We start from the raw sequence: 56685 nt of genomic DNA on the forward strand, positions 1-56685 counted from the left end.
CCCACTCGTCTCTTCGTGCTACCGCCTGCTTCCGCTCTTGGATGATATCGGCAAGCGCATCTGCATCCTGCTCAACGCGCTCAGACACTTCAGGTAGCTCGGCAAACAACTCTTGAAGCAGGCCAGTCAGCCGTTGGGACTGCGTCAACATGTCATGCGTGTTGAACAGGTCGATGGCGAGGATACGTATTTCGTAGGCCAGGTCACGGCTTGCTTCATGATCGATGCCGCGCGCTTTGGCACTCAGCTGGATAGGCTGGGCGACCTTGTCCCAATTACGTGCTACGGCATCAAGCTTGTCCACATACGGCTTGACGGCAGCTTCACCCGAGTTCGCCGAGTCACGGGCGGCTTTGATCAGCTTGTGGACGTTCTCAGCTTCCTTCTGAAGAAAGCCCTGGGTTTCCACTTCGTAGCTATCGACGAGGTCATCGATCAGTTCGGGCGCGTGATCCTCGCCGCCCAACGTAACCTCCTCCACCGTGTCCGTCATGACCTGCACAAGCGTCGTCGGTGGCAGCCTGTCGAGGGCGTCCTTGATGGCGCTGCGGTAGTACCGTTTACGTTCCGCCAGTTCGGCTTCAATTTGATCGAGTGCCCGGACCTCCGGGAAGCCAGAGGCAGCACGGTCTTCATTGATATCGCGCAGAACATCTTCAGGATCGATCTCATCCACGAGGTAAGCAACCTCCTGAATGAAACTTGCCAGGTCATCCGCATCGTGTTCGCCATCCACCGCCTCGAAGGCAGCGGCAAGCAAATTCAAGTGCGCAAGCGTGGGCAGGCCAGCCCCGCCCCGGGCCACAAAAGGATCATAGAGCAGGCCTTCAACGAGCAGGGATGCCTTTCGTGGAGAAACGCCGGGAAGCCATGCGATCTCTGCACTCAACCTAGTGCGTGGATTCGTTAGATCAGAGCGTGCCTTCTGGCAGACATCGTGGTCCAGCTCCAAAGACTTCTCTTCAGCCAATTCAACGATTCGCCTGCGGTCGTCGCGGGTGGTCACACCGAGAATCGCGAAGGGCGTCTGATGGAGTGCGGTTGTTTTCAGTGTGCGTCGAGCACTGACGCGCGGCACAGAAGCGCTTCTCGCCGGTTGCCCGGTGGGCGGGGCTGTCGGGCGCGAAGACGCAGCTGTTGGCATGGGCATCGCAGATGCGCCTGATGTCGGTTGAGCACCGAGCATCGCCATAAGCTGCGGGTCCTTCAAGGCTTCTTGAGCCTGTGCCAATGCATCAGATGGCACGGAAAACTTCAAATGATTGCGAAGCTCGTGGCTGTAATGTGCCAGCTGCGTTTTCGAAGAGAGGTGATCAGTAAGCACGAGTGACAAAGCCAGCTCGCTGTTTAATCGAGGAGTGGTTCCGCATGCACCGCAGGCGAGCAATGCGCCTGACTTCTCTGAACCACATTTAAAACAAATTGCCATGCCCATGACTGTGCCCGTCCGCTAATTACGTAGTCTTGCCAACTGCTGAGACAGACAGCGGTTGTACGCGGCCGGACCATTGACATACTTGTCTGTTGAGCAGGCGGCCTCGATTGAATTTCTCTCTGTAGTTGAAAGTCTTGATAGATCTGGTCGCCCACCCTGTCGTTCCAACGCTACGAGTTGATTGTTGAGGCATCTGTTGTAAGCCGCTGGTCCGTTGACGTACTTATCCGTTGAGCACGCAGCTTCAATCGATTGCCTCTCAGGGGATGAGAGTCGGGACAAATCAGGACGCCTAGCTCCCTGACCGGACATTGCTGCGAGTTGATTTGCCAGGCACTCGTTATAAGCAGCAGGTCCGTTGACGTACTTGTCTGTGGAGCATGCCGCCTCAATGGATTGCTGCTCGGCCGAGGACAGGACGCTTAAATTCGGTCGTCTTACACCCGCGGCCAAAGCTGCCTTCTGCCTTTCAACACATGCACGATAAGCAGCCGGCCCATTCACATATTTGTCAGTCGAGCATGCCGCTTCTAGCGATGCAGATTCTGCAGCTGATAACTGCACAGATGTGGTGGTTGGACGGCTCTCTGGCTGTGGTCGTGACGAGCGGGTAGGAGCTTGCTGAAGCTGGAGAAGCAACGCTTGATCTGCGACACCCGTGGCGGCTAACCCCCTGTCTTGCTGAAAAGCGATGATGGCAGCACGAGTGCCCCTTCCCATCAGCCCATCGGCGGGGCCGGCACTGTAGCCAAGTTCATTAAGCTTCCGTTGAATAGCTTGTACAGTCGCATCCGGAGCAGGACGCGCGGGCGCTGGTGCTGGTGCTGGTGCTGGTGCCGACAGGGAGCCAGTGGATGGACCGCGAGCGAATCGGCTCCTTCCTTCTGCCTGAAGTTGGCCCCGATACGGCTCAACGTCACGGCGTGCCCTCTCCAAAGCACCGCTTCTATAGCGGAAACGGCCACAGCGACTGTTGTAGTCAGCCACCATGGCATTGAACCGATCGACATCGGAGTCGCTGTAGTTGTTGAGAGCGGCCTTCGCGCCCTCCATGCGGATGTCTTCGGCCAGGCAATACCGAATCTGAGCCGTTGAAAACACCAAGTCCTGACCAACTGGCGGCTTTGATTCTTGTGGCCCGGAGGGGGCTTGCGGTGGAGCAGGCGGCGAATAGCTCGGCGCTGCACTCTGCGCGGGCGGTGAGTAGGCGGGAGCGGGAGCCGGAGACGGAGACGGAGACGGAGTGTTCTTGTTGGACTGGCCAATGAGCAAAAGCAGGCCAACGACGGCAGCTATGCCCAGTATCCATTTGCCCCCAGACGAGCCAGAAGACGGTTGCGGAGGCTCTTGATACGCCTGACGCTGAGTCGGCTGCTGCGGTCGAGGAGCTTCCGAGTCTGGGCGTTCGGTGGATTTCGTCGAGCCGGCCGATTCCGTCTTAGGCGCAGGGGGCGGCGGTGTCGTGTCCACGTCGGACACGAGCGATGAAAGGCCGGCGAAACCCTTGCCTTCATTTTTCTTGTTGTTTTCTTCCTCCGCTGCCACCACTGTCTCCCTTAGATAAATCCTATGCGCCGCTTTTCGCCGCCTTCACGTTCCCGTGCAGGTGTCGTGCGCAAAGCCGCCAGCAGACTGGCCTGGTCCAGCCTTTCCTTGCCAGAGCGTGCTGCGAGCCTTGCACCTTCCCGCACAACGAAAGCAACGTCGGACAACGGTCGTCCAGCGAGTTCTTGCGCCAGCGGCTTGGAGTCCACGTCTGACTCCTTCGGCAAAGCTGACAGCAGCTTGTCCAGCAGCGACTGCACCTCGATCTCGCTTGCAAAGTCCACCTTGATGACATGATCGAAGCGTCCCCGGCGCTGGATGGCGGGGTCGATCATGTCGATTCGGTTCGTCATCGCGATGATCAATACCTCGTTCTTCACGGCCTCCGGGATGCGCCGCAGGAACTCAGCCACCTCTTCGACGCGGTGATGGCCCGATCCCATTTCGCGGTCAGCAAGAAACGCCTCCATCTCGTCGATCACGAGAACTGATGGCGCGTTTTCCATCGCCTTGTCGAACACCTGTGCGACCTTCTTGCTGGTCTCGTGGATGTACGGGCTGGCCACGCTGGATGCGTCGATCTGGAAGCTTGGCCACCCGAGGAAATCAACCAGTCGCTCGACCGCGAAGGTCTTGCCGGTGCCTGGAGGGCCGTACAGGATCACGGCTGATGGGAATTCAATACCGAGCGCCTTGTAGCGGTCGCGGTGCAGAATGATGTCGACGATGTGCTCGTTGAAGAAGGTCGCAAGTTCGGGACGCCCGGCGAGTTCGAAGACCTTGTTGGGCTCCGGCTCGGCGCGTTCGACTTTCTCCACCTTCTCGACGGGAGCAACTTCCGTCTTTTCGGCAGGAGCCGCTGGCTTGCGCTCCAGCGGCATGATTTCCGCGACTTCGAAGCCTGCCGCCTGCACGACATCCTTCAGGTGGCTCGCGCCCAGCCAGCTCATGGTCTGGCGGAGACGGCGGAAGGAAGTGGCCGGAATGCTGGTGCCGCCCGTCAGCCAGTAGCCGAGCACGACGTCATCGCCAGCTCTGGAGCTGATGCTGTAGGTTGGCAGCAGCCGCGTGATCTTCTCAACGTAGAGCGCATCCTGGAGCGCCGAATCCGTATCGATATCGCGTGTTGCCTTCAACGCAAGAGCAAAGGCGAGCGCCTCGGCCTTGGTGTCGGGTGATTTCGCCTCGCTGACCGGGCACAGCGTCTGGCTCGGACCGCAGGAGATGGACCTAAGCTGCTGATCGCCGAACTGGAAGGCGTTGAAGGTCCCGTCATCGATCAGCCCGGCATCTAGCCAATGATCCGCCAGTGCGTCGCGTACGACGAGCGCCCGCCCACCGCCTTGGGTCTCAAGGATCTGCCAGTCTGCCCCTTCAAACAGGGCGACGCGCGCCTTCGCACCGTCGGGCAACTTGAAACCGATGGGAAGCCACGCATCGAGTGCCATGGGTCAGCTCCGCACGATGTTCGCGCCAGCAAGCATGTCGTCTTCACCCGCAGAACCGATGCGGATGGAGTCGAGATGAGCTACTACGGCACGAAGCTTGTCGATGTCATTGGCCTTCAACGCCTCCGCTCCCGCAGCCACCAGCTGGGCATGCTCGCGGGCATCTGGGAAGAGGTAGGTATCCTCGGCCAGCCACTTGAAGCGCTCGATGACGAACCAGTCCTGACGCCACAGGATCATGAAGTTGCGACTGCGCAGATCATCCAGGTGCGACTCGAAGTCGCCACTGTTGTTGTCAATCGAGCGCTGCGCCGTCTTGACCAAGTTATCGAAAGACGAAGCTTCGGTGGGCCTGGCGTGCTGACGCACGACCTTGTCGAAGAAATCGACTGCCTTGTCCAGTTCCAGCTGGCGAATGTCCTTCAGATGCTCCTTGCGGGTCAGCGCCAGCAGCCGCTTGGCCTCCTGGACGTGATCCATCGCTTGCTTGGCCGTCTCGGGGTCGGCCTCGTCAGTTTTGATAGTGCTCGCCTGCTCGAGCTTCTCGCGAGCCTGCTCAAGACGTGGGTCATCGACCTTGGACGCCATCTCGTCGAGCCGCTGCAAGGTGTGGTCCGACTGTTCCTGGATGTTCTTCGCCTGGTTGGTGTAGTCGACCTTGCCTTCCTGGCTCGAGTAGAAGTTACGCCCGCTCTGGAACGAACCGCTGATTGAAGGGACTGAAACCTCCAGAACGATGTTGCCAGAGTCGAGCACTTCGTACTCGCAAATCAGCTCGGCACCGGCGGCAATGACGCCGTCGTCGAAATCCGTTCCCTTGATCTCGAACATGCCGATGAAGCGGTTGTCGTTGATGGGGTCGGAGATGTCGCCCTCCCACAACTTGAACTTGATCGACCCGGCACTTCCAGCCTTGAGAGACTCGCCTGCCTTGAAGGTCTTCTTGCCTTTCTTGGGCAGCTGATCGCCCTCACGAACGAGATAATCCAAGCTCAAGCGACCGCCCACCTTGTCGCGCGCTTCCACGCCGACGGAATGCGATGCCGGGATTGCATCGATGCTAGCCGCGGTGCGTGCAATGACAATCTTGTCTTCGCGCAGTGACACGGGCCCACCGTTGGAATCGAACACGAACACCTTGAAGGTGTTATCGCCAGGCTTGGTCAGGTTGAGTTCGATACCTGCGCCATCCTTCAGTGCGATGCGTCCGGAGGACCACCCGGTGTCCAGACTGTCGATCTGAAACTCGACTCCGGCCGGAGCAGCACTTCCCAGTTTGGCGACGATCTTTGCCTTCGAGTCCGGCGTGCGCGCGATGTAGTTGAACGACAGATCAAGCGCGCCACCGGCGCTGATGGCTCCTCGGGCGCTCTTGCGTCCACGGCTTTGCGACGCCCAATCGATGGACTCGGCGAAGACCGCTGCGCCTTCCGCAACGGCGGTCATCGGATTCACATCAGTGGACGGGGCAATGCCGAGCTCGAAGGCCACCTTGTCACGCAAAGGCTTGTAGTGGGTTGGGCCACCCACAAAGACGACACGCTCGACGTCGTGTGGGCTCAATCCAGCCTTTTCGAGGGTTTCGCGGGCGGACACGATGGACTCTTCCACCTTCGGTCCGATCAGGCCGTCGTATCGTTTGCGATCAATGGTGATGTCGATGTAGATCTCCTCACCCGCCTGATCGCGGACACCGAGTTCGGTCTCGGGCAGACTGACGACGGCCTCTTCCTTCTGCGACAACTCGATCTTTGCCTTCTCTGTCGCCCACGTGGCCATACGCAGCAGGGACTTGAACTGTGGATTGGTCGTCAAGTCTTCCGGAAGATCAAAGTTTTCCAGCAGCCACGGCTTCACGATGTTGTCGAACAGAATCCGGTCGAAGTCGCGGCCGCCGCACATGGCGATGCCACCGTGTGCGAGAAGTGTCACACGGCCGGAAATGCTCTCTGCAATTGCGATGTCGAGCGTTCCACCGCCGAGGTCGTAGACAACAAATACACCGTCGTTCTTTCGCTGCCGCATGACGCTCATCACGGCGGCTACCGGTTCTTGCATCAAGGCCACACGCCCGAGCCCAGCCGCATCAGCGGCAGCCATCGTCGAGTCCTTCTGCATCTGGTTGAACGCGGCTGGAACTGTAATGACAGTGCCGGTGTCGCCATCGCCCCGAATCTCTTCCGGCAGGTAGCCGTATAGCGCACGCAGGACCTCGGCAGAGCATTCCTCTGGCGTCATGGTGAGGTTCACCGCCGGCAGCTTGACCGGCGTGCTCGTACCTATGAGCCGCTTGAACAGCACCGCCGCATTGTCTGGATTGCGGGCGGCATTGTTGTAGGCGCGCGAACCGACGTACTTGTTACCACGCCGGTCGATGAAGATGGCCGACGGCGTGACGTCGTGCTGTTCTGGACTCTTGTAGAGCCGGATCGACTCGCCGTCGAAAGAGCAGATGGCACTGTTGGTCGTGCCCAGGTCGATACCGACGTACTTCATGCTTCCACCTTCCTGAGCATTACCGTGCCTTGTTTGCGCAGGCCGTTCGGCCCCATGATGATTGGCTCCACCATCTGATCGACGAGCAACACGTCGTCAGGGCCGAAGTCCCCGAGATTCAAAGCAGATGCCGCCATACCCGCGTCGTAGTGCTGCCCCTCGACGTTGACCAGCCTGAGGCCACTCGAGTCGAGGCTCTCCTCGAGCTTCTTCTGGAAGTAGCGGAGCTGATTGACATAACGGCCCGACTCACCCGCATCGAGTTTGCTGACGACCTTTCCGAACAGACGCGAGAAACGCCAACTCTCGACAGCGATGTCGATCAGGGATTGCTCCATCTGCTCACTGCTTTCGGCCTGCTGGGTCATCAAATCCTCCTGTGGTTACGTCTTATCGGCTTTTCCGCCCTGCGTTTGCTGCTGAATCCATTCAGTGATCTCCGCCTTGGAGAACCGCCATGTCCCACCAACCTTGAACGCGGGGATCTTCTTGGCTGCGGCCAGCCTGTAGATCGTCCGGTCCGTGACCTTCAGGAACTCTGCGACCTGCTTGAGGGTGAGGATCTCGCCCTCGCTGGTACTTGTAGGCATGGTGATGGCCAGTCTAGGTAAAACTATGACAGAATAGTGCAGAATTTTCAGGGCAGCAATGACATACGTCACGGCGGTCACCCCGCTGTGTGCTGCCCGAGGGCTTTGCTGTAAAAAGGAAGCGGCCCCCGAAGGGGCCGCCAAGTTCAGCAACGTTCAATGCACCAACTGCCGGGCCAGTGCCACCTCCACCGAGTCGCCGTCCTGGTTCAGGACATCGAGTCCGGATTCGGGCACGTCGCCCGATGTGCTCTGCGACACCATGATCTTCTTGGCCATCAACCCCAGGCAGGTCATCTGCGAGGAATTGGCGTAGCCGAGGTAGACCACGCGCACCGGCTGCTTCTGGCCGATGCGCCATGAGCGCCGGGCGGCCTGCTGCAGCGAATACACGTTGTAGCCGGACTGGAGGAACACGATGGTCGGGAACTCCAGCAGGTCCAGGCCGGTTTTCACCAGCTCGGGATTGGTGATGAGCACGTCGATGCCACGGTCCAACTGCTCGGCGATCCAGTCCTCGCGGCGGGAGGCATCCACGCTCGCGCGCAGTACCGCCACCTTGAAGCCTTCCTGCTCCAGCAGCACCTTCAGGCGCGACGTGGTGTCGCGCGTGCCGGTGTAGACCGAATAGACCAGGGTCTTGCGACCTTCCGCCTTCTCCTGCCGGCAGATCTCGATCAGCTCGCGTTCCTTGGGCATCACCTCCAGTTCGTTGAACTGAGCCGGTACGAACGCCAAGGTGTTGCGCGTGCGCGGATGCACCACCGTTTCCGACCGGAAGCAGCAGTCCGGCCAAGCCAGCAGCACGTTGAGGACCACACCGAGCAGCGTCGTGTCGCGCTTCGCCAGGGCCTGCTTCAGCTCCTGGGTCAGGCGACCCGCCAGATCGCGATAGGCCGCAGCTTGCGCCGTGTCCATCGCGACTTCGCGGAACTCCTCGTCGTAGGGCGGCAGCACATTTCCGCCGATGTCCTTCAACTTGAGGAAGACCGTGAACGGCAGGACGCAACGCAGCACGCCCTTGGGACCGAAACCCGGCGCCTTGACCGTGCGCACCGATACCTTGGTGCCCTTGGCTGTCTTGTGCGCCGTGCCGGTGCTCTCGGAATAGATGTCCTTGAGCACCCCGTGATCGCGCATGAACGCCATCGCGGCCGACGTCATGCTGCCGTTCTTCGTCGGCCGGTAGCCATCTTCGATCATCCGCCCCGGCAGGGCTCGGAACAGCAGGTGGAACAGGTCGTCGCCGTAGCCGCCCATCAGTGTGCCGGTGAGCAGCAGCGTCTTGCGCGCCTTGGCCGCCAACACCCCCATGGCCTGGCCCTGAGCGGAGCCGCCGTTCTTGTACTCGTGCGCCTCGTCGGCGATGAGCAGGTCGAACGTGCCTTGGGGAAGCTGCCTCTTGATGAACTCGGACGGCTGGTAGCCGCCCTCGCCGAAGCCGAACTCCATGTTGGCCATCGCACGTTCCATGCGATGGGCTTGCCGGTCCGAGAAGACCAGCTCGCCGTTGCCATCCATCAGGTTGATGAACTCGTGGATGTTGTCCCCGAGCATCGACGCGAGGAAGGCGTCGCCGAACTTCTGCATCAGCTTCTGCGCGGTGACTTCCCCGATGGTTGGAATACGCTTCAGTGCCTTGAGCACGGTCGAGGACTGGTCGCTGGCGGACAGGCCTCTGGGACGGATCAACGACCACAGCGGTGCACGGCAGTGGCTGCATTTGCGGCGGGACTCCTCGGCTTCGAGTTCGACCGGGTTGATCGGCTCGCCGTCGAGGTCGGTGATGACATGCCCGCAATCCGGGCAGGCCCCCACGTCGCCGTGAGGCGCGCGCCGCCGAACGAAGACAGGTTTCCAGTGGAACCCCATCCGCATCCGCACGCGGCCCAGGACGAAGAACTCCTGCCCCTGCGCCGGCACGCCCAACTGCTCGCGCAGTTTCAGCAGCTTGACCAGCGTGTCCGGGCCATTGAGCACCCAGACCTTGGCACCGGCCACCGTCTCCTGGATTTCGCGCCGCCACTTGTAGACCAGGTGGGGTGGCGAGAGCACCAGGGTGCGGCGGTAGCCTTCGGCGTTGAGCATGGCGGCCGTGGCGATGCCGACGGTCGTCTTGCCGCAGCCCATCTCGCCATTGACGATCGCGGCGCGTTCGCCGCGATCGACCAACAGCTCGGTGACGGCGTGGACCACATCGGCTTGCGCCGGGAACAGCTTGCGCTTGAGCGCGGCGAGGATCAGTTGCCGATGCACCCGCACCTGGCCGGTGTAGACCGGAGGATTGGCGCGGTTGAGCGAGTCGAGCAGCTCGTCGCCGAACTCGGACACGAAGTCCTGCAGGCTGAGCGTGAGGGGTGAAGCGGCCGCTTCGAGCAGGTCGCCCTGCACAGCGGTTTCGGGAACGGTTTCGAGATCGAGGGACATGGTGATGCTCCAAAGAAGATGGGGCATGGACCTCCCCCACGGGGCGTGACATGCCCCTGGGTGGGAAAAAAGACGCGGCAAAGAAGACCGTAGGTGCCGCTGGATGCGGATCAGTATTCGCTGGGCAGCAGCAGCGTGGTGACGCTGCGATCCCACTCTGTGATGATCCAGAGCTTCAGGTCGCGCGTGACCTGGTAGGACGAGAACAGGCGATCCTCGCCGGACTTCAGCGCGGCATCGTTCTGCCGTCGATCGCTGTCGTCCAGGTCGCCCCAATCGCCATGAAGATGGCGGCGCAGGTACGGCGTGGGGTCGAGCCGGCCCTGTCGGACCAGCTCATCGACGCCGGCGGTCATGACCACCTGCCCGGGCGAAAAGCGTGCTTGTGACGCGAGGTTGAGGATTGCGAGTGCCATGGTGGTTTCTCCTTATGGAAGAAGGGGCCACGGCACCCCCATCGGGGCAACGTGACCCCGGTGGGTGGATGAAAGCGACGGCGAAGCGTCAGGGAACAGCGATCAGCGGATGGTCAGCACTTCGCCCCACGTGGGCGAGCCCAGCGTCAAGTCCCATGCACGAATGACCGGCACGAACTTGTCGGTGAGGATGCGCGTCTCGGCCACGGAGCCGTCGTCGCGCTCGGTGTATTCCGTCTGGAGCGTCTTCTCCTTGTGGGTATCACCTTTGACGACGAGCACGCGCCCGCTCTTGGACGTCACCACGCCGGAGATCGCGCCTGCGGCCAAGGCCAGGGCGAGATGCCAGTGCGACAAGGCCCGCGCGGGCGGACGCAGCGATTGCTGCGCGGCGCCCAGGTGGGTATCGAGCGCCGGCCAGAGTCCTTGCAGCCGGCCGACTTCATCGGCGAACTGCTCGGGCTCCATCGTCACGCGATAGAAGTGCTCCGGCTCGGCCGGGCTGGCAGGGACGGTGTACGGCAGGAACGGCCATTCGAGCGGCAGCTCCTCGGCTTCGGCGTCGCCCTGTCCGATCTGCAGCAGCAGACCACGCACGGCCTTGACCGACTCCGACGCCTGGTCGCGCTGACGAATCCTGCGGCCGAAGATCACCACCTGCTTGAACTGCGTTTCCACCGCACGGTAGATGCGTAGGTCGGCGAAGTGGCGCGTCAGCCATCCGACCAGCTCGGGGTCGAGCACGTAGGACGGCACGATGAAGATCAGCACGCCGTCGTACTGCAGCAGCGGCAGCGCGCGCTGATAGAAGAGCTTTTCCAGCCGCGCACGGCCCTGGCCCTGATAGCCGATGTTGCCGTTCACGTCCTTGCTCAGGTCGCCATACGGCGGGTTCAGCCACAGCAGCCCGAAGGACTGGCGCGAGATCAGCATGTCCATCAAGTCGCCGTGGATGCAGCGATCGACCAGTTGCCGTGCGTGGCGGGCCCGCTCGGCGTCGTACTCGACGGCGAAGGCCTGGACCTGCTCGCGCCCGAGGGCGTGGGCCGCTTCGGCAATCGCCACGCCTTCGCCGGCGCAGGGATCGAGGATGGACATGGAGCCGGGAGACGGCGCCAGTGCGGACAAGGCCCGCTCCAGCGTCGGCTCGTCGGTGGGGAAGTAGCCGTTACGGATGAAATTGCGCGCCAGGCGCGGAAACATGAGTGCCATGGATTACTCCTGATGATGGATGAGGGAAGGCGGGCACGCGCGGCGCGCATGCCCGTTGGGATGGCTCACGCCACACGCCGAAGCGGTGCGTTCGCGGCCAGTTCGTACTGCGTGGCGCCGAGGGTGCCGTTGCGGATCAGCTCGCCCAACGCCTTCGTCAGCGCCGGGACATCGAGGGCCAGCCGATGCCCTTCCAGCGGCCCGAGGGCCAAGGGGAGACCGGTCAGCATCCGCCGTGTCTGCAACAGCTCCAGCACGGTGTCGCGCCAGTGGTCGAGCAGTGGCAGCGGGCAGGTGTCCTGCACCAGCGTCCACAGCCGGTCGAGCCGGTGAGCGGAATCCCTGGGCAGAAGCGCCAGCGCGCTGGCGTTGGCCTTGTCTGGCTTCACGCAGCGACGATCGAACAGCCACACGTTCGTCAGCGAACCGAACAGCGTTCGCCGATAGGCGCGGGTGATGCGCTTTTCCAGGTTCTCGACGTTGCCGACGAAGACCGAGATGGATGCGCCCTGCTCGGTGATGACGTGGAACTGATCCAGTCCCTGTTCATCCCGGCCGAGGGTCAGGCGGGCGAGGAACTCCTGAACGGCGGTGTCGCGCGCCCAGATCGAGAGAAAGACGAGATTGCCCTGCTCGTCACCGACGCAAGCGTCGGCCATGAGGTCGGGGCATTCGTCGATGCGGTACAGCGGTTTCGCGGAAGAAGGTGCAGGCATGGTGATGTCCTCTTGGAAAAGAAGGAGCAACCACAGCCCGCGGGGCCGTGCTCGCCCCGGTTGGGTGAAGGAAGATGCGTGCCCCTAGACAGCGCGTCCCGCGTGGAAGCGGTGAACCCGCTCGCGCCACTCGGGGCTTTGCACCGGCGCCATGTCGAGATAGCGCAGCGGGCACGAGTAGTAGTACGGATGCACGGACTCATCGAGGGACTTGTAGCCCCAATCGCCGCCCGAACTTTCCAGCAGATGGCAGCCGATGTAGCAGACGGACTCACCGGCCGCGAGGCCCATGACGCCCGCCTGCCTGGCGGTGACGCGAACCACGGTCCACAGAACGTCGCCGTCCAGCGTGTGGTCGATGACTTCGCAGCAAGCGCGTTCGGACGCCTGCGGAGCGATCAGCTCGCGGATCAACTGATCGCGCGTCTGACGAACGAAGGTCCAGCCCATGAAGGTCTCCTTGAAGAAATGGCCGGAGCCCTCCCCGTCGGGGGAGAACCCCGGCGGGTGGCGGAATGCCGCGCAAGGCGGCGGATGGATCAGGCAGTCTTGAGGTGCCAGTCCTGGGACAACGGAGCGAACTCGTAGCCCAGCTTGTCGAGACGGTCGCGCTGCTGACGCAGCACACGACGATCCACGGTCGCATCGAGCTTCACGGTCTCGCCCAGGGGCCACAAGGCACCGAACAGCGCCGCGTCGTCTGCCTCGGCCGAGGCCGCAGCGGACACGGGAGCCGGTTCGCTGCCGAACGGCGTGGTATCGACCAGGGGATCGCGCGGACTGCGCGGCTTCGCCTTCGGCTTGGCCGGGGGCAATGCCGGCGCGGGCGTCTGCGCCTCCTCGTCGATCGGATCGACTTCCTGCGGACTCAGCCGGCGGGCCTCGTCGCGGCTCAGGGCGTCGATGTTGGACAGCGTCATCCCGCCCAGATGGGCGCGGATCTCGATGACCATGCGGCCGTTGGCGTTGTACGTGGAGGGACGAATCTCGACGATGGCGAAATCACCGTCGTACTTGCCCTCGCGGTACTGATCGAGTTCGGCGTTCTTCACGACGAACTCGCCGATCGAGGTCGCCAGGCGGCCGACGTTGAAGTCGCCGTTCCTGCCGTGGATGGTCTTGATGGCCAGTTGGCCGGGGATGGTGATCATGAAGGTCTCCTGGGACGATAGAGAAGACAAGGCCCCGGGGATGGGGCCTTGCGGGTCAAAACGACTCGGCAACGGCCAATGCGAGGGCATCGGCAGCGTCGTCGGCAGCATCAGCGTCGGGCTCGGAAGGCTCCGGTGCCGAGGCCTGCTGCGCGGCGGGCGCGTCGGACGTCACAGGGACTTCCGGGTCGCGCTCGCCGGTCTCGGTCGGCTTGGGTTCGGCCTTGTAGACGAGCTTGCCGTCGACCTTGATCCAGCTGACGAACAGCAGGCGGGCCTTGAGGCTCACACCCTGCTCGCCGGCACGCTTGCCCTTGGAGTAGGTGAAGGTGTCGGTCCACAGGTCGCCCATGCGGAAGCCGATCATCACCTTCTTCTCGGCGTCGACCGCCTGAATGCAGCGGCGCACCAGGTGCTGCGCTTCCGATCCCGATACGCGCGTGTCGAAACGCACATACGAAACGTCATCGCTGGGACCGTTCAGAGCCGCGATGTCGCAGGCCAGGAACGCATCGCCTTTCTTGGGCTTCACTTCGCGGATGCGATTGAGATACCCGAGGCCGGTGATGTGCAGATCGAAGTAGGACTTTTCGTTGGAAGTGGTCATGGTGAATCTCCTGGGAACAATGAGGCGGAGACACACCCGACCCAAGGCGGGGAAGGTGTGGAACCCCCGCGTGGGTTGATGGAACAGCTTGGTGGCATCGCCATCGAGAACCGATGGCCGTTCGCGCATGGATGCCGGTGCGAACTGGGGTGATCAACGCGGTCGGAACCGCGTCGCAGCCTTGAAGATCGTGGCTGCCTGGGCATGTCGCTGACGGACGTCAGCGGAACATGGCCGGAAGCGTGGCGCCGGGGCGGCGCGCAGGCGAGCGGCAATCGGCACTCGCGGCTGTCCGCATTGCCGGGAAGAAAGAGGCCCCCGGAGCGGGGGCCAGGGATGGGCGGTCAGTTGCCGCTGGGCGTGGAAGGAACCGCCTGCAGCGACAGGTGTGTCGCGGTGGCGGACACGTCGAGGTCGTCCTCGCTGTGCAGGATGCGCGCAAACACGCCCTCCTGCGGATCGAAGAACTCGCCGAAGTCGTCGCCACCGAACTCGGCGCGCGCCAGCTCCCACCAGTCATCGAAGGCATCGACATCCGGGTTGCAGCCAGCGGCATAGGCGATGGTCTTCTGGCGACCATCGGGTCGGCGCTCGCCGCACTCGGCCAGGAAGTACACGCCCTGATCCTTGACCAGGATGACGCGGCATTGATTCGCCACCGCTTCGGCGAGCACGGGCCGCAGCTCCGTGCCTTTGAATCGAACAGTCATGGGTGTGATCTCCAGGGGGCAGGAAAAGAGGCTTCCCGCCGCGAGGGCGGGAAGCTGCTGTGAGATCAGTGCCGGATAGCCTTACGACACGACAGGCACTGCACGCGGATGCGCCGCCAACTCCCGTCGTCGATCAGCCGTTCCAGCGTCTCGCCGAGGGTGTCGAAGAACACCTCATCGACCCGTTCGACCAGCTCGCCGTCGCGGTGCAGCTCCACCGCGTAGAGGTCGAGGCCACGCTCATACAGCACGGTGACGCGACCCTGGAACTTCGTCGTGGCGACGGTGAAGCCGATGGCCGGCGGCGTGCGGATGATGTCGGCGGGCAGCGGATCGACCCAGGTGATGTCCCGCGCGCCGGCATCCACCAGCATGTGGGTGACGCGCCGGAAACCGTCGGGAGCGGGCAACTGCTCCAGTTGGTCGACCAGTTCCTGCAGCTCGGGGCAGCGGGGCTTGGGAATCGGCAGCTTCGCCGGTGCGGACCCGAGCACCAACCGCTTCACCGTGTAGGGCTGGCCGTCGGCGGTGAACTCGGTCTGCTCCTCGGGCGTGTCCGCCCGCTGACCGTCGAAGCGGCGTCTGACATAGGGTTCGACCTGCACCTTGGCGCCCTCGTCGGGCACTTCGGTCACGAGCGTGCGATCGAGCACCGCGAACTCGGCTCGTCCCGTCTTGACGACGATGGCCTCGTCGGTGGTGGCGATGACCTTGCCCTCGAAAGGCTTCGGGTCGATGTGAAAGCCCAGCGTCGAAACCTTGGGCTGGCCGTCGAAGATGTTGAATTTGAACGAACGGACGTTGGAAGGCACATGACCGACAACGAGCGTCGGCATCTGTGCGCGGATGGCTTGGGTATCCATGGGGAGACTCCTTGTGGCAACCAAGGGACTCCCGCCCGCAAGGGAGGTCTGTCCCTTGAGGGTGAGGTGGATGGACGCGGGTGCGCCCGGAGAACGAAGCAACCAGCACGGCGAACCGCGCCGCAGTCTTGAAGGTCTCGACTGCCTGGGCATGCTGCCGGCAACGCCAGCGAACATGCGGCCAGCGTGCGGCACATGGCGGCGACCGTCCGTTGGGAATCGGCAATGCGCCGGCACCGCGTTCCGCGAAAAAGAAGAGCCCCGACGTGGGGGCTCGAATGGGTTGCGGGTTACTCGTCGTCGTAGAGCGTCAGCCCGTCCAGCACTGGCGCGTCGGCATCGAACACCAACATGCGAACGTCGGCGAGCGCAGCCAGGTGCAACACTTCCACGAGGGACTCCGGCACGCCCTTGGCCCGGTGCTCCTGCCGCAGCTCTTCGGCGGTGATGCCCTCGACATGCTGCAGGTTCGCATCCGTCCAGGGCGTGGCGACCAGCTTCACGCCGACCGCCGGGCTGTAGGGAATGCGGAAGGCCACGAACAGAAAACCGCTCGGCGTGGCGATGTCCGCCAGTTCGGCGAGGAAGCGACCGGCCTCCTCGGTGATGTGCGCCGAACTGATTTCCCAGGCACGGCCGTAGAACCCGGTCTCGAAGCGCAGGCGGCGTACCACCTCGCGCGCGGCTTCCTCGGAGTAGGTATCGCCGACGTGCAGCGGCTGGCCGGCTTCTTCGGCCATGACGGCGTAGACGAGGTTTCGGGCGATACCGTGGCTGGGGCACTGCGCGTCCAGCTCGGGCGGCACGTTCTGGCCCTCGGTGATCAGCGCGAAGTCGTCGCAGAAGACGCAGGCATGGCGCTCGACCTGGCTGTCCGGCAGGTGCGACTGCGAGACGTGCAGCGGCAGATAGCTCAGCGGGCAGTCGTCGTCGTAGGAAATCGCCAGCAGCCGCTGCACGGACAGGCCATCGTAGCCGCGGACGAAGGGTTTTTTGGAATGAGACATGGGATTCCTCCAGCAGAGGATGGCCGAGGCAATCCCCTGCCGGGGATTGAACCCCAGCGAGTGGATGAAGTGGCAGCCGGTCAGCCGGCCGCGGCGTCGGGCCGCCCTGGTGGCGGGCGGTGCAGGTCAGTGGAAGATGCTGATTCGGGACATGGCCGCTCCTGCGAAAGGAAGGAGGGACATGGCCCCGAACGGGGACGCATGTCCCTCGTGGGGTGGGATGAAAAGACGGCGGGTTGCCAGGCGCGGCTCACCAGCCGTTGTAGTGCAGCGTGAGGTCGGCGATGACCTGGCGCCGCTCCAGATCGAGGCCGCCGAAGTCGGACAGCCCCTCGAAGCCGCAACGCTTGAGCATCGCGCCGCCCTCGCGGGAGTTGTAGAAGCTCACCATCGCGGACAGGAACATGCGTTGACCGCTGCTCAGCACGCCCAAGGCGTCGTTGAGCATCAGCATGTTGGGCCGCAGGTCCCACTTGGTGGTGGCACGCTGCAGACCTTCGCGTGTGCCGTCGCCGAACCACTCGTGACCGGCGATCTGCGCGCCGCGCTTCCAGGCCTCGAAGAAGGCCTGCGGTGCAGCGTCGAAGTGCGCCTGTTCCAGCGCCATCTGATCGAGCACGTCTTCGGGTAAAGACAGATTCATGAGAGAACTCCTTGAAGGGTGGGAATCAGGCGTGAGCGCGCTGTGTCCAGGCATGGGTATCCAGGGCGCGCTGTGCTGCGAGGTGGTTCGGGAAATACTCGACGGACTCCCGCGATACCGGGCCTTCGTCGTCTTGTGTGCCGATGTAGTGGCCGGCCGCGCTGCGCAGCACCTGTAGCGGCAAACGCTTGCCGGTCCAGGTCAGCGCCAGCGCACCACTGCGCACTGCGGTTGCAGAGGAAGATGCGGAAGGTTCAGACATGCCGTGCTCCTTGGTGGGTCGGGGAGCACGCATCCCGCAGGGGATGGGGTTCCCCTCGGGTGGTTGAGAAAAGTGCATCGTCGCCAGGCCGGCGAGCGTCCGCGGTGGGCGATGCGAAGCGGACTGGATCGGTCGACGCGGCGAACCGCGTTGCAGTCTTGAAGACCGAGACTGCCAGGGCATGCCGCTGACGACTGTCAGCAACGCATGGCGTGAGGATGGGCGCGAAGCATGGCTGCCGTCGCAGGGAAAACCGAATCGCGGACGGCCCGCTTTAGGGCAATGGCCCGCGTCACGGGACAAGGCAAAGACCAGGGCGCCGAAGGCCACACGGGCCTTCGGCTGAAGAGAAAGGAAAACCACCTGTGGGCTGCGTCAGCGCAGGCCGTCGTCAAAGCCGTTCGCTGCGTCAGCAATCGCACCCGGCCCGTTTCGTGGCTGGGGCCGGAAACCTCTGGCGTGCATCCACACACAAAGGGAGCCCGATGTTTCGCCGGCGGGCACCGGCACGGAATACCCTCGGCCCAAGGGGCCTCCTCACGGCTCGCGCGGCGGCAAGGCGTCAGGAAGCCCCTCGTGACCGAGGCAAGGCACACCGATCAAGGGAATGGCGGCGGGCGCGATTCGTGGAGCAATGACCTTCTCGCCCCGTCGCCCGACGGCGGGCAGACGGGGCGCGCACACCGTTGCAGAAGGAGACGCGCGCTTTGGAGTCCCGCGCGGTGCGGGACGTTTGCCTCGCCGCCAGTGAAGTGGCCGGCGCGGCAGGGGGAAGCGAGGATCAGGACGCCTTGGAGGCAGCGCACCGCTTGCGCGGTGCGCTGCGCCGGCCCGTCGGGGACTCGATCGGCAACGTGCCCTTGCAGTCCGGGTAGCGCGAACAGGACCAGAACGCGCCGCTCTTGCCCGTGCGCTGCTGCATCGGTGCGCCGCACTGCGGGCAGGCCGGCGCCGGCGGCAGCTTGAGCGAGAGCGTTGCGCCGCGGTACTGCTGCACGAGCTGGCCGACCCACACGGACTGCTTCTCGATGAAGGTGTCCAGCGCCATCTGGCCGGCCTCGATCATGTCCAGCGCCTGCTCCCACACCGCCGTGGTGCCGGGGTCGGCGATGGCCGAGGGCACCGCGTCGATGAGCGTAAATGCCGCATCGGAAGCGCGGACGGCGCGGCCTTTCTTGACCAGGTAGCCGCGACCGATCAGACCGTTGATGGTGTTGGCGCGTGTCGCCTCGGTGCCGATGCCTGTGGTATCTCGCAGCTTCTGTTTCAGCCGCGGGTCGGTCACGAACTTGGCGACAGTCTTCATGGCCTTGATCAGCTCGCCCTGCGTGTAGGGCTTGGGCGGCAGCGTCTTCAGCGCCTTGAGATCCACCTTGCCGACCGGGCAGGACAGGCCCGCATGCAGCGCCGGCAGCACCTGGCTGCGCTGCGCATCCTCGCCGTCGGCATCGTCCGGCCCCGGCGTCGCCAGCACCTCGCGCCAGCCGGTGACGGCGATCTGCTTGCCCACGGCCGCCAGCGACTGACTGCCGCACGAGAACTGCGCTACCGTCCGGTCGAACTCATGGTGCGGGAGGAACTGCGCGAGGTAATGAGCGCGGATCAGCCGGTAGACGGCCAGTTCCTTCTCGTTCATGGCCGACAGGTTAGCGGGCTCCAGCGTCGGGATGATGCCGTGGTGAGCCGTCACCTTGCCGTCGTTCCAGGCGCGCGAACGCTGGTTGCGGTCGAGCTGGCCGATCAAGGGCCGCAGGCTGGGATCGGTGGCGAGCAGTGCATCGAGCACCGCCGGCACTTCCGCGAGCATGCTTTCGGGCAGGTATCCCGAGTCGCTGCGCGGATAGGTCGTCGCCTTGTGCGTCTCGTACAGCGCCTGCGCGATGTCCAGCGTCTCCTGCACGTCGAGGCCCAACTGCTTGGAGCACACCTCCTGCAGCGTGCCCAGGTCGAACGGCAGCGGCGGTGCCTCGCGCACGCGCTCGGTGTCCACCGACACGACCTGCGCATCGCGTGCGGCGCGAATGCAATCCGCAGCCTGCTGCGCCACCGGCTGCTGAAGGCAGCGACCCGCTGCATCGGTGCTGCCTTCGGGCGGTATCCAGCTCGCGGTGAAGGACCGGCCGGCATGGGATAGCAGCACGTCCACGGCCCAATACGGCACAGAGACGAAGCGCGCGATCTCGCGATCACGATCCACCACCAACTTCAGCGTCGGCGTCTGCACGCGCCCCACCGACAGCACGCCGGTGTAGCCGGCCTGCCGACCTAGAAGCGTAAACAGCCGGCTCAGGTTCATGCCGATCAGCCAGTCGGCACGCGAGCGGGCCAGGGCCGAGTAGTACAGCGGCAGCGTCTCGGCGGACGGCTTGAGCGCACCCAGCGCCTTGCGGATCGACGCATCGTTGAGCGCCGACAGCCACAGGCGCTGAATCGGCCCGTGGTAGCCGCACAGGTCGATGATCTCGCGGGCGATCATCTCGCCCTCGCGGTCGGCGTCGGTCGCAATCACCAGCTCGCCCGCCTTGGCGACGAGCTGCTGCACGACCTTGAATTGCGCCGCGGTCGCCGCCTTGGGCTCGACACGCCAACGCTCAGGAAGAATAGGCAGTTGCTCGATGGCCCAGCGCTTGTATTGATCGCCGTAGCCTTCGGGCGGAACCGCCTCCACCAGATGACCGATGCACCAGGTCACGACGACACCGGCGCCACTGTAGCAGCCGTTGCCGCGGTGGCCGGCACCCAGCACACGGGCGATGTCCTTGCCCTGGGACGGCTTCTCGCACAGGAACACGCGCATGAAGCCTCCTTGAAAATGTGCGGTTCATCGGATGGGCGTCAGCTTGGCGGGGCCAGGAGATGCCGGCAGCAAGGAAGCCGATTGATGCAGACACCGCTTTGTGATCGGCAGGCGGTCCGTTGCCGCAGCAGTGCGCATAGACCGCAGGAGCTGGCACAGCAAGAGCGTCGTTTCGGGAGGGCGGCTGGAACTCTGTGGACGACCTTGGAGCTATCCCCTGGGGATAGCTCGCTGGTGCATCGCGGGCGTATGACGGTTGCTACAGCCGCCCTCGGGGGACCGGCGATGGGCGAACTACTGTCCGCCGGCCGGCTTGGCGCTGAGCGCCACCGACTCGATGCGGTACGGCAGGATGCCCACGCGCCGCGCCTCGACCTTGAACGTCACGCGCTCGTTCTCGTCGGCGTCCTCCCATTCGTCGCGCACGGTGCGGCCCTCGACCAGCACCCGCATACTTTTCTGGTACAGCGTCTTCCAGTGCTCGGCGTCGCGGTGCCACAGCTCCACGGGCGCCCAGAAGCCGCCGCGATCTTCGTACTCGCCGTCCTTCTTCGGGATCGGGTTGTCGAAGTAGACGTTCAGGCGAAGCAGCCGGCGCGGCTCGTCGTTGCCGTTCGGGAATTCGCGGTAGTCCGGCGCAGAACCGATGTTGCCCTCGCCGACGAAGTGCGTGCTCATGGTGACTCCTTGGTGGTGGGTGGAACGGACGCGGTATGCCCGTGGACGCGCCGCAGGTAAGCCGCTTCGGCCTGGGCGGCCTTGCTGGCGCATTCCAGGGCTTGGCGAGCGATGCTGTGGGTCAGGCTGATCTGCATGTTCAGCACGATGCGCTGCAGTTCCATCGCGTACAGCTCGTCGATCAGCGAGGCCGGCGTCGCGGGGTTGGCCAGCAGGGCCTCCCACAACGCCACGCCCATGGAGGAACGGTCGAGGTTGCGCCAGCGCAGGAAGGTCGTCCCTGCGCCAGTGGCCTGCTGGGCCAGTTGCACGTCGAGCAGGCTGAAGGGGTAGGCGCGCGCCTGGGGCAGCACGCGCCGCTGCGCCAGGCCAATCACGTCGTCGCGCAGCGCTGCGCACTGGCTGGCCCAGGTCTCCAGACTCCCCTTACCCTTAAAAGGCTGTAAAAGGCCTTTTAGGTAGCCTGCGTGTTCCAGCCGCTGGAAGTCCGCCTGTTCCAGCGCCACGAAGCGCGTGGAGTGGCTGATGGGGGGCGATGCCGTCATGCGTCAGCACCCTCATTGCCCGTCGCTGGATTGGCTGCGCCATCCGTGTGAGCCGGCGCATCGGGCTCGATGGCGGGCGCAGCATGCGGCGTGCCGGGCTTGGTCGTCCGCCGCGCGATGGGTGGCGCGAAGCGCGAGCGGCGCGTGCCTTCCAGCACGTCCTGCGGCAGCTCGCCGAACTTCTCCAACGCCGCTCGCGCCGCGGCGTTCTTCGCCGCGAAGTCGTCGCGCGTCGTGCCCGAGTAGCGGTACTGCTGGGCCAGCGAGAACAGGCTGCGCAGCGCGTGCGCGCCATCATTGAGCCAGCGCTCCAAGGTGCTGCGGTCGATCAGCGCCGTGTGGTGCGCCAGGATGAGTTTGCGCGCCAAGTCGTCGTAGTCGGCCAGCAGGTACACCGCCATGAAGCCGAGCTGGGCGTTCACGAACAGCGGCAGCTTCACCGGCTGCACGTTCATGTTCTCGCCCAGCGACAGCGCCGGGGGCACGTCGGCCAGGGCCTGATCCACCTGTTCGCGCAGGGTCTGCAGACGGGTCTTGGTGTCGGCGAGTTTGTCCTCGATCCGCAACATCCACCAGTCCGAGTACGGATCGTCCTGCTCGGCGCCGCGCTTCATCTTGTTCATCGCACTGATGAAGCCGTTGAGTCCGATGATGCCGGCGCGCCCCTCGGTCGGCGCACGGCCGTGCCAGATGCGCGAAGCGTGGTGCGTGTGCAGCGTCAGCGACATCGCGCTGCGCAGCGACCCGAGATTCAGTTGCAGGGGTTCATTGGCCATGGGTGACGACTCGCATTAACGGAACGAGTCGCCAGCATCGGCACCGCCCGGAAGGCCGTCAGTCAACAAACCGCAATCGGCGTGCGCCCGGTTTGTCGGTGGCGGGAAGGCTGGCTGTCCCAGCTATCCCCTGGGGATAGCCTCGCGGCGGGTAGCGACGGCAAGCGCCGCCTGCTGTCCCAACTGTGCAATGAAACCTTCGAGTTGGCCGTCGGCAACATCGGCATGGCGGCCGGCGGCGATGTCGGCCCAGCCCATGCAAGCTGCTTCCTGCAGCGCCTTGAGTTTGGCTGCTTCAGGCTCCTTGGTATTCATGGTGAATCTCCAGTGAGGAAAACCTCCTTCACTCCCGTGCCGGCGGCCACTGCTGCGCGGCGTGCAACACGCGCAGGATGGACACCGCGCGGGTGTCCTCCATGTAGACCACCACGTAGTTCGCACGCACGACCATCTCCCGCGTGCCGGCCACGCGGCCAGGCCGGTAGAGCTTCGGGCGCTCCGGCAGCTTCGCGGCCTTGGCCTCGATGTCGTCCTTCAACCGCTGCGCGGCATCGGGGTTGTCGTCCGAGATGTAGTCAACAATCGCCAGCAGGTCGGCGCGGGCAGCTTCCCGCCACTCAAGTACGCGCACGCCGCTTCCTGTCGATCAGGGCCTGCGCCTCATCCATGACCTGCTGGTGCGGCACCGGCGGCCGTGTGTCGGCCAGCGCCTCCTGGACCTTCGCCCGGAACCAGGCATCGTAGGCCTCCGGGTCGGCCGTGAGGCCAGCCGGCAGTGCGCCTTCCTTGACCACACGGGTCAGCAGGATGCGCACGGCGTCCGAAACGGTGAGGCCGACCCCGGCGAGTTTCTCGGCTGCATCGGCCTTGAGCTTATCGTCCACGCGGATGTGCAGCATCGAAGTCTGTGCGGCCATCGTTGCTTCTCCTGTTATGCATTAGCCCCTATTTTGTATCTCAATTGAGACCTTGGCAAGGGTGTAGCCGGATTGACCCGCCGGAAGGCTCCCTGTCCCAGCTATCCCCAGGGGATAGCTCGGCCGGTCACGGGTCGCGCAGGGCCGCCCGCAACCGCGCCAGGTGGGCGCGCGCCACTTCGGGGGATACCGGCGGTGCCGATGGCGCCGGTGCCGGTGCGGGTGGACGGGAAGCAGGCGGCACCGTGGCGCTGTCGCCCGCCCAGGCCTTGAACTCCCCACGGATCGCCTTCTGGATGATGCCGAACAGGTAGCCAGCCGGGTTGCGCACCGAGCTGTTGCAGCAGCGCGCCTCCCATTCGTCCAGCACCGCCTGCCGCAGGGCTTCGTCCACCTGCCGCAAGGCCACCAGCGCGCCGGACTGCTGCTCGTGCTTCAAACGCTGGAAGCGGTCTGGCAGCCGCAGGTTCTGCAAGGCCCTCGCGCGCGGTACTGTACGTACTTCATTTATACGATCATTACGTACTGTACGGTCCTGCTTCGGAATCCGAAGAGAGCCGTCCGGCGCGGGTTTCGGCCCTGCTTCGGATTCCGAAGACGGGCGCGCAGCATTCCGAAGAAGGGCTTCCTGGCCTTCTTCGGATTCGTGGTCCGCACCCTCCTGTGGATAACCTGGCGTCGTCCAGCCATGCCGCGCCATGCGCTGCGCCAGCACTTGCAGGCGGGTCGGCAGCGTGCGCCCGCTGAGCAGCGGGTCTTCGGCGATCTCCCGCAGCGTGTTCATGCCCACGACCTGCACCGCCTTCGCCGCGTGCGTGAGCGCCTGACTGACCAAGCCCAGGTAGTCCGGGTCGAGCTGCATCGCCTCGAAGGGCGACAGCGGTTCGTCGTGCAGCACGTAGAGGTTGCCTTGGATACGGCCGGTCCTGGGATCGCGCCGCCGCCGCACCAGGCTGAGCCAGCGTGTCAGCCGCAGCAGCGTCAAGGCGCGCGCCACGGTCTCGTGCGAGGCTTGCGACGCACAGGGCATGGACGCCAGATAGGGGCGGAGCTGGTCGTAGGTAGGAAAGGCGGTCACGCCGTCGTCGTTGAGCTGCAGGCGGAACACCTGCCAGGCATTGCGCTCCAGCGGCGTCAGGCGCCGGTCGAGGAACAGCGCGCGCGGGACGCTCTCGTGCCGGTTGCCGCTGTAGAGAAAGCAGTCCTGGCTCGGCGCCGTGCCCTGCGCCGGTTCCTTCGGCTCAAGGTGCCGCAGCGCCTCGTCGAACAACGCCGACAGCGCAACCGGGCCATCGCGCCGTGGTGCGCTGCCCGTGGTCATGGCTACACCAGCCCCTGGTCGATCCAGTTCCGTATCGCCGACCAGATCACCGACATGGGCAGGGTCATGGCCTCGGCCAGGTCCATGGTCAGCGCCAGCATCGCCATGTCGTCGGTCAGGGCGATATGGCGCTCGGTGACGCCGGCCTTCCAGCGCTCCCACAAGGCCACGTCCTGCGCCTCGTCGAGTACCGGATGCCGGCCCTTGCGCTTGGGCAGCCCGAGGATGTCGCGGCGCAGCGCCACTTCCTGATGCGTGAGGCCGTAGAACTTGCTGACCATCTCCGTGCTCGCCCCCAGGCGCAGCATGCGGTCCACCGTGGCGATCTCCCGCTCCACGTCGTGCACCTGGCTCAGCAGCCGCTTCAACACCTCCTGGTTCACCGACACCGAACACCATGACACCGTGGCATTCACCAGCATGCTCACGAGTTCAGGGTGCTTCAGCGCATCCAGCTCCTCCTCGCCGAAGCCCATGGCCTTGCAGCGGCGCAACTGGCCGTTGCGCAGGTCATGCAGGGCCTGGGCGATCACGGCCTGGTTGAGCGGGTGCGGTGCCGACATGCGAGAGCCTCCTGCGCTCAGGATTCCTGGCCCGCTTCGCCGGCTTGCAGGTCCAGCAGCCGGCGCGCCAGGCGCAGCAGACGGAACAGCTTCACCAGCGCAGCATCGCTCAGGCGTGTGGCCGAGCCGCCGTGGCCATGCAGCAGCGCCGCCAGCTCGTCGGCCAGCCGCGCGCGGTCCAAGCCGTTCGCGGCAGGCGGCGCCGCACTCAGCGCATGCAGCAGGGTGAGCACCGCCCGCGCGAACGCCGGCAGCGCTTTCGCCTGGCCCACGGCCGGCGCCACGCAGACGAAGCCGATGCCGCCGTCGATGGCCTCGATGTGGTCGGCCACCGCCGCGTCCCCGGCAATCTCGCGCGCGAACTGCGCGATGTGCACGCGCAGGCGATCCGGCGCGTCCAGCCCCGGCTCGATATACCAGACGTCCGAGATGGGATAGAGCCCGCCAGCCTGCACGGGGATCGCACGCAGCGCGTCGACCTCGAAGTCGGGCAGCTTGTCGCCGAGCTGGTCCGCGACCATCCGTTGGATGGACAGCAGGCGCTCGGTGGTCGGTGCCGGTGTCACGATGTGCCCTTGCAGACGCTCGTCGCGTTGCCCGTACTGTTCCTCCGGCGCTCCGGGCGGTGCAGGCGGTGTTGCTGCTGGCGCCGGAGGCGCGACCGGCGTGGTGTCGCGCGGCACAGACGAGGCGGGTGGCTGCCGAGGCGCGGAGACCGGCGAGGGCGGTGTAGCAGGCAAGACAGGTGCTGCCGGGGGCGTCGGCGCTGCCGGTTCGCTGGTCAGCGCACGCTGGCGGCTTTCGCTGTCGTTGATCTCCAGCGCCAGCGTGTCGTAGTCCGCCACCAGCAGCTCGGCCATCTGGCCCACGAGCTCGTCCTGCACCCGCTGCGGCGAGAAGTCGTCTGGCTGAGTGTCGAACTGCGTCAGCACGTCCTGAAACAAGGTGGCGAAGTCCACGGCCACGGTGCGGCCCAGCGCACGCCGCTCCCAGGTGCGCTCGCACGCCTTGCGCAGCACCGCGAGCCGGTCCACCTGATGCCGGCCCAATCCGCCGTACAGCAGCGTCGGGATCGCCGGCAGCAGATAGCGCACCGCATCGTTCATGCGGCTGATGTGCGACTGCGGCACCGGATAGCCGTCGGCAGTCAGCCGCCGCGCGAGTTCGCTCTGCGACAGCGCCTGGCCGCTTTCCTGCTCGTAGAACTCGCGCGCCTTCTCGATGCCCAAGGCCCGCTCGATGAAGGTCAGCCCGCCGCGCAGCTCGTTCTCGGCCAGATGCCCGGTCAGCGCCACGATTTCGCCGCGCGCCGGCCACGGGCGGAACAGGCACGCAATGCGGAAGAAGCGTTCCTCCTTGGTCTCGCTCCACAACTCGCGCAGGATCGCCAGCCGCGTGTTGCCGCCGTTGCGAATGATGTAGTGCGCCTCGCCCGGCCTGCGCGTGATCGCGGGGGGCGCGTCCAGCCCACGTTCGCGGATGGACGCCTTGATCTCCGCATAGGCCGGGTTGCGCGTCACGCGCGGGTCGTGGTCGTAGGGCCGCAACTGGTTCAGCGTCACCATCATCGGCGTGTCGGCGATGGGGTCGCTCAAGGTCGCGGCCGAAGGGCCGCTGCGCTCGAAGCCGGTGGCCAGCAGCTTGGCAGCCATGTCCTGCGGCGTCAGCTCAGCCACGGCCGTTCTCCTGCGCCTGCCGGTCGGCCCGGCGAAGTTGCGCGCGGGCATTGCGGTCGGCACGGTGGTCGCTCGCAGTCGAACTGGTGTAGATCGACGCGCAGCCTGGTTTCGTGAATTTCAGGTGCCCGCCGGACGTGCGCACCACGCGCCAGCCTTCGCCCAGCGCGAACTCGATCAGCGCGCGCAGCCGTTCACGGCCGCGCGCCAGTTCATGTGCGCTCGCCATGGCTGGCCCCTCCCGCATCGGCCCGGCCGGTGACCAGCGCGAAGCACTCCCGCCACGCGGGGAACAGCTCGCCGGCCAGCGTGCGCATGGTCTCCAGCGCCGCGGGCGCCGTGCGCCCAGCCGGCTGCCGGTACTCCACCCGGTGCACTGGCAATCCTCGTGTCGCAGCGCGCGGATAGGCTTCGATGGCCGGCACGTCGGTGCCCAGCACCTGCACGCCGGCCTGTTCCTGGAACACCTGTCGCAGCGCCTGCTGGACCAGCCGCGCGTTCGACGACACCGGATGCACACGGTTGATGAGCAGGCGCAGCGGCGGCGGCTCGATGCCCAGGTGCCGATACGGCGCGATGTCCTCGATCAGTTGCAGCGTGCCGCGCCGCAGCTCGCGCGCCGCGAGGATTTCCGGCGTCACCGGCGACAGCGCCAGGTCGGACGCCAGCACAGCCATCTCCAGCAGCACGCTGCGCGCGCCCTGGGTGTCGATCAACAGCAGGTCATAGTGCGTGCGGAAGACGGGCAGCAAATGGCGCAGTCGCAGGCGCCCATCCGGAGCGTGCAGCAGCAGCGTGTTCAGTTCGCCGCGGTCGTCGTTCGAGAGCACCAGGTCCAGGCCCGCGATCGCGGTGCGCGACACCAGTTGCTCGATGCGCCGCTCGTTGAAGGCCAGCATCTCGTAGATGCCGCCGGGCGCGCGCACGTCCAGCGTGAAGTAGCTCGACAGCGTGGGCTGCACGTCCAGGTCCAGCAGCAGCACGCGCAGCCCGGCATCGGCGATGAAGCCGCCCAGGTTGGCCGCAGTCGTGGTCTTGCCCACGCCGCCCTTGGTCGAAATGATGGACACCACCTGCATGGGCTTCTCCTCGTCGAATGGCATGAACCGAGAAGAAGCGTCAGGCGCGTTCTTTGAGGCGCTCGGCGATCCACTGTTCGATCTCCACCGAGTCCCAGCCCACCGCGCGCACGCCCAGGCGCAGCGCCTTGGGGAACTTGCCTTCCTTCATCAGGCTGTAGATGTGCGCGCGCTTGAAGCCGGTCTTGGCTTCGACCTCGGCGCGGCGCAGGATGCGGTGCTCGGTCGGTGCCGCCGTGGCGGTGGTCTGCGAAGACATGAGGGTCACTCCTTAACGCTCAGTGGCGCTGATTGGCGTGACTCGAATTAAGAACGCCGCGTTGAAGAAAGACACCGCAAATGCGGTTTCCGCGACCGCAGATACGGTCTGGCATCGCTCAGGAAGTTGTGCTCTGCAGATTGCGCCGAGCCAGTGCGAACTTGGCCTGCAGGGTGCGCTCGGTGATGCCCATCGCGTTGCCGTGGTGCGCCACCATCGCGCTGATGATGGCCTCCTGCGTCAGGAAGCTGGAATACGGCATGCCGCTGGGCGACTTGCCCAGCAGCAGCGTCAGTAACCCGCCAACGATGTTCAGGTAGGTCGATTCGCTGCGCGGCCCCAGCGTGTTCGCACGCTCCGTGTCGGCCGCGCAGGCGGCGTGCGTTTTCAGCAGCGCCTCATGCTCGGCGCGCAGCGTCTCGAGCACGCCCAGGTGTTCCGCCAGCCGCGCCTTGATCGCTTCCCGTTCGACCAGCAATGCGCCCACTGTGTCCAGGCTGATCGCCGGGTGAAGCGCACGCTCGATCTCATCGAACAGAAACGTCGGTTTCTCGCCTGGGTAGTAGTGCGCCATCCAGGCTTTCAGATCGACGTGCCGCACCGTCAGCGACGGGTCGTCCATTGCCAGGCCCTGCGTGTCCCGCACTAAGCCCTCCTTGCCATACGGCATCTCGCCGTGAGCCAGCGCATCGAAGATTCTTTCGGCGTTCAACCGCAGCATCGGCCAGCGCGGAAACTCCGTTGCCTCCGGCAGAGGCCGCTCTCCCAAGGCCGCCAGGATGCGCCGCTCGAAGCGCAGCAATCCGCTCCAGCGGATTGCCGCCTCGATCGGGCGGTAGTAGGTCTTGGCGCCATCGGCCAGGCTGCTCGACTTCGGCATATCGCGCGCCTCCATTCGTCATCGCACCGAGTCCAAGCACGCGCACCCGCCGTACAGGCGGCGTGCGTGGCTGTCCAGGAATCTCCGGGCGAAACGAGCAGGTGGCGAAGCGGCGAAGACCGTGGCATCGGTGATACCGCCGGTTCCGATGCGAGATGTGCGCCTTGCCGCGCAAGGCGCCATCACTCACAATTCGCAAGCCGCGAAACATGCTGTCACCAGCGTCATTCGCGGGCGCCATGCCTGACCCGGATAACCAGGCCAAAGTCTTTGCAGGGAAAAAGGCCCAGTAAAGCGCGATCAGCTCAACACGCCAGAGCCGATGCGCATACGGCAAGCACTGTTGCGCCGCGCGTCTTCGCTGTGACGCGCCACGATGGGCATGCGAGTTTCATCGCAGGATGCCAACCGCAAGCGCGAGCAACGCCTGGATGCAGCGCGCCCGTGCACAACGTCAATGGAAACCCGCTATGACAAAACAGGTCTGGCGGTTTGACCAAAATGGAATCGGCCAACCCGCCTGAAACAGCCTCATGCGAGCCGTTGCGTATCCAACGGCATATGGCCGACACGCTGCGCACGGTCGATGAAGTGGCGCAGTGGCTCCGACATCGCGCCCTCGGGATGTAGCAGGTAGGTCGTCAGCGCCGCCGAGTCTTCATCCAGCGGCCGGACGATCACGTCCGCCTGCCGGCATGCCACCACGTGCGCCTCGGTGGAAAATCCCACGCCATAGCCGGCCGCCACCAGGGCCAGCATCAGCGAGTGGGTCGTCACGTACTCGGCCACGACCGACGGTGTCTCCACCAGGCGTAGCAGGCGCTCGCATTGCCGGCTGCACTCCGCACACACCTGCGGGTGGCACAGCACCAGCGGGTAGCCCACCACCTCTTCCAGCGGCACCCGCTTGTGCGCCAGCAAGGGGTGCCGCGCGGGTATGGCCACCACCAGCGGGTCTTGCCACACCGGCATGGCGACCACCCCGGCCTCCATCTCGCCGGCCATCGCAAAGGCCGCGTCGTACAGGTCGTTGCCCAGCCCGCCCACCACCTGCGACAGCGGCGCCTCGAACAGCCGGATGCCCACTTCCGGCGCCTCCTCCCGGCACAGCGCGAGCAGCGCCGACAGCCGGGTCCGCCCGACGCCGCCGGCCAAGGCGATGCGCAGGGTGCCCCGGTGTCCCGCCGCCACCGCCCGCGCCTTGGTCTGGGCTTGCTCAAGGGTCAGCAGCACGCGCCGGGCCTCCTCCAGGAACACCTGCCCGGCCGGGGTCAGGCGCACCCCGCGCGGCGTGCGCTCCAGCAGCGTCACGCCCAAGTCCGCCTCCAGTTGGCGGATCGTTCGCGACAGGGGTGACTGCTCCACATGCAGCCTTCGCGCCGCCCGGCCGAAGTGCAACTCCTCGGCCACGGCGATGAAACAGCGAAGATGGCGTAAGTTCATGTACTTCCCCCCCAGAAAGTGGAGTCCATTCCTCTGGCCGTAGGGAACCGCATGAGTGCTTCCCGGTGGCGATGCCGGTCACAGAGGCTTTCCAGTTGCCGCCATCCGGCCTTCAGTCGCTGGCGAGGCTGCGAGTGTCCAGGCAAGGCCGGGTTATTCCATCGGTGTTGCCATATCACACAAAACCACGGACAATCAATAATATTTATTATTAGCATCTGTGTCTGAATGGAGTGAAGCCGATCAAGCCCGACGTGGCGAACCTGTCCGTCACTACCCACGGCAGCGTGTTCTGGAACGACGAACGCATGGGCGACGAGCAGCTCGCGCAGCGGCTGCAGGCCTCCGCGCCGCGTCAACCGCAGCCCGAGGACTTCATCCGCGGCGACCGCCTGGTGGATCTACGAGCGCGTCGCCCAGGGGATGGCGGCTACGCAGAAGTCCGGGGTGTTGGAGCTGGGTTCGTGACCGACCAGGCCACGACCGGGGTGAGCCGAAAGACACCCCCATGAAACTGCATCGGCACGCCCGCCCTGACGCCGGCGTGTCGTCGTCGGCTGCACCGATCGCGAACTCCGACACGCGTGAGCGCCTGCGCGCGGTGCTCGACACACCGGCTGATTTACCAGCCTTGCGGACGCAGCATCGTCTTCGCGGCCCTGGTTCGCAGGAACGCCTGCGTCATATTGCTTGGCCGCCCGCCCTGGCATGGCAGCAGCAAACACTGGCCATCAGCATTCAGTGTCCGGCTGTGTGCGCCGGCCAGCTCCGCGCGTGTCGGCGACGGGCCTGGTCCCGACAGGCATGAGTGCTTCGACGCGATGCAATCGAAGGAGGTACTGACGGGATGCGGATGTAGATGCTGGCGCCCGAGATGCCGAACCAGAAGAAGACAAACAGGAGGTGGCCTTGGATTTCAGATTGCTGCGTTACTTCGTCGCAGTTGCGGAAGAACTGCATCTGGCCCGTGCAGCCGAGCGTCTGGGCATCGAGCAGTCGCCTGTGTCGCGTGCGATGCGCGACCTGGAAAGCCAGCTTGGCGTGCAGTTGTTCGACCGCAGCACACGCCTGACGCGGCTGACCTGGGCCGGCCAGGTGTTCCTCGGCGAATGCCGGCGCGTGATGGCCACCGTGGAGCAGGCAGTCAAGAGCGCCAAGGCGGCGGCACAGGGCTACCAGGGCCATCTGCGCATCGCCATCTGCGACAGCCTGGCGCAGCCCCGCATCGCCACCCTGCTGGCACGCAGCCGTGAGGAGGAGCCCGAGCTGGAGATTCGCGTCTTCGAGCTGCCGTTCGCGCAGCAGCTCAAGATGCTGCACGACGATCTGCTGGACATCGGCTTTGCGTTGTCAAACGCGGTGCATGATGGCCTCGTCGCCGAGCCGGTGTGGACCGACCCGCTGTCGGTGATCGTGCCCGCACGCCATCCCTTGCTGGCACACGTGCAGGTGCCGCTGCCCGAAGCCTTGAAGTTTCCGCTGGTTCTGTGCCACCCCGAGGCGGGCTCCGGTTGCCGCCACCAGATTCAGGCGGTGCTGCAGGACACGAACATGCCGCTCAAGCTGGTGGACGAAGTGACCAGCCTGGGCGTGATGCTGACCCTGGTCGGCGCCGGCTACGGCATCGGCTTCGCCATCGCCTCGCAGGTGCAGACGCTACAGCGCCCGGACATCTCCATTCGTCCCCTGGCCGGCATCCCACCGATGCTCTCCACCTACCTGCTGCGCCGCCGGGGCGAACCCTCGGAGCCCATGAGGCGATTCATCGAGCGGGTGAAAGACGGGGCCGCGCCGGTCGATGATGAGCCGGTCCTTTGAGGACGCAGCTCGCCTGTCCGTTGCGGCCTGTGGCGTTATGTGCCGGTGGACAGATAGACTTCGGAATGAAATCCGATGCTCTGGCTGTTGATAGATGTGCTTGGCTCGCTTTGGATCACCCGCAACGGCCTGCGTTGACCAGGCCGAAGACTTGAGTCCACAATCGAGTCCATTCCGTGACGCCTGGATCGGAAAAAACGTTCGTAATAAACGAGTTAGCGACCGGGTGCTGTTCCCATCACCCGCTCCAGATCCAACGGCGGTCAGCCTCCTTCGAGGTTGACCGCCGTTTTGGTTTCAGCATTACGTGTTCGGCGGCCGGCGCGGCCCTCCGGCTGGGCCGGTTGGCTTCACGCAAATGTATTGGTCCAGCTGGATGCTGGTCGGCATGGTCGGGGTCAAGCGGGAGTCGCCATGGAAACGACGGTCGTGCTGGGATGGCGGGAATGGGTGGCCTTGCCTGGCCTGGGCATCGAGGCGGTGCGCGCCAAGGTGGATTCCGGTGCACGCACCTCGGCGCTGCACGTGGATGCGCAGTGGCGGTTCCACGAACAGGGCGCGCCGTGGGTGGGCTTCCGGGTCACCCCCGGGACACGCTGCCAGGCGGCCGTCGAGGCCGCGGCGCCGATCCGGGACGAGCGCGTGGTCACCGACTCGGGTGGCCATCGCACGCTGCGGACGTTCCTGCGGACCACGTTGGTACTGGGCGGCGTGGAGCGTGAAATCGAGATCAACCTTGCCCAGCGCCAGGGCATGCTGTTCCCGATGTTGCTCGGCCGCACGGCCATGGCGCGTGCGTTCACCGTCGATCCGTCACGATCCTTCCTCCACGGCCGCGCGCGTCCCCACGTCGCGCTGCCACCCTCGATGCCCGGGATGCCGTTGCCATGAAGTTCGCGATCCTGTCGCGCAACACCAAGCTCTACTCCACCCGGCGGCTGGTGGAGGCGGCGCGCGAGCGCGGCCACACCGTGCGCGTGCTGGACCCGCTGCGTTGCTACATGCGAATCGCCAGCGACGGTTTCCACATGCACTACAAGGGCCGCGAGTTGCGCGGATTCGACGCGGTGATCCCGCGCGTGGGCGCCTCGGTGACCCGCTACGGTTCGGCCGTGCTGCGCCAGTTCGAACTGATGGGCACCTGGTCCCCCAACCCCTCCGAGGCGGTGCTGCGTGCCCGCGACAAGCTGCGCAGCCACCAGTTACTGGCCGCGCAGGGCATCGGGCTGCCAGTGACGGTCTTTGGCGACAATCCGGACGACACGGTGGACCTGCTGTCGATGCTCGGTCCGCCGCCGCACGTGATCAAGCTCAACGAGGGCAGCCAGGGCGCGGGCGTGATGCTGACCGAGAAGCCGTCGGCCTCGCGCGGGGTGATCGAGGCGCTGCGCGGGTTGTACGCGCAGTTCGTGGTGCAGGAGTTCATCGCCGAGGCCAAGGGGGCGGACCTGCGCTGTTTCGTGGTGGGCGACCGGGTGGTGGCGGCGATGAAGCGGCAGGCGCCCAAGGGAGACTTCCGCTCCAACCTGCATCGCGGCGGCCACGCCAAGGGCATCAAGCCGACCGCCCTGGAACAGGCGACGGCGATCCTTGCGGCGCAGACACTGGGACTGGGCGTTGCGGGCGTGGACCTCATCCGCTCGGCACGCGGCCCGCTGGTGCTGGAGGTCAACGCCTCCCCGGGGCTGGAGGGGATCGAGGAGGCCTCCGGGGTGGATGTGGCAGGTGCGGTGATCGAGTACGTCTACGGACAGGCGGCGCGGAGCCGAGATGCGGCCAGGCGGGCCGAGGGTGACTTGGCGAATGGTGAATATTCAATGGCGTTGGCAGAAGATCGCAGATTATCTTCGCATGATGCGCGCAAACGGCGGGGTCGGGCCCGACGCGCTTGACCCTGTTCCCAATGGGCCGGGGCGGGGGCTTTAACGGCGCTTTAATCGGTCCCTGCGTAATCTGTTCCCACCGTTGCTTTGCCTCTCCGCGTCAGGTTGGCCCGGGAAAGCGGGCTTCGGTATCGGGGCAACACCTTTTGACCCAGGCGTGGGGATTCCCCGTCTGGGTCTTTTTGTTTTCCGGCATACACTGTCGGCGATCATTGGAACCCGGGCGCGGCGACGCGGTCGAAGGACCCACCTACAGGACGATTCGATGCGCATCCTAGTCATTGAGGACAACCAGGACATCGCCGCCAATCTCGGCGACTTCCTCGAGGACCGCGGGCACACCGTGGACTTCGCCGCCGACGGCATCACCGGGCTGCACCTGGCCGTGGTGCACGAGTTCGATGCCATCGTGCTCGACCTCAATCTGCCCGGGCTGGACGGCCTGGAGGTCTGCCGCAAGCTGCGCAACGAGGCGCGCAAGCAGACGCCGGTATTGATGCTGACCGCGCGCGACAGCCTGGACAACAAGCTGGCGGGCTTCGACTCCGGCGCTGACGATTACCTCATCAAGCCGTTTGCGCTGCAGGAAGTGGAAGTGCGGCTCAACGCGCTGGCGCGCCGCGGGCGCGGCGTACAGACGCGCGTGCTCAACGTGGGCGACCTGGAATACAACCTGGACACGCTGGAAGTGCGCCGCCAGGGCAAGCTGCTGCAGCTCAATCCGACCGCGCTGAAGATCCTGCAGGCGTTGATGGAGGCGTCGCCGGCGGTGGTCACGCGGCAGGAGCTGGAAACCCGCGTGTGGGGCGAGGAGCTACCCGACTCCGACAGCCTGCGCGTGCACATCCACGGCCTGCGCGCGATGGTGGACAAGCCCTTTGGCGAGCCGATGATCCAGACCCGCCACGGCATCGGTTACCGCATCGCCCCGCCCGATGGCGCCAGCTGACCCGGCTCCGGCTCCGGCTCCGGCGCCGCGCCGCCACCGGCGGCGGTACCGCAGGCGGCTGCGCAGCCGCATCATCCTCGGTTTCGTCCTGCTCGGTTTCGGGCTGACGACCCTGTTCGCGTTCGCGACCAACTGGACCCGCACCCGGGTCGAGAACACGCTGGTCGAGGACGTGATGAACCGCAACATCGACGAGTACGCGCGCCAGTACTTCGCCAAGCCCGACGCAAAGCCCGAGTTCGGCGTGCAGCAGATGCTGGGCCGGGTGGTGAAGCGGGAGAACTTCGAGGCGCTGCGGCTGGAGCAGCCGGACTGGTACGAACTGCACGATGGCATCCACAGCATCACCGGGCGCAACCCTGATGGCAGCCCGTTTGCGTACAAACTCGCGGTGCGCAAGACGCAGGACGAGTGGTTCTTCCTCGCCTACGACATGACGCAGTCGATGCGCGGCGAGACGCAGTTCAACCGCGCGATCTACAGCTCGGTGGTGGTGTTCACCCTGCTGTCGCTGGTGGTGGGCTGGTGGTCGGCGTCGCGGGTGATGAGCCCGGTGTCGGAGCTGGCCACCCGGCTGAAGAAATCCGGCCGCACGGCGCTGCCGGAGGCGCTGGCCAGTCACTTTCCCGACGACGAGGTGGGACAGCTGGCGGCCGCGCTGGATGACTACGCCGGGCGCCTGACCGAGGTGGTACAGCGCGACCGCGAGTTCAATGCCGACGTCAGCCACGAGTTGCGCACGCCGCTGGCGGTGATCCGTGGCGCGGTCGAGCTGCTGCTGTCCAAGCCGGAACTCGATGACAAGACCCGCGGACGACTGCAGCGCATCCAGCGCGCCGAGCAGCAATGCACGGACCTGATCAGCGCGTTGTTGCTGCTGTCGCGCAACGAGCGCGGTCACGGCGCGACCGACGTGGCAAGGCAAGCCGAGCAGTTGCTGGACGTGCACCGCACGCAGCTGGGCGGCAAGGCGCTGGAACTGCGGCTGGAAGGCGAGCGCGGGCTGGTGGTGGACGCACCCGAGGCTGCGGTGACCGTGGCGCTGGGCAACCTGATCGGCAACGCGGTGAAGTACACGCCCAGCGGCGAGGTGGTGGTGCGGTTGGCCGGGCAGGCAGTGGAAATCGCCGATTCCGGTCCGGGGCTGAGTGCCGAGGATGCCGCGAAGCTATTCCAGCGGGGCTACCGCGGCACGCATGCGGGGCACTCCCAGGGCGGTGGCATCGGCCTGTCGATCGTGCGCCGCTTGTGCGACCTCTACGGCTGGGAGGTCAGCGTACGTCCGGGCGATGTGCGCGGCGTGCTGGCGACGCTGACCTTTTCGCGCTGATCAACCGTCCCCGACAGCCCCGGAGTGCTGAAGGCACAACGCCACCGCGAGGCGGTGGCGTTGTGGGGGGCGGGTTCCAGGCGAAGCGCGCGGCGGAGCGGACCGCAAGCCGGCAGGCGTCGCTCCGCTCTCAGTCCAGCATTTCCAGCCAGCCGTGCTTGTCGGGCGTGCGCCCGTCGAACAGACCGAAGAACAGCTCCTGGATGCGGCGGGTGACGGGGCCGGCGTGGCCCGCACCCACCTGGCGGCCATCCACCGAGCGGATCGGGGTGATCTCGGCGGCGGTGCCGCACATGAACAACTCGTCGCACAGGTACAGGTACTCGCGCGGCATGTCGCGCTCCACCACTTCGATGCCGGCGTCCCTGGCCAACGTGATGAGGGTATTGCGGGTGATGCCGTTGAGCAGCGCGGCCGACACCGGGGTGGTGTGCAACGCGCCATCGAACACCAGGAACAGGTTCTCGCCGGCGCCTTCGCTGAGCAGGCCGGTGGACGCCAGTGCGATGCCCTCGCCGAAGCCCAGGCGCCGCGCTTCGCGCGCGATCAGCTGGCCGGACAGGTAATTGCCGCCGGCCTTGGCGCCAGCGGGGATGGTGTTGGGCGCGAAACGCTGCCAGCTGGACACGCAGGCGTCGATGCCTGCTTCCAGCGCGCCTTCGCCCAGGTACGGGCCCATGAACCACGACGCGACCGACATCTCCACCGGCGTGTCCGCCGACAGGCCGAAGCCGCCCAGGCCGCGATAGGCGAACGGACGCAGGTAGGCCTTGGTCAGGTTGTTCTTCTTGATGACCTCGCGGCAGGCGGCGTTGATGGTGGCCAGGTCGTACGGCATCGGCATGTCGTAGATCCGGGCCGAGGCGTACAGGCGCTTGTTGTGGTCGGTCAGGCGGAAGATGGCCGGGCCGTTGGCGGTTTCGTAGCAGCGGATGCCCTCGAACACCGAAGAGCCGTAGTGCAGGGCATGGGCCATCACGTGGGTGGTGGCCTCGGCCCAACGCTTGATTTCGCCGTTGTGCCAGATCCATTCAGGGTATTGCATGCTCATGCCTGCGTCTCGGTGGGTCGAAACCGGCATTTTACCGGCTGGAGAGGTCAGAAACTGATCCAGAGACAGTCCATGTGGCGTCGCAGGGCGAAGAACGTGCGTGACGGCGTGCTGCCGTTGGCGAGGGTCTGTTCCACGCGCAGGCCAATGGGGGCCTGGCGGGCCGTGGTCTGCGGGTAATAGCCGCCGTCCGTCCCATCGGGAGCCGCGGGCATGACCACCGTCACGTCCACCAGGGGGCGCTCGGTGACCTCGGCCAGCCGCGACATCACGCGGTTGCCTTCGGCGCTGGACGTGCCAGGCCAGTGGTACAGCGCCGCCAGCCGGTTGGGGTCGCGTGCATCGATGGCGTTGGTGATCGCGTGGACCAGGTCCTGCACGTTGCGCTGGCAGCGGGGCGCGCGGACTGTGCGGGCCACTGCGCCCGTATCCGCGGGTCTGGCGGGCGCGGGTTCGGCGCCGATGTCGCGGCAGCGTTTGTCGGTGTAGGTGATCGTGCCGGTGGCATCGGTACAGCGCTGCACCTGGGCGTGCGCGAGGCTCGGCAGCAAGGGCAGGGCGAGCAGCAGGGGCGCCATGAGGTGGAGGGCGTGGAAGCGCGGCATCCTTTCAGCGTAGCGCCAGCAGGGGTGGGCGAACAGGGTGCGCCATGCCAGTTTCCTGCGAGGTTGTGGCAGGGTTCATGCGATTCCTGTCGCGCTCGGAGCGCGATCCGGGCCGCTGTCCCGGAAGCTCGACGTTCGTGGCGATGAACGATGCGCCGCTGTCTGACGCCGGCTGTCCCCCGAGACTGTGCGCGTTCAGAACGAGACGAAGTAGCACCCCTGGTAGCGCCTGACCTCCAGGTCGACGATGCGTTGCGAGCCACCTTCGCCAAACCACAGTTGCATGATGCCCGTGCCTGCATCGTGGATGGTGGTGTCCGACGCATCCGCCAGCTGCAGCCCGGCCAAGCCGAGCGTGCCATCCAGGTACTGCACGTCCACGAGTGGCGCGTCGTTGAGCCGGTCGATGCGCTCCATGCCTCGCTGGCCCTGGCGGTGCGTCATGCCCGCCCACTGGAAGCTTTCCGCGATGCGGTTGATGTCGCCCAGTGCGAAGGCGCCGCGCAGGTCCATCGCCAGTTGCGTGGCCGAACGCGCGCAGCCTGCGGCCGCCGATCGACGCCCAGGCGCTACGGCCGGCGCCAACGACTGGTTGGCATCCACCAGGTCGTAATGCGCTTCGGCCATGGCCTCTTCGCCAGCGATGCGGGTCAACAGGTCAGCGTCCATGGCTGCCGTGCTGGCGCCATGGACCGAGCACGGTTTGTCGGTGTAGACCGTGGTGCCGTCAGCCGATTGGCAACGCTGGATGCCGGTGCCGGCATTGACCGGCATGGCGACGGGTATCGATGCGGTGAGCAGGGTCAGGGCGGTGAAAGCAGTGGCGGGGAGCATTTTCATGGCACGCATGACGAACAACGCGGGGTGGCGTGCATGCTCCCCGGGAGGTCGTCAACGTACTGTCTGGAAAATGCGCCTGGCGCTGAACCTCAATCAAACAACGCCAATCCGGGCCAGCACGTTCAGTGTCGGTTTCGACAGGTTGAGCGTGTAGAAGTGCAGGCCAGGTGCGCCGCCATCGATCAGTCGCCTGCACAGCTGCGCGACCACTTCGGCGCCGAACTCGCGCACGCTGTCCACGTCGTCGGCATACGCCTGCATGCGCTGCGCCACCCAGCGCGGGATCTCGGCACCGCAAAGTTCGGAGAAGCGGCGGATCTGGCTGAAGTTGGAGATGGGCATGATGCCCGGCACGATCGGCACGTCGATACCGGCCTTGCGCGCGTCGTCGACGAAGCGGAAGTAGGCGTCGGCGTTGTAGAAGTACTGGGTGATCGCCCCGTTGGCGCCGGCCTTGACCTTGGTCGCGAAAGCCTTGAGGTCGGTGTGCGCGTCGCGCGCCTGCGGATGCGTCTCCGGGTACGCCGCCACTTCGATGTGGAAATGGTCGCCGGTCTCGTTGCGGATGAACTCGACCAGTTCGCTGGCGTAACGCAGGTCGCCGGGGCTGACCATGCCCGAGGGCAGGTCGCCGCGCAGGGTGACCAGGCGGCGCGCGCCCAGCGCCTTGTACAGCTTGAGCAGGCCGCGGATCTCCTCGCGCGAGCCGCCCATGCAGGTGATGTGCGGGGCGGCGTCGTAGCCATGCTGGCCGCGCAGGTACTGGATCGCCTCGGGCGTATGGCTCAGCGTCGAACCGCCGGCGCCGAAGGTCACGCTGACATAGTCCGGCGAATGTGCCTTCAGCTTGGCCGCGGTCTTGTCGAGCTGCGCCCGCTGCTCGTCGGTCTTGGGCGGATAGAACTCGAAGCTGATGGGGAGCGTCATGCGGGGGCCCGGGGCAGGATCGGTCATGAGTATATCGCTTCATCGCGATGAATCAATAATATTTTGACGGAGTCTGAATGAATGGTTTGGCAGATTGGCCGGCAATGGGCGATGGTCCACCCCTGCGGATATGACGGGAGCCAGGGTGATGAGGCAGGTGAACGGAACCTTCGACGTGACGCTGACACCGCTGGCAGACGAAGGCGGCACGGCGGTCATCAACCGGATGGCGATCGACAAGCAGTTCCATGGCCCGCTGGACGGCCGCAGTGAAGGGCAGATGCTGGCCACGCGCACTCCGGTGGACGGGTCTGCGGGCTATGTGGCGCTGGAGCGGGTGACGGGCACGCTGGAAGGTCGCAGCGGCAGTTTCACCCTGCAGCACAGCGGCACCATGAACCGCGGCGCGGCGACGCTGCAACTGGCGGTGGTGCCGGACTCGGGCAGCGACGGGCTGGCCGGGATCGATGGGCGCATGGCCATCACCATTGCCGATGGTGCGCATTACTACGAGTTCGATTACACCTTCGACGACCGCGATTGAGTCCGCGACTTGCATCCGGGGTCATGCATGCCGTCGGCTGGCGGCGGCGGAACGAAGGTGGGGCGGGACCAGAGGTGCGGTGACACAAACGAAACGGGCGCCGAAGCGCCCGTTCCGTTGTTTCCGGCCAGTGCCGCGAGGGGTCGCGGACCAACGTGGCTCAGTAGCGGTAGTGGTCCGGCTTGTACGGCCCATCCACCGGCACGCCCAGGTACGCAGCCTGCTCGGCGGTCAGCGTGGTCAGCTTCACGCCGATCTTGTCCAGATGCAGGCGCGCGACTTCCTCGTCCAGCTTCTTCGGCAGGATGTAGACCTTGGGGTCGTAGAAGTCCTTGTTGGCCCACAGGTCGATCTGCGCCAGCGTCTGGTTGGAGAAGCTGTTGCTCATCACGAAGCTGGGGTGGCCGGTGGCGCAGCCCAGGTTCACCAGGCGGCCTTCGGCCAGCAGGAAGATGCTGTTGCCATTGGCAAACGTGTACTTGTCCACCTGCGGCTTGATGTTGGTGCGCGTGGCGCCGGAGGCATTGAGCGCATCGACCTGGATCTCGTTGTCGAAGTGGCCGATGTTGCAGACGATGGCCTGGTCCTTCATCTGCGACATGTGCGCGAGGGTCAGCACGTCCTTGTTGCCGGTGGTGGTGACGTAGATGTCACCGCGGCCCAGCGTGCTCTCGACGGTGTTGACCTCGAAGCCTTCCATCGCGGCCTGCAGGGCGTTGATCGGGTCGATCTCGGTGACGACCACGCGCGCGCCGTAGGCCCGCAGCGAATGAGCCGAGCCCTTGCCCACGTCGCCGTAACCGCAGACGACCGCGACCTTGCCGGCCAGCATCACGTCCATCGCGCGCTTGAGGCCATCGGCCAGCGACTCGCGGCAGCCGTACAGGTTGTCGAACTTGCTCTTGGTGACCGAGTCGTTGACGTTGATCGCCGGGACCAGCAGCTGGCCTTCCTGCGCCAGCTGGTACAGGCGGTGCACGCCGGTGGTGGTCTCTTCGGACACGCCCTTCCAGTCGGCCACGACCTTGTGCCAGTAACCCGGACGCTCGGCGGCCACGCGCTTGAGCAGGTTCTTGATCACCTGCACCTCGTGGTTGTCCGACGGGGTGTTGACCCAGTCGCTGCCGTTCTCCAGCTCGTAGCCCTTGTGGATCAGCAGGGTGACGTCACCGCCGTCGTCCACCACCAGCTGCGGGCCGAGGAAGCCGCCGTTGCCGTCGGGGAAGCTCAGCGCGTCGAGGGTGCAGTCCCAGTATTCCTCCAGCGTCTCGCCCTTCCACGCGAACACCGGCGTGCCGGTCTTGGCGATGGCGGCGGCGGCGTGGTCCTGGGTGCTGAAGATGTTGCACGAGGCCCAGCGCACGTCGGCGCCGATGTCCTTCAGCGTCTCGATCAGCACGCCGGTCTGGATGGTCATGTGCAGCGAGCCGGTCACGCGCACGCCCTTGAGCGGGGTGGTGGCGGCGTACTTCTTGCGGATCGACATCAGGCCCGGCATCTCGTGCTCGGCGATGTCGAGTTCCTTGCGGCCCCAGTCGGCCAGCGAGAGGTCGGCAACCTTGTAGTCGCCTTCCTGGGAGAAGGTTTTGGCAACAGCGTTCATTGATAGCTCCGAATGTGGAAAGTCCGCGCGGGGCGGGCTTTGCGGTCAGCGTGGCCTGACGGGTCAGGCGGCTGGTCCGCGGACATCGGGCGCCGTTGGTGCACGGCAGTGGCCTGCCGCTGGGTCCGCCGAGCCTGGCCGTGCTCCTGGTCACGGTCGCAGCGCCCCTCGGCGAAGGCCGGCATTGTAGCGCGTACCGGGCCGCGAACGCCGGTGGCGACGCAGGGCTTGATCCTGATAGTTAGGAGTCCTAACATCAGGCCATGACCGCCATCGACCGCCAGCGTGAACAGGCCGCCGCCGGGCTGGAACAGCTCGTCCACCTGGCGCGCGCGCAGGCATGGCGCGGTGGCGACGGCCCTGCGTTGCCACCGACCCAGGCAGGCGTGCTGCGGCTGTTGTCCGGCGCGGAGCCGGAGCAGCGCGCGCAACGGCTGGTGCAGCGTCTCGGTGTTTCCGCCGCCAGCCTCAGCGATACGCTGAAATCGATGGAGGCCCGGGGCTGGATCCGGCGTCGCCCGGACCCCGCCGATGGGCGCGCCTCGCTGGTGCGACTGGACCGTCAGGGGCGTGCGGTGGCGGCGCGCTTGGCCGGCGCCGGACGCGGCATGGCCGGGCTGGTGCAAGGGCTGCACAACGCCGACGTGGCGGCCCTGCTGCGGGTCACCCAACTGCTGGTCGCGCAGGCGCAGGAGCAGGGGTGGGCGACCGGACTGCGCACCTGCCTGGGTTGTCGTTACTTCCGGCCGTTCGCCAGTGGTGATGCGCAGCGGCCACATGTGTGCGAGTACATCGGGCAGCCGTTCGGCGACCTGGAACTGCGCGTTGAGTGTGCCGAGCAGCAGCCGGCCGATCCCGAGGATTTCGCCGCGAACCTTGAACGGTTCCGGCGACCGGTTCCGCCCTGAGCGGAAAAGCAGGACGGCACCCGACTGCCATCGGGTGCCGCCCGTTCCCCAAGCCACCCGTCATGAGCAGGCAAGAAGGAGAATCGAGTATGCGACAGAAGGCCGTGTTCTATCACGCCGGTTGCCCGGTCTGCGTGGAAGCCGAGCGCACGCTCGCCGACGCGCTGGATCCGAACCGTTACGACGTCGAAATCGTGCATCTGGGCGAGCAGCGCGGGCGCCTGGATGAGGCCGCGGCGGCAGGCGTGAAGTCGGTACCCGCGATGGTCATCAGCGGCGTTCCCATGCATGTGAATTTCGGTGCGTCGCTGGCTGACCTGCGCTGAGCAGCCCCATCCCGGACCACGGGCCATGACCCTGCCGTGGGCAGGGGCCCGGCCGGATGACCTGGAGCCCGCGCCGCCCACGGGGTGCGGGCCACCTGCGAGGACTCACTGTCGATGATCGAAGCCATGCAAGCCGCGCCCGAGTGGCAGGTGACACGCTGGTTCAACACGCCTGCGCCCATCACGCTGGCGTCGTTGCGCGGACGCGTGGTGGTGGTGGAAGCGTTCCAGATGCTGTGCCCGGGGTGTGTCTCGCATGGCCTGCCGCAGGCGCAGCGAGTTCGGCAGGCGTTTCCGGCCGAAGCGGTTGCGGTCATCGGCCTGCATACGGTGTTCGAGCACCACGAGGCGATGACGCCGGTTGCGCTGGAGGCGTTCCTGCACGAGTACCGGATCGGGTTTCCTGTTGGCGTGGACATGCCGTCTGCCGACGGGCCGATTCCCCGCACCATGCGTGTGTATGGCCTGCGCGGTACGCCTACGCTGTTGCTGATCGACCGCCGCGGTCGCCTGCGCCACCACCATTTCGGTCAGGTGGAGGACCTGGCGCTGGGGGCGCAGATCGCGATGTTGATGGGCGAACAGCAGGCGTGAGGGTGGTGCGGGCCTGATGGCGGGTCATCGTCAGATGCTCGCCGCCAACCGCCAACCGCCAACCGGAAGCTGCGACTCGGGACTTTCGTCATTTTCGCCGCGGTTCGTGGTGTGCGACGCTCGGACGGACAAGCGTCCATGGGGTGTCGCATGAGGGGTGTTGCATGAAGAACCGGGTGTGGCGTGGTTGCGCCGCGGGGTTGATCGTCGCGGTGCTGCCACTGGGGGCAATCGCACAGGCGTTGCCGAAACAGTCGCCGCTGGCCGCCAATGATGCGTCCGCATCGGGCTACCAGATGCCAGCATCGGCGCTGCAGGCCATCGTCGATGCGCCACGTGCGCCGCAGCTGATGCTGGGCCCCAGGCGCGACATCGTCGCGTTGCTGCAGACCCCGCCGCTGCCAGGGATCGACCTGGTGGCCCAGCCCGAACTCAAGCTCGCTGGCCTGCGCATCAACCCGCGCTCGTATGCCGCCAGCCGCTTCTCCTTCGGTACCGACCTGTGGCTGATGGATGTCGCCACGGGTGCGGAGACCCGGGTACAAGGCCTGCCGCAGCCGCTTGCCGTTGCGAGCATGGCGTGGTCGCCGGACCAGCGTCACCTGGCCTTCAATCACATCGACACACGCACCGGCGCCAACGAACTGTGGGTGGTGGACGTGGCCGCGCGCAGCGCACGCCGCGTGCTGGCGCAGCCGCTGAATACCGTCGTCGGGCGCGGTTACACCTGGATGCCGGACAGCCAACGGCTGCTGGCGCAGCTGCAGCCAGCCGGGCAGGGTGCCGCGCCCAGCGTGGGCGTGGTCCCGACGGGGCCGAACACCCAACAGACCGAAGCCGGTGCCGGTGTGCGCCAGCTGCGCACCTACCAGGACCTGCTGAAGAACGAGGACGACGCCAACCTGTTCGAGCATTACCTGCGCTCGCAGCTGGCGCTGGTGGACCTGCAGGGCACCACGCGCAACGTGGCCGAGCCAGCGCTGTATCTGGGCGCGGCGCCTTCGCCCGACGGTCGCCACCTGCTGGTGCAGCGCGTGGTGCGTCCGTTCTCCTACCAGGTGACCATGCGCAGCTTCCCGCGCCAGATCGATGTGCTGGATGCCAACGGCAAGCAGTTGCATCAGGTCGCGCGTTTGCCGCTGGTGGAAGGCCTGCCGCCGGGCAACGACGCGGTGCCCACCGGCGTGCGCAACATCGGCTGGCGCAGCGACGCCCCCGCCACCCTCGCGTGGGCCGAAGCACAGGACGGCGGCGATCCCAATCGCGAGGCCCCAGTACGCGATGCCGTGTACGTGCAGGCAGCGCCCTTCAAGGCCAGGCCGACGTTGCTGGCGAAGCTGTCCTCACGTTATGCGGGGGCCACCTGGGGACGCGGCGACCTCGCGCTGGTGGACGAGTACTGGTGGAAGACGCGACAGCAGAAGCAATGGCGCGTGGCGCCGGACCGTCCGAAACAGGCGCCGGAGCTGATCCACCAGGGCTCCAGCGAAGACCGCTACAACGACCCCGGCAATCCGGCCACGGTCAGCGACGCCAACGGCTTCGAGCGCCTGCAGATCGCCGCCGACGGACAGAGCATCTTCCTGCGCGGCGCGGGCGCGTCCCCGGAGGGCGACCGCCCGTTCGTGGACCGCTTCAACCTCGCCACGAAGCAGAAGACACGGCTGTTCCACTCGCAGGCACCGCTCTACGAGGTGCCTGCCGCGATCCTCGACGACGAGGCCACGCGCCTGCTGATCACCCGCGAGTCGCCGACCGAGCCCACCAACTTCTACCTTCAGGACCTGGCGACCAGGGGCCGTTCCGCACCGCTCGCGCTGACTCGCTTCCCGCATCCCACGCCGCAGCTGAAGGATGTGCAGAAGGAACAGATCCGCTACAGGCGCAAGGACGGCGTGGAACTGACCGGCACGCTGTACCTGCCGCCGGGCTACGACGCCAGGCGTGACGGCGCGTTGCCGGTGCTGATGTGGGCCTACCCGGGCGAGTTCAAATCCGCCGCCGCGGCCAGTCAGGTGACCGACTCGCCATACCGCTTCAACACCATCAGCTACTGGGGACCGCTGCCGTTCCTCGCCCGTGGCTTCGCGGTGCTGGATGACCCGTCCATGCCGATCGTGGGCGAAGGCACCGCCGAACCCAATGACACCTATGTGGCCCAGCTGGTGGCCAACGCCGAAGCCGCGGTGGACGAGCTGGTACGCCGCGGCGTGGGCGACCGTGACCGCATGGCCGTCGGGGGCCATTCCTACGGCGCGTTCATGACCGCCAACCTGCTGGCGCACACCCGGCTGTTCAAGGCCGGCATTGCACGTAGCGGCGCGTACAACCGCACCCTGACCCCGTTCGGCTTCCAGGCCGAGGAGCGCAACTACTGGCAGGCCAAGGACGTGTACCGCGCCATGTCGCCGTTCAACTACGCCGAGCAGATCAAGGACGCGTTGCTGATCATCCACGGCGAGCAGGACAACAACTCCGGCACGTTCCCGATGCAGAGCGAGCGCATGTTCGCCGCGGTGAAGGGCATGGGCGGCACCGCGCGCCTGGTGATGCTGCCCAACGAATCGCACGGCTACCGTGCCCGCGAGTCCATCCTGCACATGCTGGCCGAAAGCGACGCGTGGCTGGAGAGGTACGTCAAGGCAGCAGGTGCGACATCCACGCGCGGCGCCAGCGATGGTTCCCGCGCGAGCGCCAACGTCAGCAGCAAGTAACCTTTACGTCCGTGACACCAAGAGCGGCACCGCACTCCGGCACCGTTTTCTTTTGCGACGCCGAGCCGAGGGCAGTCTTTTCCGTCACGTTTCAGACCCGAGCTTCAGCGCTTGGAGGGGCCGCTCTTCCCGGATTGTTCTGAAGACGCAAGAAACAACCGGTCAGGAGGTGGGCCGTAGGGGATGGTGCGGAAAAGCCGGCCATGGATGGCCGGCGGCGCGACTCGGCGCAGGATGCGCCGACGGAGCGCTGTAGCACCGTCCCCTGCGGCCCGCCTCCGTGCGACAGCCCTGCCGCCGCAGCAACAGCACTTGACCTTGTTGAACACTCAAACAAACGCGAAAAAGAAAACGGGCCGCCAAAGCGACCCGTTTCCAATCCTGCATTGAACCGCCAACCGGCTTACTTCAGCTTCGCCGCCTTGCGCAGTTCCTCGGCCTTGTCCGTCTTCTCCCACGAGAACGCGGTGGCCGTCTGCTTCTTGCCCGCGCCATCCACGTACGACACTTCCTTCGGCTTGCGGCCGAAGTGGCCATAGGCCGCGGTGTCCTGGTAGATCGGGTGGATCAGGTCGAGCATCTTCACGATGCCGTACGGACGCAGGTCGAAGTGCTTGCGGATCAGCTTCTCGATCTGCTCGTCCGGAATCTTGCCGGTGCCGAAGGTGGTGACCGAGATCGAGGTCGGCTCGGCCACGCCAATGGCGTACGAGACCTGCACCTCGCACTTGTCGGCCAGGCCGGCGGCGACGATGTTCTTGGCCACGTAGCGCGCGGCGTAGGCGGCCGAACGGTCGACCTTGGACGGATCCTTGCCCGAGAACGCGCCACCACCGTGGCGGGCCATGCCGCCGTAGGTGTCGACGATGATCTTGCGGCCGGTCAGGCCGCAGTCGCCCACCGGGCCGCCGATCACGAAGATGCCGGTCGGGTTGATGTGGATCTTGTTCTTGGGCAGCGACTCCAGCCACTTCTTCGGCAGCACCGGACGCAGGATGTGCTCGTACACGCCTTCGACCAGGTCCTTGTGCTTGATGCCCGGGTCATGCTGCGTGGACAGCACCACCGCGTCGAGGCCGGCCACGTTATGGTTGGCGTCGTAGCGCAGGGTGACCTGGCTCTTGGCGTCCGGGCGCAGCCACGGCAGCTTGCTGTTCTTGGCCTTGCGCACCTTGGCCTGCTGCTCGACCAGGCGGTGCGAGTAGTAGATCGGGGCCGGCATGAATTCCGGCGCCTCGTTGCAGGCGTAGCCGAACATCAGGCCCTGGTCGCCCGCGCCCTGTTCTTCCGGCTTCTTGGCCTTCTTGCTGGTGCCGTCCACGCCGGCGGCGATGTCTGGCGACTGCTTGCCCAGCATGTTGATGATGGCGCAGGTGTGGCCGTCGAAGCCGACGTTGGAGTTGTCGTAGCCGATCTGGTTGATGACGCTGCGGGCCAGCGCCTCGATGTCGACCCACGCCGAGGTGGTCACCTCGCCGGCGACGATGGCCGCGCCGGTCTTGACCAGCGTTTCGCAGGCCACGCGGGCGCGCGGGTCCTGGGCCAGGATGGCGTCGAGGACGGCGTCGGAGATCTGGTCGGCGATCTTGTCCGGATGGCCTTCGGACACCGATTCGGAGGTGAAGAGGTAGCTGGACATCGAGTCTATATCCTTGCATTCGGATAAAAGGATGGCCGCGCATGATACAGGGTCGGGCGCGTCCGTGCATTCTGCGCGTTCGGGCGTTGCCGTGCATTCAACCAGCCCGGACGGCGTCGGCCCGGGGTGATGTCATGTGGCTGACGCCAAAATGCCATGTCGCTGTATTGCCACCGCCGCAGGCTGCCGGCCAACAGGGGCGGTCGGACCGGACCATGCAGGCACTCGAGCAGCAGCTGCAACAGCGTTTCCCACACTGGTTCCGCGGGCGGCGCGCCACGCTGGCCCGGCCGCTGCTGCGCACCATCGGGCGCTGGTCGCGCCTGGACGAGGTGGCGGCCTTTCTGCAGGCCAATGGCCACCTGCGCGACTTCGACTTCGTGCAGGCCGCGCTGGATTACCTGCAGGTGCGGCACGAAGCCGACCCGGTGGAGTTGCGGCGGATCCCGGCCACCGGACGGCTGCTGATCGTGGCCAACCATCCGTCGGGCGCGCTGGACGCGCTGGCGCTGCTGCAGCAGGTGGGCCGCGTGCGACGCGACGTGAAGATCATCGCCAACGACCTGTTGACCTCGCTGGAGGGCCTGGGCGGGCTGCTGTTGCCGGTCCGCATCCTCGGCGGCCGCGCGGGCGCGGAGAGTCTGCGCGCGGTCGAGCAGGCGCTGCAGGCGGAGCAGTGCGTGATCATCTTCCCGGCGGGTGAAGTGGCCCGGTTGGGGCTGCGCGGCGTGACCGACGGGCGCTGGCGGCGCGGGTTCCTGCGTTTCGCCCGGGCCACCGGCGCACCGGTGCTGCCGATCCGGGTGGAGGCGCGCAACTCGGCGCTGTTCTATGGCGCATCGGCACTGTTCAAGCCGGCCGGGACCGCGCTGCTGGCCCGCGAGATGTTCGCGCGGCGTTCGCGCAGGATCGTGCTGCGCATTGGCCGGCCGCTGCAGGTGCCCGCTGGTGGGGACGCCGCGCGGCACCTGCGCGAGGTGCGACGCGAGCTGCATGCCATCGGCACGCCGCGCGAGCGGGCCGCGGATGGGCCCGAACCACTGGTGGAGGCGGTTGCGCCGGCGCTGGTGCTCGCCGGCATCCAGGCGATGCCGCTGCTGGGCCACACCACCGATGGCCGGGAAATCCGCTGTGGACGCCTGCTGACCGGCTCGCCGGTGCTGCGCGAGATCGGGAGGCTGCGCGAACTCACGTTCCGTGCGGTGGGCGAGGGTACCGGTCGCGGTCTGGACCTGGACATCCACGACGGCTGGTACGAACACATCGTGTTGTGGGATGCGACGGCGTCGCGCATCGCCGGCGCCTACCGCGTGGCGCGCGGCGCCAGCGTGCTGGCCGAGCGTGGGCTGGCAGGCCTGTACACCGCATCGCTGTTCCATTACGCCGACGACGCGATCCCGCGGATTGCCGCCGGCATGGAGCTGGGCCGCAGCTTCGTGGTGCCGGATTACTGGGGCAGCCGCAGCATCGACTACCTGTGGCAGGGGATTGGCGCCTACCTGGTACGCCATCCTGGCGTGCGCTACCTGTTCGGTCCGGTGTCGATCAGCGCGGCGCTGCCCGCCGAGGCGCGAGAGCAGATCGTGGCCTACTACGACCGCTTCTACGGCACGCGCGAATTGCACGCCGAGTCGAAGCAACCGTTCGTGTACCGTGCCGCGCCACCCGCGTTCGGCGAGGTGGATGCGGCGACCGGGTTCCGGGTGCTGAAGGCCAACCTCGATGCGCTCGGCGCGACCCTGCCCATGCTGTACAAGCAGTACACCGAACTGTGCGAGCCCGGCGGCGCGCGCTTCCTGGCGTTCGGCGTGGACCCGGATTTCAGCGACGCGGTGGACGGCCTGATCGAGGTGGACCTGCACACCCTGCGACCCAAAAAGCGCGAGCGCTACCTGGGAGCAGAGCGCCCTGCGGTCCAACCGCGTGTCGATGCGGTGGCCGCGTGAGCGCGCCGGTGGCGCGCCTTCCACAGCGCCGCCGCGCGGCGTTCATCTCCGACGTCCATCTTGGTTCCAGGCATTGCCACGCGGCGGAACTGGCCGACTTCCTCGCGCAACTGCGCTGCGATCGGCTGTACCTGGTCGGCGACATCATCGACCTGTGGTGGATGTCGTTGCGGCGCGCTGCGTGGACGCCCGCGCAACAGCGCGTGGTCGAGGCACTGCATGCGCTGGCGCGCGCCGGGACGGAACTGGTCTACGTGCCGGGGAACCACGACCGCCCGGCGCGGCGCTTCTGTGGCCTGGTGCTGCCGCGCATGCAGGTGCGGCGGCGGGCCATCCACACCACGGCCGACGGCCGCCGCCTGCTGGTCACGCACGGCGACGACTACGATGGCATCACCCACTTTGGCGGTCTGCAGGAGCGTTTCGGCGACTGGTTGTATTACCGCATTCTCACGGGCAACCAGTGGCTCAACCTGATCCGCCGGCGGTGCGGCATGGGGTACTGGTCGCTGGCGGAGTTCCTGAAGCGCAGGAGCGGCGCGGCCGAACGCTACATCGCGCGCTTCGTGCAGGCAGGGCTGGACGACGCGCAACGGCGTGGGCTTGATGGCGTGCTGTGTGGCCACATCCACCGCGCGGCGCTGTTCGAGCGTGGGGGTCGGATCTACGCCAATGATGGCGACTGGGTGGAAAGCCTGACCGCGCTGTGCGAGGACCACGACGGAACGTTGCGGGTGTTGTCCCATACACATGAAACGCTGGCTTGGCTGCCGCCGCGCGAGAATGGACGGGAGGATCGCAGCACGCTCGCCGATGCCGCGTGACCGGCGTCAATCCACTTCTTCCTCCACAACGGTGATCGCGGCGACCAGCACGCGCCCGTCGTACGTCGCCGGTGCCGCCGGGTGCAGTCGCAGCCCCACCAGCGTCCACGTGGGGTGGGGATTGGTTACGCGAATGGCGTACAGTCCGATACCCGTGCCCGGCGACGCCTCGTCACGCGGCGTCTGGTTGCGCCAGGCCAGGGTGGCGTGTGGCCCGGGATCCTGGTTGTCGCCCTCGATCATCATCGGCATCCGCCAGGGCTGTTCGGCGTGGCTTCCATCGGCGTACCGGAATTCCAGCCGTGACACCGGCACGGCCAGGTCGACGTCATACGGCGGGGCCCCGATGGCCGCCAGCAATTGCACGGCGGCGAATTTTCCGGGCGGCACCCCGATGTCCACCGCCTGCTGGCCATGGGCGGGCAGCCGGAGCAGCCCGCGGATGTCGTAGTCCACGCCGCGTAGCCGCTGCGTGCCCATCGGCATTCCGCAGGGGTTCCCCAGCGCCTTGTTGCGGACCGAGAAGCTGGTCACCACGTCCAGTTGGTCGTGGATGGGATCGGTGTAGTACGGCCCCAGGTCCAACGCATGTGCAGGGGTTTCGGGCAGTCGTGATGGCCGGGCGCCCGACAGGCACGACCAGGGCGATGGCGCTGCCCGCGGCACCGGGCGCAGGTGTGCGCTTCCGGCCTGCCAACTGGCACGGAGCGCATCCGAAGGGGGCTGGAACAGGCTGCTGGGTGGCGGCGCGAGCAAAACGGCCTCTTCCTGGACCACGCGGGTCGGTCGCGTGTCGGGAGCCAGGTCCCAGACCAGCCAGCGCCCCAGCGCCGTACGTGCCAGGACGGAACGGCCGTCCGTCGCGAAGGCGACCTGGGCAATGATGTCGTTGGCAGGCAACGGCGCTTGCATCGGTGGTCCCAGGGCGACGCCACTGCCCGCGTCCACCAGCATCACCCCGTTGAACAGTGCCTGGGCGAGGATGGTGCCGTCGGCGGACAGCGCCTGGGCGCGTGCCAGTCGCCCCTCGCCGGCCAGTGCGACAGGCAGCCGTGAGCCATCGCGTCGGACCAGCACGGACAGGTCGGTGGTGGCGGTACCGCCCGGCCGTCCGCTGATGGCGATCGCTCCACTTGCGGGTTCCAGTTGCAGGCTGTCGACGCTGGCATTGAGCGGAGTGGCCGAGAGCAGGCGGCCATCCACCAGTGACCAGCGTTGCAGTTCGCCACTCAGGCTGCGCTCCCGGTCTTCGGTGGCCTGCACGACTTCCTGCCTGGTCTCGTCCAGTTCCGCAGCGGTCACGGTCATGTCACCACCTGTTGCGGGCATCACGAAGCGCGGGCGCTTCAGGTTGCGGATGTCGAACACCTGGCTGGCCCCGGTGCCGCGCACCAGCAGTCGCTCGCCGTCCTGGGACAGGCGGGCGCTGGTCAACGGCATGTCCCCCGCAGGCCCCAGCGGGTAGCCCCGTGCCAGATCGAAGGCTTGCACGCGATTGTCGGTGGGTGAGCGGGTGCGGGTTGGCAACCAGCGTGCCACCATGACCCTGCTGTCGCCGCTGGTGAGCAGGCCCATGGGTGCCGCTTCCAGTGATATGGGTGGAAAGCGGGCTGTCAGCGTCGTGGCATCCAGTACGTGCAGTTCGCGTCCCGAGCTTGCGACGAGCGAACCCCCATCGGCGGTCAGCAGGGCAAAGCCGATGGGCGCGGCGAGCGACACCCAGCGCGACGCGGGGCGGTTGCGGGCGACATCGACCAGCCGCAGGCGAACGCCATCGACCTCGACCAGTCGCTTTCCGTCGAAGTGCAGCGGCCACTCGCGCTGCGGCGCGGCGCGGGCATTGCGCTCGGCAGCCGCGGGAAGGCGCCACAGGCGCAGGATGCCGTCCTGGCTGCCGGTCGCCAGGATGCCTGCCCGGCGGACAACGCTGCTGGCAAAGCGCGGTATCAGCGAATGATGGGCAATCTCAGGCGCGATACGCACGGTCTGGCCACCGGTACCTCCCACGGAGTCCATCGCCCATAGAGCCACACGATCCCAATGCATCGCCAACAGCAGGCAATCGTCGCCGCTGGCATCACAGTCCAGTTGGTGGCCCCAAAGTTCGCGCCGCAACACCACCCGTGAGATCGGCACGCCCTCGGGCAGCATCCACAACGAGAGGTCACCCTGACGGGTCGAGATGGCCAGCCGGCGTCCCTGCGCTCCGGTGGACAACCACGTGACCTCGCCGCCTGCATCCGCCAGGATCACCTGCGTCTGGCCCGTCGCGGCATCCACCCGGAGTACGCGTCCCTGTCGCGTGCCCAGCAGCAGCCAGCGACCGTCGGGCGTTGCGGTCCAGGCGATGAAGCCATCGCCCGCCCGGTCGATGTCCACGTGGTGGCGCGACAGCAGCGTGCCGGGATCCAGGATGTCAACGCGTTCCGGCCGCATCCGGAAACCGATGAACGGCAGTCCGGCCGGCAGCAGCCAGCCGGGTCGATCAGGATGGCCGGGCATGGGCAGGCGCGAGCGCGCCAGCGGCATGCCATCGGCAGTCTGCAGCACCAGATCGCCATTCCTGTCGTACAGCAGGACATGCCGCCCGTCCTCGCTCCAGCTTTCGCTCACCAGGGCCTTGTCGGCCGACACCGGCGTCTGCGCGCCGTCGGCAAGTGCGAGCCGGTAGGTCTGGTAGCCACCGGGGCGCATCTGGGCCATGGTCCAGTGTTCGCCGACGATCAGGTGTCGGCCATCGGGGGTAAAGGCCAGGCGCCGCAACTGGCCATCCCATGATGGCCGGTGCTGGTGCAGCTTCACCCGCCAGCGCTGCTTGCCGGACACGCGTTCGTACAGGGCCACGGTCAGCGGGTCCAGGCCCAGCGCGACCAGGTCGCCGTCCGGGCTCAGTGCAACGACATGGATCGGGGCACCGGTATCGATGATGCCCGCCAGCGCAGGCATCCGCGCACGCGCCAGGCCAAGGCGCAGGCGTTCGCGGCTGGCCGCGTCATTGGCGCCCGCGGACTCCTGTTCATGCAGGTTGGTGGCGAGCGATGCCAACGCCGAATAACCACGCGAGTCCTCGAACAGCCGCCAGGCACTTTCCTCGCGCTGTGCCCAGAGGTTGCGACTGGCCTCCAGGGAATGGGCTTCCGCACGTTTCCACTCCCTCGCGGCCACCAGTGCGCCGGCCAGCAGCGCAACCAGGGCCACCGCACTCACCAGGGCCAGGCGCGGTTCGCGCTGCATCCACTGCCAGGCTTTCTGCAACGCGTTGCGTGGGCGTGCGCGGACCTCCTTGCCCTCGCCGAAATGTCCCAGGTCGTCGGCAAGCTGCCGGGCACTGCTGTAACGCCGTGCCGGGTCCTTTTGCAGGCAAAGCAGGCAGATGGCCTCGAGGTCGCGCGGCAACGCTTCCCGGTAGCGGTGGGGGCCGCGCACGGTCCCATCCCGGACGAGCGCCACGACGGCCTGCGGCGAATCACCCTCGAACGGTGCGTGGCCGGTCAGGGATTCATACAGGATCGCTCCAAGGGCCCAGACGTCGGTGGCCGGGCTCAGTTTCCTACCATGCACCTGCACCTGTTCAGGGGCCATGTAGCCCGGCGTGCCGGACACGCGGTCGTTGTCGACCAGGCCGTCGGCCCCCAGGCGCCGCGCGAGGCCGAAATCCGTGATCCGGGGGACACCGTCATTGCCCAGGATCACGTTGCCCGGCTTGAGGTCCAGGTGCAGCATGCCCTGGCGATGGGCGTAGTCCACCGCCTCAGCGATGGTGCGCAGCAATGCCGCGGCTTCGCGCGGTGGCAAGGGGCCCTCCTGCTGCAGGCGTTCGGCCAGCGTGCGCCCTTCCACCAGCTGCATCGCATAGTAGATCTGGCCGTCGTAATCGCCGATCTCGTAGACGGCGACGATGTTTGGATGTTGCAGCAGGGCGGCATGGCGCGCTTCGCTGCGAAGGGTCGCCACGAACTCCGGCGCGGCCCATATCCCGCCTGAAAGCAGCTTGAGAGCGACCTCGCGATCGAGCGAGCGCTGGAAGGCGCGATACACCACGCCCATGCCGCCACGCCCGATGACGGCACGCAACTCGTAGTCCCCGAATTCGCGCTGCGCGGGGTCCCGTGGGTCGAGTTCGGAACGCCCCACCGCATCCCGGTCCCTGCCCGATTGAAGCGTCTCCTGGCCGAATGCCAGTCTTACCACGGCCGAGTTCATCCACCAGCGAGTGTCTCGTTGTCCCGGTTCTCCCTTCTCGTCGGGCATGACGGTCACCCGTCGTGGTCGACGTCGGCCAGTTCGCGCAGCGCGCGCAACTCGGCATCCAGCGCCGTGGCATCGCATACCGTCTCGGTCAGTTCCTCGCGGATGAGCTCACGCAACCGCTGACGCAGGCGGTGCACGTGGACGGCCACGGTGTTGGGCTTCATTTCCAGCGCGGCGGCGACGTCGGCGTAGTCGTGCGGATCCGGCGCCTCCACCAGGAACCCGGACAGCGCATGCAGCAAGGCCTGTTTGCCTGCGACGCGCGCTTCATCCTCCAGCCGGTGCCTGGCACGGTCCACCACCGTCAGCATCCACACGCGGTTGAACTCGCGCTCGGGCGATGTCTCGGACGGCGCCTCCAGCATCGCTTCGTCGAAGGCAACACGGCGCAACTGGCCGCCGCGCTTGCCCGCACAGCGGCTGGCCCACTCGTTGGCGAGGAAATGTCGCAACACCGACAGCATGAAGGTCCGGAAGCGGCCACGCCGCGGGTCGGCTCGCACGTCCCAGCGCTGTTCCAGCAAGCCGGTGAAGAACTCCTGGGTCAGGTCTTCGGCATCCGCCGCGTTGAAGCCGTGTTCGCGGATGTAGCCAAGCACGGGGTTGCGGTAGTGGTTACAGATGGTTTCCAGTGCCGAACGCGCTTCGGCCTGGCCGGACTGGCCACGAAGGATCACGCTCCACTGCGTGGTCTCGAAACGGGACACCGATCGCTCCGGCGCACGGATGTCCCGACGCAGGACACCTGTTCTGGCCAACGGACCGTGGAGTGCCCAGTCGGCCACGCGCCCGACTGTCACATGACGTGGAACAACGTGGCCCGGGCATCCACGGGAGCAAAGCGTCCCTGCGCCGCCGTTCCCCAGCCGCGGTGCGACTGTTGTGCCTGGCGCAATGCCTGAAGCCACTGTTCGCGGCCCAGTCCGGTTTCCTGCTCGCTGATGCCCGCGAACTCGGCTGCGACCTGCCTGAAATGGCAGAAGCTTTCGTAGTCGGCGATCTCGGATCGAAGGTTCTGCAAGGCCACGTCGATCAGCAGCGCATCATCGAGCAGGCCAATGCTGGGCAGGTGGTCAGGGAAAACGTCGTCGGGATTCTCCACGTACTCACGCAATGCCTCGGTACGTGCCAGTACGTCGCCGTCGGCACCCCAGTAAACATCGCCGGCCAACTGCTGCAGGTGGTCCCACGCGCGCATGCGCGATTCCACGAACGCTGGCGTGACGCCGGTCGGATAACGCTCCAGCACCCGCCGCGCCGCGGTGACGAACTGGTCGGTGCCCAGCGGCGAGGCGCCCGGGTCCATGCGATGCATCGCATCGTTGAACAACGGCAGGCGCCCGCTGTCGAGTTCGTAGCCCCCCGCGTTATGCCGGCGGCCGAACTGGCTTCCAATCAGGTCGCCCAATCCATTGGGGAAAGTGTCGGTGATGCGCTTGGACACGTTCATGGCAGTCTCCCGGACGGGCCG

At 66.2% G+C, this 56685-nt stretch carries 54 protein-coding genes, 1 pseudogene and 1 riboswitch (1 of these 56 cut by a window edge); of the genes and pseudogenes, 13 read left to right on the top strand and 42 right to left on the bottom strand.

Annotated elements, in window-relative coordinates:
* From IP93_RS11285 to IP93_RS11455, 33 genes are all read right to left on the bottom strand, one after another.
* Nucleotides 1-1435 carry the 5' portion of a hypothetical protein gene (locus IP93_RS11285; RefSeq protein ID WP_050543045.1) on the bottom strand. The gene continues 590 nt to the left of window position 1, outside the view, so the window shows 1435 of its 2025 coding nt (coding positions 1-1435); the start codon lies at nt 1433-1435; its stop codon lies beyond the left edge, outside the window.
* 15 nt (nt 1436-1450) lie between these two features.
* Nucleotides 1451-2488, bottom strand: coding sequence for a peptidoglycan-binding domain-containing protein (locus tag IP93_RS11290; RefSeq protein WP_071580107.1), 1038 nt, complete (start codon nt 2486-2488; stop codon nt 1451-1453).
* Nucleotides 2489-2991: 503 nt separating this feature from the next.
* Nucleotides 2992-4428 carry an ATP-binding protein gene (locus IP93_RS11295; RefSeq protein WP_019751263.1) on the bottom strand — a complete coding sequence of 479 codons (1437 nt, stop codon included), beginning with the start codon at nt 4426-4428 and terminating at the stop codon, nt 2992-2994.
* Between the two features lie 3 nt (nt 4429-4431).
* Nucleotides 4432-6924: an Hsp70 family protein gene (locus tag IP93_RS11300; RefSeq protein WP_019751264.1), complete on the bottom strand. Its 2493-nt coding sequence runs from the start codon at nt 6922-6924 to the stop codon at nt 4432-4434.
* On the bottom strand, nt 6921-7292 hold the full coding sequence (locus IP93_RS11305) for a hypothetical protein (RefSeq protein WP_019751265.1): 372 nt from the start codon (nt 7290-7292) through the stop codon (nt 6921-6923). Before IP93_RS11305 ends, IP93_RS11300 begins: the two co-directional genes overlap by 4 nt.
* A 15-nt stretch (nt 7293-7307) precedes the next feature.
* Entirely contained in the window at nt 7308-7586 is a 279-nt protein-coding gene (locus tag IP93_RS11310; protein ID WP_305954240.1) for a helix-turn-helix domain-containing protein, read from the bottom strand.
* 84 nt (nt 7587-7670) lie between these two features.
* Nucleotides 7671-9941, bottom strand: coding sequence for a helicase-related protein (locus IP93_RS11315; RefSeq protein ID WP_144815744.1), 2271 nt, complete (start codon nt 9939-9941; stop codon nt 7671-7673).
* Between the two features lie 110 nt (nt 9942-10051).
* A complete protein-coding gene (locus IP93_RS11320; RefSeq protein WP_034037958.1) occupies nt 10052-10357 on the bottom strand; it encodes a hypothetical protein in 306 nt (101 codons plus the stop codon).
* Nucleotides 10358-10459: 102 nt separating this feature from the next.
* Complete coding sequence (locus IP93_RS11325; protein ID WP_034037957.1) at nt 10460-11569, bottom strand: DUF6094 domain-containing protein; 1110 nt, start codon at nt 11567-11569, stop codon at nt 10460-10462.
* A 65-nt stretch (nt 11570-11634) separates the two neighbouring features.
* Complete coding sequence (locus tag IP93_RS11330; protein ID WP_144815845.1) at nt 11635-12285, bottom strand: hypothetical protein; 651 nt, start codon at nt 12283-12285, stop codon at nt 11635-11637.
* 84 nt (nt 12286-12369) lie between these two features.
* Nucleotides 12370-12735 (bottom strand): hypothetical protein, encoded by a 366-nt coding sequence (locus IP93_RS11335; protein WP_018076219.1) that lies wholly within the window; start codon nt 12733-12735, stop codon nt 12370-12372.
* Nucleotides 12736-12824: 89 nt separating this feature from the next.
* Nucleotides 12825-13436 (bottom strand): DUF3275 family protein, encoded by a 612-nt coding sequence (locus IP93_RS11340; RefSeq protein ID WP_034037956.1) that lies wholly within the window; start codon nt 13434-13436, stop codon nt 12825-12827.
* Between the two features lie 55 nt (nt 13437-13491).
* A complete protein-coding gene (locus IP93_RS11345) occupies nt 13492-14043 on the bottom strand; it encodes an STY4534 family ICE replication protein (RefSeq protein ID WP_119163123.1) in 552 nt (183 codons plus the stop codon).
* Between the two features lie 344 nt (nt 14044-14387).
* The gene (locus IP93_RS11350; protein WP_019751269.1) at nt 14388-14753 is read right to left on the bottom strand and encodes a DUF3085 domain-containing protein; all 366 of its coding nucleotides are present in this window, start codon (nt 14751-14753) and stop codon (nt 14388-14390) included.
* Nucleotides 14754-14818: 65 nt separating this feature from the next.
* On the bottom strand, nt 14819-15616 hold the full coding sequence (locus IP93_RS11355) for a hypothetical protein (RefSeq protein WP_011805442.1): 798 nt from the start codon (nt 15614-15616) through the stop codon (nt 14819-14821).
* A gap of 290 nt (nt 15617-15906) precedes the next feature.
* Nucleotides 15907-16623 (bottom strand): DUF5983 family protein, encoded by a 717-nt coding sequence (locus IP93_RS11360; RefSeq protein ID WP_144815748.1) that lies wholly within the window; start codon nt 16621-16623, stop codon nt 15907-15909.
* 250 nt (nt 16624-16873) lie between these two features.
* The gene (locus tag IP93_RS11365; protein WP_003141051.1) at nt 16874-17266 is read right to left on the bottom strand and encodes a hypothetical protein; all 393 of its coding nucleotides are present in this window, start codon (nt 17264-17266) and stop codon (nt 16874-16876) included.
* Nucleotides 17267-17291: 25 nt separating this feature from the next.
* Entirely contained in the window at nt 17292-17528 is a 237-nt protein-coding gene (locus tag IP93_RS11370; protein WP_011805444.1) for a hypothetical protein, read from the bottom strand.
* Nucleotides 17529-18309: 781 nt separating this feature from the next.
* On the bottom strand, nt 18310-20325 hold the full coding sequence (locus IP93_RS11380) for a DNA topoisomerase III (RefSeq protein WP_043221507.1): 2016 nt from the start codon (nt 20323-20325) through the stop codon (nt 18310-18312).
* Between the two features lie 294 nt (nt 20326-20619).
* Entirely contained in the window at nt 20620-21003 is a 384-nt protein-coding gene (locus IP93_RS11385) for a single-stranded DNA-binding protein (RefSeq protein WP_016852001.1), read from the bottom strand.
* On the bottom strand, nt 21000-21548 hold the full coding sequence (locus IP93_RS11390; protein WP_017244812.1) for a DUF3158 family protein: 549 nt from the start codon (nt 21546-21548) through the stop codon (nt 21000-21002). Before IP93_RS11390 ends, IP93_RS11385 begins: the two co-directional genes overlap by 4 nt.
* Nucleotides 21545-22324, bottom strand: coding sequence for a PFL_4669 family integrating conjugative element protein (locus IP93_RS11395; protein WP_017244811.1), 780 nt, complete (start codon nt 22322-22324; stop codon nt 21545-21547). The genes IP93_RS11390 and IP93_RS11395 overlap by 4 nt, the downstream gene beginning before the upstream one ends.
* A gap of 123 nt (nt 22325-22447) precedes the next feature.
* Nucleotides 22448-22639: a hypothetical protein gene (locus tag IP93_RS11400; protein WP_011805449.1), complete on the bottom strand. Its 192-nt coding sequence runs from the start codon at nt 22637-22639 to the stop codon at nt 22448-22450.
* A 28-nt stretch (nt 22640-22667) separates the two neighbouring features.
* Nucleotides 22668-22955, bottom strand: a complete 288-nt coding sequence (locus tag IP93_RS11405) for a type II toxin-antitoxin system RelE/ParE family toxin (RefSeq protein WP_009618209.1) — start codon at nt 22953-22955, stop codon at nt 22668-22670.
* On the bottom strand, nt 22942-23241 hold the full coding sequence (gene relB / locus IP93_RS11410; protein ID WP_009618210.1) for a type II toxin-antitoxin system RelB family antitoxin: 300 nt from the start codon (nt 23239-23241) through the stop codon (nt 22942-22944). Before relB ends, IP93_RS11405 begins: the two co-directional genes overlap by 14 nt.
* A 127-nt stretch (nt 23242-23368) precedes the next feature.
* On the bottom strand, nt 23369-24562 hold the full coding sequence (locus IP93_RS11415; protein WP_017244810.1) for an STY4528 family pathogenicity island replication protein: 1194 nt from the start codon (nt 24560-24562) through the stop codon (nt 23369-23371).
* Between the two features lie 2 nt (nt 24563-24564).
* Nucleotides 24565-25125, bottom strand: coding sequence for a DUF2857 domain-containing protein (locus tag IP93_RS11420; protein WP_018076214.1), 561 nt, complete (start codon nt 25123-25125; stop codon nt 24565-24567).
* A gap of 17 nt (nt 25126-25142) precedes the next feature.
* Nucleotides 25143-26801, bottom strand: coding sequence for a ParB family protein (locus IP93_RS11425; RefSeq protein WP_018076213.1), 1659 nt, complete (start codon nt 26799-26801; stop codon nt 25143-25145).
* On the bottom strand, nt 26794-27030 hold the full coding sequence (locus IP93_RS11430; protein WP_013982111.1) for a type II toxin-antitoxin system HicA family toxin: 237 nt from the start codon (nt 27028-27030) through the stop codon (nt 26794-26796). Before IP93_RS11430 ends, IP93_RS11425 begins: the two co-directional genes overlap by 8 nt.
* On the bottom strand, nt 27014-27880 hold the full coding sequence (locus IP93_RS11435; protein ID WP_018076212.1) for a ParA family protein: 867 nt from the start codon (nt 27878-27880) through the stop codon (nt 27014-27016). Before IP93_RS11435 ends, IP93_RS11430 begins: the two co-directional genes overlap by 17 nt.
* A gap of 40 nt (nt 27881-27920) precedes the next feature.
* Nucleotides 27921-28139 (bottom strand): AlpA family transcriptional regulator, encoded by a 219-nt coding sequence (locus IP93_RS11440; RefSeq protein WP_011829925.1) that lies wholly within the window; start codon nt 28137-28139, stop codon nt 27921-27923.
* A gap of 118 nt (nt 28140-28257) precedes the next feature.
* The gene (locus IP93_RS11445) at nt 28258-29019 is read right to left on the bottom strand and encodes a hypothetical protein (RefSeq protein ID WP_013982109.1); all 762 of its coding nucleotides are present in this window, start codon (nt 29017-29019) and stop codon (nt 28258-28260) included.
* A 531-nt stretch (nt 29020-29550) separates the two neighbouring features.
* Nucleotides 29551-30462: a LysR family transcriptional regulator gene (locus IP93_RS11455; RefSeq protein WP_019751274.1), complete on the bottom strand. Its 912-nt coding sequence runs from the start codon at nt 30460-30462 to the stop codon at nt 29551-29553.
* A 233-nt stretch (nt 30463-30695) separates the two neighbouring features.
* On the opposite strand from IP93_RS11455, the gene IP93_RS11460 reads away from it, so the two are divergent.
* From IP93_RS11460 to IP93_RS11485, 6 genes and pseudogenes are all read left to right on the top strand, one after another.
* Nucleotides 30696-30974, top strand: a complete 279-nt coding sequence (locus IP93_RS11460; RefSeq protein WP_025297715.1) for an ExbD/TolR family protein — start codon at nt 30696-30698, stop codon at nt 30972-30974.
* Between the two features lie 397 nt (nt 30975-31371).
* Nucleotides 31372-32280: a LysR family transcriptional regulator gene (locus tag IP93_RS11465; protein ID WP_018077868.1), complete on the top strand. Its 909-nt coding sequence runs from the start codon at nt 31372-31374 to the stop codon at nt 32278-32280.
* Between the two features lie 414 nt (nt 32281-32694).
* Nucleotides 32695-33171 carry an ATP-dependent zinc protease family protein gene (locus tag IP93_RS11470; RefSeq protein WP_144815751.1) on the top strand — a complete coding sequence of 159 codons (477 nt, stop codon included), beginning with the start codon at nt 32695-32697 and terminating at the stop codon, nt 33169-33171.
* Nucleotides 33168-34025: pseudogene (gene rimK / locus IP93_RS11475) on the top strand (30S ribosomal protein S6--L-glutamate ligase); the annotation flags it as partial. The gene IP93_RS11470 and the pseudogene rimK, both read left to right, overlap by 4 nt.
* A gap of 403 nt (nt 34026-34428) precedes the next feature.
* Nucleotides 34429-35112 (top strand): response regulator transcription factor, encoded by a 684-nt coding sequence (locus IP93_RS11480; protein ID WP_144815756.1) that lies wholly within the window; start codon nt 34429-34431, stop codon nt 35110-35112.
* Nucleotides 35099-36442: a sensor histidine kinase gene (locus tag IP93_RS11485; protein WP_144815758.1), complete on the top strand. Its 1344-nt coding sequence runs from the start codon at nt 35099-35101 to the stop codon at nt 36440-36442. The genes IP93_RS11480 and IP93_RS11485 overlap by 14 nt, the downstream gene beginning before the upstream one ends.
* A gap of 130 nt (nt 36443-36572) precedes the next feature.
* Here the strand turns inward: IP93_RS11485 and IP93_RS11490 are convergent, their stop codons facing one another.
* The 4 genes from IP93_RS11490 to metF form a co-directional block, all read right to left on the bottom strand.
* Complete coding sequence (locus IP93_RS11490; protein WP_144815760.1) at nt 36573-37493, bottom strand: branched-chain amino acid transaminase; 921 nt, start codon at nt 37491-37493, stop codon at nt 36573-36575.
* Between the two features lie 47 nt (nt 37494-37540).
* The gene (locus IP93_RS11495; protein WP_144815763.1) at nt 37541-38098 is read right to left on the bottom strand and encodes a DUF4124 domain-containing protein; all 558 of its coding nucleotides are present in this window, start codon (nt 38096-38098) and stop codon (nt 37541-37543) included.
* A gap of 195 nt (nt 38099-38293) precedes the next feature.
* Complete coding sequence (locus IP93_RS11500) at nt 38294-38938, bottom strand: hypothetical protein (RefSeq protein ID WP_144815765.1); 645 nt, start codon at nt 38936-38938, stop codon at nt 38294-38296.
* Between the two features lie 93 nt (nt 38939-39031).
* Nucleotides 39032-39865, bottom strand: coding sequence for a methylenetetrahydrofolate reductase [NAD(P)H] (gene metF, locus IP93_RS11505; RefSeq protein WP_144815768.1), 834 nt, complete (start codon nt 39863-39865; stop codon nt 39032-39034).
* 148 nt (nt 39866-40013) lie between these two features.
* Between metF and IP93_RS11510 the strand changes: the two genes are divergently transcribed.
* Nucleotides 40014-40409: a DUF3224 domain-containing protein gene (locus IP93_RS11510; RefSeq protein ID WP_144815771.1), complete on the top strand. Its 396-nt coding sequence runs from the start codon at nt 40014-40016 to the stop codon at nt 40407-40409.
* A gap of 160 nt (nt 40410-40569) precedes the next feature.
* On the opposite strand, the gene ahcY is transcribed toward IP93_RS11510, so the two are convergent.
* A complete protein-coding gene (gene ahcY / locus IP93_RS11515; RefSeq protein ID WP_144815773.1) occupies nt 40570-42012 on the bottom strand; it encodes an adenosylhomocysteinase in 1443 nt (480 codons plus the stop codon).
* A gap of 80 nt (nt 42013-42092) precedes the next feature.
* A riboswitch (S-adenosyl-L-homocysteine riboswitch) is annotated at nt 42093-42188 on the bottom strand.
* 87 nt (nt 42189-42275) lie between these two features.
* Between ahcY and IP93_RS11520 the strand changes: the two genes are divergently transcribed.
* The 4 genes from IP93_RS11520 to IP93_RS11535 all read left to right on the top strand — a co-directional run bounded on the left by IP93_RS11520 (nt 42276) and on the right by IP93_RS11535 (nt 46554).
* Nucleotides 42276-42920, top strand: coding sequence for a MarR family winged helix-turn-helix transcriptional regulator (locus IP93_RS11520; protein ID WP_144815776.1), 645 nt, complete (start codon nt 42276-42278; stop codon nt 42918-42920).
* Nucleotides 42921-43009: 89 nt separating this feature from the next.
* Nucleotides 43010-43246 (top strand): thioredoxin domain-containing protein, encoded by a 237-nt coding sequence (locus tag IP93_RS11525; RefSeq protein WP_144815779.1) that lies wholly within the window; start codon nt 43010-43012, stop codon nt 43244-43246.
* 114 nt (nt 43247-43360) lie between these two features.
* Nucleotides 43361-43840, top strand: coding sequence for a redoxin domain-containing protein (locus tag IP93_RS11530; protein ID WP_199747198.1), 480 nt, complete (start codon nt 43361-43363; stop codon nt 43838-43840).
* A gap of 164 nt (nt 43841-44004) precedes the next feature.
* Nucleotides 44005-46554: a S9 family peptidase gene (locus IP93_RS11535; protein WP_144815781.1), complete on the top strand. Its 2550-nt coding sequence runs from the start codon at nt 44005-44007 to the stop codon at nt 46552-46554.
* Nucleotides 46555-46957: 403 nt separating this feature from the next.
* Here the strand turns inward: IP93_RS11535 and metK are convergent, their stop codons facing one another.
* Nucleotides 46958-48193, bottom strand: a complete 1236-nt coding sequence (metK, locus tag IP93_RS11540; RefSeq protein ID WP_144815783.1) for a methionine adenosyltransferase — start codon at nt 48191-48193, stop codon at nt 46958-46960.
* Between the two features lie 215 nt (nt 48194-48408).
* On the opposite strand from metK, the gene olsF reads away from it, so the two are divergent.
* Entirely contained in the window at nt 48409-50139 is a 1731-nt protein-coding gene (olsF, locus tag IP93_RS11545) for a bifunctional ornithine lipid synthase OlsF (protein ID WP_144815785.1), read from the top strand.
* The gene (locus tag IP93_RS11550) at nt 50136-50963 is read left to right on the top strand and encodes a UDP-2,3-diacylglucosamine diphosphatase (RefSeq protein WP_242006849.1); all 828 of its coding nucleotides are present in this window, start codon (nt 50136-50138) and stop codon (nt 50961-50963) included. Before olsF ends, IP93_RS11550 begins: the two co-directional genes overlap by 4 nt.
* A gap of 6 nt (nt 50964-50969) precedes the next feature.
* Here IP93_RS11550 and IP93_RS11555 read toward each other — a convergent pair whose 3' ends face one another.
* The 3 genes from IP93_RS11555 to IP93_RS15670 all read right to left on the bottom strand — a co-directional run bounded on the left by IP93_RS11555 (nt 50970) and on the right by IP93_RS15670 (nt 56664).
* Entirely contained in the window at nt 50970-55166 is a 4197-nt protein-coding gene (locus IP93_RS11555) for a WD40 repeat domain-containing serine/threonine protein kinase (protein ID WP_158636332.1), read from the bottom strand.
* Nucleotides 55167-55219: 53 nt separating this feature from the next.
* Nucleotides 55220-55921 carry an RNA polymerase sigma factor gene (locus IP93_RS11560; RefSeq protein ID WP_158636333.1) on the bottom strand — a complete coding sequence of 234 codons (702 nt, stop codon included), beginning with the start codon at nt 55919-55921 and terminating at the stop codon, nt 55220-55222.
* Between the two features lie 89 nt (nt 55922-56010).
* Nucleotides 56011-56664 carry a DUF1232 domain-containing protein gene (locus tag IP93_RS15670; protein ID WP_158636334.1) on the bottom strand — a complete coding sequence of 218 codons (654 nt, stop codon included), beginning with the start codon at nt 56662-56664 and terminating at the stop codon, nt 56011-56013.
* Between the last annotated feature and the right edge of the window lie 21 nt (nt 56665-56685).

This window comes from Aerolutibacter ruishenii (assembly GCF_007830115.1).
Taxonomy (GTDB): domain Bacteria; phylum Pseudomonadota; class Gammaproteobacteria; order Xanthomonadales; family Xanthomonadaceae; genus Aerolutibacter; species Aerolutibacter ruishenii.

Bases quoted from the DNA above. Each gene is read 5' to 3' on its own strand.
- IP93_RS11290 (WP_071580107.1), bottom strand. From the start codon at position 2,488: ATGGAGGGCGCGAAGGCCGCTCTCAACAACTACAGCGACTCCGATGTC.
- IP93_RS11295 (WP_019751263.1), bottom strand. From the start codon at position 4,428: ATGGCACTCGATGCGTGGCTTCCCATCGGTTTCAAGTTGCCCGACGGT.
- IP93_RS11300 (WP_019751264.1), bottom strand. From the start codon at position 6,924: ATGAAGTACGTCGGTATCGACCTGGGCACGACCAACAGTGCCATCTGC.
- IP93_RS11305 (WP_019751265.1), bottom strand. From the start codon at position 7,292: ATGACCCAGCAGGCCGAAAGCAGTGAGCAGATGGAGCAATCCCTGATC.
- IP93_RS11315 (WP_144815744.1), bottom strand. From the start codon at position 9,941: ATGTCCCTCGATCTCGAAACCGTTCCCGAAACCGCTGTGCAGGGCGAC.
- IP93_RS11320 (WP_034037958.1), bottom strand. From the start codon at position 10,357: ATGGCACTCGCAATCCTCAACCTCGCGTCACAAGCACGCTTTTCGCCC.
- IP93_RS11325 (WP_034037957.1), bottom strand. From the start codon at position 11,569: ATGGCACTCATGTTTCCGCGCCTGGCGCGCAATTTCATCCGTAACGGC.
- IP93_RS11330 (WP_144815845.1), bottom strand. From the start codon at position 12,285: ATGCCTGCACCTTCTTCCGCGAAACCGCTGTACCGCATCGACGAATGC.
- IP93_RS11335 (WP_018076219.1), bottom strand. From the start codon at position 12,735: ATGGGCTGGACCTTCGTTCGTCAGACGCGCGATCAGTTGATCCGCGAG.
- IP93_RS11340 (WP_034037956.1), bottom strand. From the start codon at position 13,436: ATGATCACCATCCCCGGCCAACTGGCCATCAAGACCATCCACGGCAGG.
- IP93_RS11345 (WP_119163123.1), bottom strand. From the start codon at position 14,043: ATGACCACTTCCAACGAAAAGTCCTACTTCGATCTGCACATCACCGGC.
- IP93_RS11350 (WP_019751269.1), bottom strand. From the start codon at position 14,753: ATGACTGTTCGATTCAAAGGCACGGAGCTGCGGCCCGTGCTCGCCGAA.
- IP93_RS11355 (WP_011805442.1), bottom strand. From the start codon at position 15,616: ATGGATACCCAAGCCATCCGCGCACAGATGCCGACGCTCGTTGTCGGT.
- IP93_RS11360 (WP_144815748.1), bottom strand. From the start codon at position 16,623: ATGTCTCATTCCAAAAAACCCTTCGTCCGCGGCTACGATGGCCTGTCC.
- IP93_RS11365 (WP_003141051.1), bottom strand. From the start codon at position 17,266: ATGAATCTGTCTTTACCCGAAGACGTGCTCGATCAGATGGCGCTGGAA.
- IP93_RS11370 (WP_011805444.1), bottom strand. From the start codon at position 17,528: ATGTCTGAACCTTCCGCATCTTCCTCTGCAACCGCAGTGCGCAGTGGT.
- IP93_RS11380 (WP_043221507.1), bottom strand. From the start codon at position 20,325: ATGCGCGTGTTCCTGTGCGAGAAGCCGTCCCAGGGCAAGGACATCGCC.
- IP93_RS11385 (WP_016852001.1), bottom strand. From the start codon at position 21,003: ATGAGCACGCACTTCGTCGGCGAGGGCAACATCGGTTCTGCGCCGGAC.
- IP93_RS11390 (WP_017244812.1), bottom strand. From the start codon at position 21,548: ATGACGGCATCGCCCCCCATCAGCCACTCCACGCGCTTCGTGGCGCTG.
- IP93_RS11395 (WP_017244811.1), bottom strand. From the start codon at position 22,324: ATGGCCAATGAACCCCTGCAACTGAATCTCGGGTCGCTGCGCAGCGCG.
- IP93_RS11400 (WP_011805449.1), bottom strand. From the start codon at position 22,639: ATGAATACCAAGGAGCCTGAAGCAGCCAAACTCAAGGCGCTGCAGGAA.
- relB (WP_009618210.1), bottom strand. From the start codon at position 23,241: ATGGCCGCACAGACTTCGATGCTGCACATCCGCGTGGACGATAAGCTC.
- IP93_RS11415 (WP_017244810.1), bottom strand. From the start codon at position 24,562: ATGACCACGGGCAGCGCACCACGGCGCGATGGCCCGGTTGCGCTGTCG.
- IP93_RS11420 (WP_018076214.1), bottom strand. From the start codon at position 25,125: ATGTCGGCACCGCACCCGCTCAACCAGGCCGTGATCGCCCAGGCCCTG.
- IP93_RS11430 (WP_013982111.1), bottom strand. From the start codon at position 27,030: ATGGCGAGCGCACATGAACTGGCGCGCGGCCGTGAACGGCTGCGCGCG.
- IP93_RS11435 (WP_018076212.1), bottom strand. From the start codon at position 27,880: ATGCAGGTGGTGTCCATCATTTCGACCAAGGGCGGCGTGGGCAAGACC.
- IP93_RS11440 (WP_011829925.1), bottom strand. From the start codon at position 28,139: ATGTCTTCGCAGACCACCGCCACGGCGGCACCGACCGAGCACCGCATC.
- IP93_RS11445 (WP_013982109.1), bottom strand. From the start codon at position 29,019: ATGCCGAAGTCGAGCAGCCTGGCCGATGGCGCCAAGACCTACTACCGC.
- IP93_RS11455 (WP_019751274.1), bottom strand. From the start codon at position 30,462: ATGAACTTACGCCATCTTCGCTGTTTCATCGCCGTGGCCGAGGAGTTG.
- IP93_RS11470 (WP_144815751.1), top strand. From the start codon at position 32,695: ATGGAAACGACGGTCGTGCTGGGATGGCGGGAATGGGTGGCCTTGCCT.
- IP93_RS11480 (WP_144815756.1), top strand. From the start codon at position 34,429: ATGCGCATCCTAGTCATTGAGGACAACCAGGACATCGCCGCCAATCTC.
- IP93_RS11485 (WP_144815758.1), top strand. From the start codon at position 35,099: ATGGCGCCAGCTGACCCGGCTCCGGCTCCGGCTCCGGCGCCGCGCCGC.
- IP93_RS11490 (WP_144815760.1), bottom strand. From the start codon at position 37,493: ATGAGCATGCAATACCCTGAATGGATCTGGCACAACGGCGAAATCAAG.
- IP93_RS11495 (WP_144815763.1), bottom strand. From the start codon at position 38,098: ATGCCGCGCTTCCACGCCCTCCACCTCATGGCGCCCCTGCTGCTCGCC.
- IP93_RS11500 (WP_144815765.1), bottom strand. From the start codon at position 38,938: ATGAAAATGCTCCCCGCCACTGCTTTCACCGCCCTGACCCTGCTCACC.
- metF (WP_144815768.1), bottom strand. From the start codon at position 39,865: ATGACGCTCCCCATCAGCTTCGAGTTCTATCCGCCCAAGACCGACGAG.
- IP93_RS11510 (WP_144815771.1), top strand. From the start codon at position 40,014: ATGAGGCAGGTGAACGGAACCTTCGACGTGACGCTGACACCGCTGGCA.
- ahcY (WP_144815773.1), bottom strand. From the start codon at position 42,012: ATGAACGCTGTTGCCAAAACCTTCTCCCAGGAAGGCGACTACAAGGTT.
- IP93_RS11520 (WP_144815776.1), top strand. From the start codon at position 42,276: ATGACCGCCATCGACCGCCAGCGTGAACAGGCCGCCGCCGGGCTGGAA.
- IP93_RS11525 (WP_144815779.1), top strand. From the start codon at position 43,010: ATGCGACAGAAGGCCGTGTTCTATCACGCCGGTTGCCCGGTCTGCGTG.
- IP93_RS11530 (WP_199747198.1), top strand. From the start codon at position 43,361: ATGATCGAAGCCATGCAAGCCGCGCCCGAGTGGCAGGTGACACGCTGG.
- IP93_RS11535 (WP_144815781.1), top strand. From the start codon at position 44,005: ATGAAGAACCGGGTGTGGCGTGGTTGCGCCGCGGGGTTGATCGTCGCG.
- metK (WP_144815783.1), bottom strand. From the start codon at position 48,193: ATGTCCAGCTACCTCTTCACCTCCGAATCGGTGTCCGAAGGCCATCCG.
- olsF (WP_144815785.1), top strand. From the start codon at position 48,409: ATGCAGGCACTCGAGCAGCAGCTGCAACAGCGTTTCCCACACTGGTTC.
- IP93_RS11555 (WP_158636332.1), bottom strand. From the start codon at position 55,166: ATGAACTCGGCCGTGGTAAGACTGGCATTCGGCCAGGAGACGCTTCAA.
- IP93_RS15670 (WP_158636334.1), bottom strand. From the start codon at position 56,664: ATGAACGTGTCCAAGCGCATCACCGACACTTTCCCCAATGGATTGGGC.